The organism is Azospirillum palustre, from assembly GCF_002573965.1.
Classification (GTDB): Bacteria; Pseudomonadota; Alphaproteobacteria; order Azospirillales; family Azospirillaceae; genus Azospirillum; species Azospirillum palustre.
The window spans coordinates 984590-1037634 of record NZ_PDKW01000042.1 but is presented as its reverse complement, the minus strand read 5'-3'; the positions used below and the strand labels follow the sequence as shown (position 1 = coordinate 1037634).

The following is a 53045-nucleotide window of genomic DNA, read 5'->3' as shown; positions in this document are numbered from 1 at the left end:
GACGCGGTGTTCCCCGCGATCCCCTATTGCCTGGATTTGATCGGTGCCGGCCGGATCGAAACCGATCCCGAGATCTGCGTTTCCTTCCGCCCGAAGTCTTGACACTCAAAGTCATTATACTTAGTGTGGAAATAAAAAGAAGGATGCGACAAAATAGCGTTCGGCAGTTCCACTTGACGGCGGTCAAGCATCGATCTCGGGGGCAGGAGGAATATTCCCTCACAAGAAACATTCAACCGAGATGACGCCATGAAGACCAAGCTCTCTCTCGTCACCGTCAGCGCCGCCGCCCTGATGATCCTGTCCGGCATCGGCGCCGCTTCGGCCGCCGACACGCTCTATGCCGATCCGAAGGTCAAGCAGCCGACGGTCAGCGTCGTCCAGGACCCCGCTTCCGTGCCGGCTCCGGAAAAGGCCGGCAAGCGGGCGCCGAAGACCCACAAGGTGTCGCTGATGACGACAGAGGTCGAATCCAAGCTGGACGATGGCACCACCTACACCTACTGGACCTTCAACAACACGGTGCCGGGTCCGATGGTGCGGGTGCGGGTCGGCGATACGGTGGATGTTTCGATCTCCAACGCACCGGAATCGACGATGAACCATTCCGTCGATTTTCACGCCGCGACCGGTTTCCTCGGCGGCGGCCAGATCACCCAGGTGGAGCCCGGCCAGACCAAGGCCTTCAGCTTCAAGGCCCTGACCCCCGGCGTCTATGTCTATCACTGCGCCACGCCGATGGTTGCCCACCACATCTCCAAGGGCATGTACGGCCTGATCGTGGTGGAGCCGGAAGCCGGCTTGGCCCCGGTCGATCACGAATTCTACGTGATGCAGCAGGAAATCTATGCCACCAAGGCCAAGAACCTGGCGAATGCAGAGGACGACTATGACGGCCTCGTCAACGAGCGTCCGAGCTATCTGGTGTTCAACGGCACCGTCGGCGCCCTGACCAAGGACAAGCCGCTGAAGGCCAAGGTCGGCGAGACGGTTCGCCTGTTCTTCGGTGTCGGCGGTCCGAACCTGACCTCGTCCTTCCACGTCATCGGCGAGATCTTCGACAAGGTCTACAGTCTGGGCGGACTGGAAAGCGAGCCGGCCAAGGGCATCCAGACCGTCACCGTCGCCCCCGGCGGCGCCACCATGGTGGAATTCAAGGTCGACTACCCCGGCAAATATGCTCTGGTCGACCACGCGCTGAGCCGCGCCACCAAGGGCCTGATCGGCATTCTGGAAGTCGAGGGCAAGGCCGACGACAGCATCATCCACGACAAGACCGGTGACAGCCGCAAGCAACTGGGCGAGATGCAGCACTGACTTATTGTATCAATTAAAGGAAGGCCCCCTTCCCACGAGAGAAGGGGGCCTTTCGCATCCAAAAACAAAGAAGGGCCGCCGTTTCCGGCAGCCCTTCCATTGTCAATCCGTGTGTCGTCGACACCACGGCGCAGTCCTTAGCGGACCGAAATCCCTTCCGCGAAGAAAGAGACCTCGGCCTTGGCGCTCGACGACGAGTGAGACGGACAATGAGACACGAGATCACCTCCTTTCAGTTGTTGACGTACGACACCCTATATAAGCGGCTCGCCGAAGGCCGCAAGTCCTGCCCCTGACCGCTCCGCTGTGACATTTACCGGTGGGTTGCGCGGCTCATCATGAAGCCCAGCCCGCCCGCCAGGATCAGGCCGGCGGCCATCGCCAGACCTCTTGCGGCGCCGCTGGGTGCCGTCAGGCGCAGATTGTTGTGCGGCAGTCCGAAGCGCCCGCGGGTGCGGTGCAGACCGTCGACGGGATGGTAGAGATTGTCGGGGCGGCCGGGGATCTCCCGCTCCTCCGTCATCTGGCCCTCCACTGCTGTGTCGGCGAGGTAGCGGTCGGCAAAGCCCGGTGCCAGGAAATTGCCGAGGATCGCCTGCATCGCCGATCCGCCAAGCCAGTATTCACGGCGGGGAGTCTCGGCGGCGTGCAGGATCGCGCGGGCGATGTCCTCCGGTTGGAAGATGGTCCCCATCGGCCGGGCCCGGCGCGGCATGTGGCTGCGTGCCCAGTCGAATTGGGGGGTATTGACCGCTGGCAGATGCACGGTGGTCAGTCCGATCCGGCTGTTGTCATGGATCAGTTCGGAATGCAGGCTGTCGATGAAGCCGGTGATCGCATGTTTTGCCGCGCAATAGGCGGATTGCAGCGGGATCGACCGGTAGGCCAAGGCTGAACCAACCTGCAGGATCGTGCCGCTGTCCCGCAGCCGCATCCGCCGCAGGGCCGTCTGGATGCCGTAGGCGGAGCCGAGATAGGTCACTTCGGTCACCCGCTTCAGCTCTTCCGGCGTCACGGCGTGGACGGGGCCGAAGACGGTGACCATCGCCACGTTGATCCAGACGTCGATGGGGCCGAAGGCGTCCTCCACCCGGTCGGCCGCAGCCTCCAGTGCGTCGGGGTCGGCGACGTCCAGCGGCAGGACCAGCGCCCGGCCGCCCAGCCGTTCGACCTCGGCCTTCACCTCCTCCAGCGCATCGGACGATCTGGCGATCAGGCCGATGGAGGCTTTGCGATAGGCGGCGAAGGCCAGCGCCGTTGCGCGGCCAACCCCGGCGGAAGCGCCGGTGATGCAGATGACGGGGGACTTCTGAACGCCGTTGGTCGGTTGCATGGCGAAGGTCCTGTCTCAGGAATCTGGGCATCAGGCCGCCGGTGGGGTGCACCGGCTGCTCCATCCTGTCCAACCCCCGGCACCGCTCGCGGTTCCGTCGCGTCCACTCAGAGGCTAACCGGAAATAAAGTTACGTGATTTCGGTTTGTCGTACTTGGGTTTAGAGCGCCTAACAGAACCATCTTTGGACGAAACGCCAGCAGATGAGGCTAGCGGCTATTTGGTGGAATGCGGTGAAGGTGTCGGCGCGCCGTTCGTACCGGACGGCGATGCCACGGAAGCGCGCGAACCAAGCGAGCGTCCGCTCCACCACCCATCGGTGTCGGCTGAGGCGATCGCTGCTCTCGATGCCTCGCCGGGCGATGCGCGGGATGATCGCTCGCCGACGCAGCGCCCGCCGGCAGTGGGCGAAATCATAGCCCTTGTCAGCGTGCAGTTTGGCCGGGCGACGTCGTGGCCGGCCCACGCATTGGCGGATCGCCGGCACGGCATCGACCAGCGCTTCCAGGGACAATCTAGCTATTTCAGGTCGCCGGGGCCTCAGCCACGCGAATGGACGAATTCGGCATTTCGAAATGAGGGTCATTTCCATTCCCAACCTAGGTTATATAAACCGACGCTAGAATAATGGAAAGCGAAAGCGACGGGGGCATGCCCGCCGCCGCACCGCAGCGTGGGTCGGCGCGCTCTCCGAGGCGGGCGGCGCTGACGGCGCACGAATTGTTTGCGCTTGTCGTAGCCGCGGCTGCCCAACATGCCAAACGGCCGGTGGGCGACTTGCTCCACCTTCACTTGGCTGGCGGCACGGACCACGACCTTGGCCGGTTGGAGAAATGGGCACGCTGCCCGGTGCGTGGGAACTCCTGACGCTGCGGCGCGCCCCGGCGAACCCGTATGACGGCAACGCAGTGGAGGGCTGGTGGTCGGCGGGGCCGTGGATGCTGGGACACATCTTCCGTGAGGACGCTGAGCACTTGGCGCTGATGGGGGGGGCACTACACGAAAGTGATCAGATTGTCCGGGATGCGAGAACAAAAATAGAACTTATACCGCAGGTAGGGACTGTATCCTCCGCAACGGCCTGAGAGTCTGATCGGAAATAAAGTTACGTGATTTCACGTTTGCCGTGCTTGGGTTGAGTTACGATACAAAACCGCCAGCTGCTGATGGCCTGGACTGAAATCACGCGCCCGAAGTATTATCGGGACAGGCTGCGCTATGCAAGTGATACGACCCATGCGGAATAAGCGGTGATTTACTGTCATCTGCCCAATCCTTGCCGCCGTCGACGATGATCGGGAACGAAAGTCGGAAATTGGGGGCGCTGCGAAGCGGCGGCCGTCCGGTTGATCGGGCGGTCGGGCTTCAGGTCAATGCGGAGGGCAGGCCGTCAGGGCGGCGTGACGCGATGCAGCATGGAAGTAGGCGTAACAGAATGTCGCAGGGCTTGGCAACCCCATGCCGTGCAGCGCCTCGCATGGCTGTCCGGCACGCCTACGAAAAAGGCGGCGCCCCGGTGGAGCGCCGCCTCGATCATTGGATGACCCTGTCCGTCAGGCCTGACGGGGCCGCAGCGGCGGGCCGTCGCGGAAGGGCTTGTCGACGCCGCCCTTGTCGTTGGTCTGGTTTTCCACGTCGCCCTCGAAGGTGCTCTCGCCCTGGGCCAGATCCAGGTCGTCCGGCGTCATGCCGGCGGCGCGGGCGCCCTTCGACCCGCCGATCTGCGGGTTATTCTTCAGGTCGGCATCGGTCGGCTTGTCGGTCTTCTCATGCTTGCTTGCGCTCATGGCGGCATCTCCGTTCCGGTTCCGCATGTCCCCCTGTCAACCGACGCCGTGCCGGATGGTTGCGAAATCCCTTCTTCCTTTTGGGGAGATGGTTAGGATGTCGGGGGTCGGCGCGGCCGACGATCATTCGACAGGCTCTCATGTCACATGAAGACGAACGGCTGAGGATCCGTGTGCGCGGGCGGGTGCAGGGGGTGGGATTCCGCCCGCATGTCCATGCGCTCGCCGGGCGTTTCGGCCTGACCGGCTGGGTGCTGAACGACCCGCAGGGTGTGCTGATCGAGGTGCAGGGCAGCGGCGTTGCCGCATTCCGGGCAGCCCTGTCGGTTGACGCGCCGCCGCTGGCCCGGATCGATGCCGTCGAGTGCGACGCTGTTCCGCCTGTGTCCGGCGAGATCTCCTTCGCAATCCGCCACAGCCTGTCCGCAGGCGCCGTCGCGACCGGCATCGGACCCGACGCCGCGGTCTGCCCGGCATGCCTGGCCGAATTGTTCGACCCGGCTGACCGCCGCCATCGCTACGCCTTCCTGAACTGCACCCATTGCGGCCCGCGCTACACCATCACGCGGCAACTTCCCTATGACCGGCCGCAGACGGCAATGGCCGGATTCCCGCTTTGCCCGGATTGTCTGGCCGAGTACGAGGACCCGGCGAACCGCCGCTTCCACGCCCAGCCGACGGCCTGTCCGGCCTGCGGCCCCCGCCTGTCGCATCCGCCGGAAGACATCGTCGCCGCACTCCGCGCCGGCAGGATCGTTGCCATCAAGGGGCTGGGCGGTTTCCATCTTGCCTGTGACGCCACGCGGGCGGATGCGGTGGAGCGGTTGCGGCGGGTCAAGCAGCGCAACGGCAAGCCATTCGCTCTGATGGTCGCCAACACCGAATCCGCCATCCGGCATGTCCGGATTGATGCCGGCGAGCGTGCGTTGCTGGAGGGGGTGGCGCGTCCCATCGTCCTGCTGCGGCGTCGGGACGATGCGCCCGAACTGGCACCTGGGATCGCTCCCGGTCTGGCTTGGCTGGGTGTCATGCTGCCCTATACCCCGCTGCATTACCTGCTGTTCCACGAGGCGGCCGGGCGGCCGGACGGCACCGGCTGGCTGGACCTGCCGCAGGATTTGACGCTGGTGATGACCTCCGCCAATCCCGGCGGCGAACCATTGGCCATCGGCAACGCGGAGGCGCGGGAGAGGCTGGCCGGCATCGCCGACCTGATCGTCGACCATGACCGCGACATCGTCATCCGTGCCGACGACAGCGTCGTGCGCAAGCTGGCCGGCGCCCCCGCCTTCCTGCGCCGCGGCCGCGGCCATGTGCCGGAGCCGATCCAGCTGGCCCGGCCGGTGCCGCCGGTCCTGGCGGTGGGCGGCCATCTGAAAACGACGGTCTGCGTCACCCGCGGCGACGAGGCTTTCCTGTCCCAGCACATCGGCGACCTCGACAACGCCGCGACGCTGGGCTTTCTGGAGGAGACCGTCGCCCATCTGCTGCACATCCTGGGGGTCGAGCCGGTTGCGGTCGCCCATGACCGGCATCCCGATTTCCACTCCACCCGTTTCGCCGAAATGAGCGGCCTGCCGACGGTGCCGGTCCAGCATCACCATGCCCATGTCGCCGCCGTGATGGCCGAACACCGGGTCGAGGGACCGGCGGTCGGGCTGGCGTTGGACGGGTTCGGCCTGGGGGAGGATGGCGGGTCCTGGGGCGGCGAGATGCTGCTGGTCGATGGGATGCGGTCCGAGCGTCTGGGCAGCCTTGCGCTGCTCGCCCAGCCCGGTGGCGACGTGGCGGCCCGCCAGCCCTGGCGCATGGCCGCCGCGGCCCTCGCCCGGATGGGACGTGCCGATGAGATCGCCTCCCGCTTTGCCGCACACGGACCGGCCGAGGGTGTCCGGCGGATGATCGAGCGCGGCATCAATGCGCCGCTCACCAGTTCCTGCGGGCGCTGGTTCGATGCCGCCTGTGGCCTGCTGGGAGTCCGCGCGGTGGCCGGGTTCGAGGGAGAGGCGCCGATGGCGCTGGAATCCCTCGTGCGCCAGACCCGCGTGGCGGACGGCGCGTGGCGGATCGACGGGGGCGAACTGGACCTCACCCCTCTGTTGGAACGGCTGCTGACCGTCGCTGATGCGGTGGAGGGGGCGGAGCTGTTCCACGGCACGCTGGCGGCGGCTCTGGTGGACTGGACGCTGCCGGTGCTGCGTGCCCATGGCATGGGTCGGGTGGTGCTGTCCGGCGGCTGTCTGATGAACGCGGTGCTGGCGGAGGAACTGATGGCCGGTTTCCGTGCCGCCGGGGTGGAGGCGCTGCTGCCGAGGCTGGCCCCCGCCAACGACGGCGGGCTCAGCCTCGGTCAGGCATGGACGGCATCCTTCGCTCTGTAGCCGAACAGCGGCACCTTCAACCGGTGCTGCGGCCAGCGGGGACAGGCTCACCCCACGCGCGCGGCCTTCTTCACCGGACGCTCATGCCCCTCGTCCGCCGGGGCCTCGGCGTCCTTGAAGGTGCGCACGCCGCTGATCATGGTGGAGATGATCGATTGGCGGGACATGATGTCCTCGCGCACAGCGGCATAGATGTGGACGATCACGAACAACAGGATCGCCCACATGCCGAGATGGTGCCAAGTGTGGACGTCCATGCTCTGGCCGAACAGCGGGATGACCCAGCCGAACAGCGTGTCCTGCCAACTGCCCTGGCCCGCCCCCTCACTGTAGAGCGCGAAGCCGGTGACGATCATGAAGACGCTGCCGACCGCGATAGCCCAGAACATCGAGAATTGCGCCAGCGGGTTGTGGCCGACATACAGCTTCGGCTTGCGTTCCAGGAACAGATACCAGCGGGCTTCCAGGAACAGCTCCCCCCACCAGTGGCGGTCCCAGAAGGGAAAGCGGAACAGCTGTTTGGCATGGTGGTTGCCGACCAAGGCCCAATAGAGCCGGCCGATGAAGCCGATGGCGAAGATGTAGGCCGCCGCGAAATGGACGAAGCGGATGTAGCCCATCAGGAAATTGGCGCTGGCCTCGCCCGGCATGGTCGGCAGCGGATTGGCGATCAGGTAGCCGGTGACCGACAGAACCATGATCGCCAGCGCATTGACCCAGTGCCAGATCCGCACCGGCACCTCGTACACATAGATCGCCTTCAGGAAGCGGCCGGCCGCCGGAGCGGCCGTCCCTTCCTCCTCCGGTGTCGCGACCGGCTTCGCATCGTCGAGAGGAGCCATGACTTAAATCCTCCTCGGTTGCCGGTCAGCGCACGGTGACGCGGGCCAGTTCGGCGCCGTCGGGCGCCATGACGTGGGTGGAGCAGGCAAGGCACGGGTCGAAGCTGTGCAGGGTGCGCAGGATCTCCACCGGCTCGTCCGGGCGGGCCATCGGCGTGTTCAGCAGCGAGGCCTCGAAGGCGCCGATGTTGCCCTTGGGATCGCGCGGGCTGCCGTTCCAGGTCGTCGGCACGACGCACTGGTAATTGTCGATCTTGCCGTCCTTGATCTTGATCCAGTGGCCGAGCCCGCCGCGCGGTGCTGCGACGGTGCCGACGCCCTTGGCCTCCTTCGGCCAGGTCTTCGGGTCCCACTTCTCGACATTGGCGGTCGCGGTGTCGCCGGCCTTGATGTTGGCGATCAGGGCGTTCCAGTCGTCCATCATCATGGTGCAGCAGTACTGGCATTCGAGCGCGCGGGCCAGCGTGCGGCCGATGGTGGTCGGCAGCGCCTGCTGCGGCGTGAAGCTGGTGCCGGCCAGCGTGTTGAAGGCGCCCAGCGATTCGGTGATCTGGTCCTTCACGTAACCGACGCCCTGGGCATAGGCCAGGATGTAGCGGGGCAGGGGGCCGACCTCCACCGCATGGCCGCGCCAGCGCGGGGCCTTGATCCAGGAGTACTTGGCGGCCTCGTCCAGCTCCTTGATGTCGGTCCGCGTGCCCTTGGTGTTGGCGCCCAGCTCGAACTTGGCCTCGGTCACGCCGTCCCACGGGTGCAGGCCCTTGCTCTCGTCCTCGTAATGGTACCAGCTGTGGGCGACGAACTCCTGCACCTGTGCCGGGTCGCGCGGGTCGATGGGATGGACCTCGTTCCAGTTGCCGTTCAGGATGACGCCGCCCGGCAGCTGGCAGGTCGAATGATCGTACGGCACCTTCTCGTAATCGCCATAGTCCATGACGTTGGTGGCCGACAGGCCGCCGCCATAGAGCCAGTCCTTGTAGAAGCTGGCGATGGCCAGCACGTCCGGCAGATAGACGTTCTCGACAAAGGCCGTCGCTTCCTGGATGCGGGCGCGGATGAAGTTCAGCCGCTCCATGTTCAGCGGCGCGCCCGACGACCCGGTGCCGTCCATGTTGATGGCGCAGGGAACGCCGCCGACCATGTAGTTTGGATGCGGGTTCTTGCCGCCCAGGATGGTGTGGATCTTGACGATGTCCTTCTGGAGGTCGAGCGCCTCCAGATAATGGGTCACCGCCATCAGGTCGGCTTCCGGCGACAGCTTGTAGGCCGGGTTGTCCCAGTAGCCGTTCTTGAAGATGCCGAGCTGGCCGCTCTCCACGAACTTCTTCAGGCGGGTCTGCACGTCGCGGAAATAGCCGGGGCTGGACTTGGCATGGCGCGGCGACACCGCCTGCTGGAGCGCCGAGGTCGCCTGCGGATCGGCCTTCAGCGCGTTGACCGGGTTGACCCAGTCCAGCGCGTGCAGGTGATAGAAATGGACGATGTGGTCATGAACCTGCAGCGTCTTCGCCATGATCTCGCGGATCAGGTGGGCATTCTTCGGGATGCGGATCTGGAGCGCATCCTCCACCGCGCGGACCGAGGTGAGCGCGTGGCAGCCGGTGCAGACGCCGCAGATGCGCTCGACGAAGGCCCAGGCGTCGCGCGGGTCGCGGCCCTTCAGGATCACCTCGAGGCCGCGCCACATGGTGCCGGTGGAGACGGCGTTGCGGATGATGTTGTCGCTGTCGACATTCACCTCGCAGCGCATGTGCCCTTCGATGCGGGTGACCGGATCGACGACGATGCGCTTGCCGCCAGTGTCGAGCGAGAACCCGTTCGGGGTCTGGACGATGCCCATGGTCAGACGTCTCCCTTGTGCTGTGCGCGCTTCAGGGCGCTGACCGCCGCGTGGGCGGCGATGATGCTGCCGACGCCGATGGCGGCGGTGGTGCCGATCTGGTCGGCGTTGGCCTCGATCCCGAACTGGAGGATGTCGGACTGGCGGGCGTACCAGGACCCCTTGTCCCAGAAGCCGTCCTCCGAGCAGCCGATGCAGCCGTGGCCGGACTGGATGGGGAAGCTGGTGCCCTCGTTCCAGCGGACGGTGGAACAGGCGTTGTAAGTGGTCGGGCCCTTGCAGCCGACCTTGTAGAGGCAGTAGCCCTTGCGCGCGCCCTCGTCGTCGAAGGTCTCCACGAACTGGCCGGCGTCGAAATGCGGCCGGCGATAGCATTTGTCGTGGATGCGCTGGCTGTAGAACATCTTCGGCCGGCCCTGGCGGTCCAGCTCCGGGATGCGGTCGAAGGTCAGCATATAGGTGATGACGCCGGTCATCACCTCGGCGATCGGCGGGCAGCCGGGAACCTTGATGATCGGCTTGTCAGTGATGACCTCATGCACCGGGGTGGCGCGGGTCGGGTTCGGGCGCGCCGCCTGGACGCAGCCGAAGGAGGCGCAGGAACCCCAGGAGATGATCGCCTTGGCGTCCTTGGCGACCTTGCGCAGCTGGTCGGTGAAGGGCTTGCCGCCGATGATGCAGGACATGCCGTCCTGGTTCAGCGGCGGGTTGCCCTCCACCGCGAGGATGTAGTTGCCTTTGTACTTCTCCATCACCTCGTCGAGGATCGCCTCGGCATGGTGGCCGGCCGACGCCATCAGCGTGTCGTCATAGTCCAGCGAGATCATCGACAGCACCACGTCCTTCACCAGCGGGTGCGCCGAGCGGATGAAGGATTCGGAACAGCAGGTGCATTCCAGCCCGTGCAGCCACAGCACCGGCGTGCGCGGCTTGGTTTCCATGGCGTGGACGATCTGCGGCACCAGTTCCGGCCCCAGCCCCAGGGCCGCGGCGGTCAGCGAGCAGTATTTCAGGAACGAACGGCGTGTGATCCCCTGCCGCCGCATCACCTCGTAGAAGGTTTCCAGCGTTGCCATCGGTTTGTTTTCTCCCGTCGGGCAGCACCGGCGTGCGAGGGTCCGGTGCGCTTCTCCCGCGGGCATAGGCAACAATCGTGCCGTAGTACGAACATTTGGCAAACCAACGGTCACAAGGCCGTAAGGACCGTCGCCGCTGGCAACTCCCCGGCCGAAACGACGGCTGGGGTGGAAAGTCCGTTGCCGGTGGCGGTCAGGCCGTCCGGCCATCCTCTTCCGGCCGGCCGATCAGGCGGTGGAGCGCCCAGCCGATTGCGACGCCGGCCGCATGCAGCCCGGCGGTGCTGGCGAGGAAGCCGGCGGCATAGCCGAGCGCCGCGGCATCGGCCGGCATCTCCGCACCATGGGCGAAGCCGTGGAACACGCCGAAGCCGGCGGCGAAGACCACGCCGATCAGGCTGTTGCGCGACATCGGCATGACGCACAGCAGCGCCAGCACGACGGTTGAGGCATAGATGGCCGGCTCGACCAGCGGCAATTCGCCACCCGCCAGCGCGAACAGCCCGCCAGCCAGCATGGCGGCCAGGAAGGCCCCCGGCACCGCCAGAACGGCACGGCCGCCGATGGTGGCGCCGTAGACGCCGACCGTGACCATGGCGATCAGATGGTCGAGCCCGCCCAGCGGATGCGCGGCACCGTCGAGGAAGCCGGCCCCGGCGAGATGGCCGGGATGGGCCAGCGCCGGGGTGGCGGCAAGTGCTATGGCCGCGGAGACGGCGGCGAGGCGGGTGAATTTCGACATATCGAACGGCTCCTCGGGGTTCTTGTGGTTTTGGGTGATCGGGGAATGTGCCCTTTCCGGTCCCGGGAGAGGGCAACTGAAATGCTCAGTGCCGCTGCGCCGGCCCACGCTCGATGCCGTAGCGTTCCAGCTTGGCGCGCAGGCCCATGCGCGACAGGCCCAGCTCGTCGGCGGCCTTGCTCTTGTTCCAGCGGCAGCGGACCAGCGTTTCCATCAGGATGCCGGCCTCCACCCGCTCGATCCGCGACTTCAGCGGTCCGCCCTGGCCGATCAGGTCGAGCGGCGGCAGCGGCCCGTCCTCCGGCGAGGCCGGGCGGGTGTTCAGCGCCGCCCCGCGCAGCACAGGATCGGACAGCAGGTCGGCGCCCAGCGTGTCGCCCTCGCACAGCACCAGCATGCGCATGATCTCGTTCTGCAACTCGCGCACGTTGCCCGGCCAGCCATAGGATTCCAGGCAGGCCAGCGTGTCGGGGGCGAAGCCGGTCACCGGCTTGCCGTGGGCGGTCGACAGCCGCTCCAGGATGTGGCGGGCCAGGACCGGAATGTCGTCCGGCCGGGCGCGCAGGGGCGGCATGGTCAGCGTCATCGTGCTGAGCCGGTAATAGAGATCCTCGCGGAAGCGGCCGGCCTTCACCTCGGCGGTCAGGTCGCGGTGGGTGGCGGCGACGACACGGACATCGACCCGCCGCGTCTCGTTGGATCCGACCGGCCGGATCTCGCCCTCCTGCAGGAAGCGCAGCAGTCGGACCTGGAAGGCCGGGCTGATGTCGCCGATCTCGTCGAGGAAGATGGTGCCGCCGTCCGCCTGCTCCAGCAGGCCGACGCGGTTGCTGTGGGCGCCGGTGAAGGCGCCCTTCTTGTGGCCGAATAGTTCGCTTTCCAGCAACTCGTCCGGGATGGCGCCGCAATTCTCGCAGTAGAAGGGCTGGTCGGAACGCGGGCTGCCGTAATGGATAGCGCGGGCCAGCAACTCCTTGCCGGTACCCGTCTCCCCCAGCACCAGAACCGGGACGTTGAAGCCCGAAACCCGTTCGGCCTGCCGGCAGACCTCGTCGACCGGGCTGCCCTTGGCACGGATCAGCCCGTCGAAGCGGTAGGACTGCCGGACCCGCTCGCGCCTGGTCGCCACCCGCGTCTCGGCCAGCGGCGGCAGCAGCTTCAGCTCGCTGGTCAGGCGGTCGTGCTCGTGCTGAAGCTGGTAGAGCCTCGCGGCATTTCGGGCGGTCAGCAGGAGATGGTCGGGGTGCCAGGGCTTGGTGATGAACTGGTGGATGCCGGCGGTATTGATGGCGCCGATGATGTCCTCGGGGTCGATGTAGCCGGTGATGACGATGCGCACCACGTCGGGCCAGCGCTCGCGGACCTGGGTCAGGAACTCCACGCCGCTGACCTCCGGCATCCGCTGGTCGGAGAAGACGACCTGGATCCATTCGGATTCCAGCAGGCGCAGGCCCTCCGCCGCCGACAGGGCGGTGAAGACCTCGAACTCCTCGTCCAGCAGGCGGGCGATGACCTCGACGGAGCGCGGCTCGTCATCCACCACCAGGATGCCGGGGCGGGCGGGATCGGTCATCGCGCGGTGTCCTTCCTCATCGGGCCTGCCTCTTTCGACCTCGCCTCACTCAACCTCGAGATCCTTGATCGTCATTTCGGTGCCGCCGTTGGGATGCAGCCGGCTGCCGCCGCAGTGTGGGCAGGACGACAGCCGGTCGTCCAGATCCACCGTGTCGTTGCAGTCGAAACACCAGCCGCGGCCCGGCACCTCCAGCACCACCAGTTCCGCCCCGTCGGCCAGCGATCCCCGCGTCACCACGTCGAAGCCGAAGCGCAGCGCCTCCACCTCCACCCCGGCGAAGCGGCCGATCTCCAGCCGGACCTTGGTCACGCGGTTGAATCCATTCGTCCGACCGGCCTCCTCCATCGCCTGAAGCAGGCTTTCGCAGAGCGCCATCTCATGCATCGGCAGATTCATCCGCCGTTTGGCCGGCGGCTTGACCCGCCCCCATCCCCAACAGCGCCCGGCGCGATGGGTGCACCGGCTCGGCCGGGGCCGGTGCGGTGTCCGGGGGCGGCGCCAGTTCAGCCTCGCGCCGGCGGCGGATCTCGGCGGTCTGGGCGCCGTCTTCGCGGATGGAGGGATCGAAGAGGGAGACCAGAGCCGCCGAGGCCGTTTCCGTCGCCTGGAGCATCGAGGCGAACTCGAACATCGGCGAGAAGAGCGAACAGGCCTTGTAGGCACCGACGCCCTTGCGGTTGGCATGGACGAACTCATACCAGCCGGACGGAAACTCGATCAGTTCCTTCGCCCCCGGCACCAGCCCCGACCAGTCGTCGCCCTCGCCCGGCAGCAGGACGAGGTTGAGGAACCAGGGGGTCACCAGGGCACCGAGCCAACGCTCGCCATGGCGGCGGAAGCCGACGGCCTTCACCGCCAGCGCATCGTTGACGATGGGCATGCCGCGCATCTGCGCGGTGTGGATCTCGCGGAAGACCGCTTCCAGCCGCGCGATGGCCTCGGTTGGCAGGGCCGGGCCGGTCACCGGCGCAACGGCAGCCGGCAGGGCGACGGTTTCCATGGCCGCCGGCTCGCCGTCCAGCGCCATGAACTGGTCGCGGGCGCCGTCGCAGACCGGGCAGCGCCAATGGTCGGGCAGGGCGGCAAAGGGGGTGCCGGGGGGCACCTGCCACTGCTCGCACCCCGCCGCCGGGTCATAGACATGCCAGCAGATCTTGCATTCCATCCGCGTCGCCGCGCCGATGCGGCTGGCGTCGCCGAGATAGGAGCCCTCGAAGCGGGACGCGGCGGCGCTCATCGCACCCGCTCCAGGTCGGTCGCCAGCGCATCGAGGATCTCGGCCAGCCGTTCGGCGCTGTCGGCGATGTCCTCGGCCGCGGCGCAGACCACCGCCGGCACGTCGACGATCTCCACCGTGTCGAGGATCAGCGTGTCGACCGAATTGTAATAGCGCACCCACCAGACATTCGGCGTCGCCGTGGCAGTGACGCGGCAATTGCCGTACCCGCGCGACAGGATGGTGGTGGCGCCGGCACCCAGATGCTGTTCGACGAAGGCCAGATCTTCCGGCGTGTGCGGAAGCAGGCTGAAATTCACCGCATGGGGGCCGTCGCCGCGGCGCCAGGCGGCGCTGCGGTCCAGAAGCTCGGTCAGGATCGGTTGGCCATTCATAAGGCCGGCGGGCGCCGAACCCGTTGCAACCGGCGCCATGGCGGTAAAGGCGCGGTTCAGCGCCACCCGCGGGAAGCTGCCGACCAGCAGGCTTTCGCGCGTCGGCCCGTCGCCGAAAGCGCGCACGCGCCAGACGCCGGCAAGAGATGCCTCCTGAATCTCCAGCCGGTCGCCGGCCCGCTCCACCTTGACCGCGACCTCCCCCTCGCCCAGCGCCTCGTCGACCAGGGCCAGGACGGGAGCGTCGAGATCGTCGACCGGAATGCGGATTTCCTCGCCGGGCGACCAGTTGGCGAGCGCCCCCTGGATGCGGACGAGCACCTCGCGGGCCGCCGCCGCGCAGGCGGGATCGGCGACCTCCGGCAGGTGCGGTTCATAGACGCGCATGCCGGACGGCATCGGCAGATATTCCAGCCCTTCCTCGCTGGCGTCGGGCTGGCTGCCGGGGCCGAAGCCGACCGGCGGATGGGTCATGCCGAACAGGGAACTCATGCCGCACCGCCTTCCAGGGAGCCTTCCAGAATCTCGCCGATCCGTTGCAGATAATCGCCCCAGTCGCGCACGCGCGGGATGCTGCCCAGCAGCCGGTCGCCGCGCAGGAAGACCAGCGACGGCAGGCTCATCATGCCGGCCAGGGCCAGGATCGCGCGCTCCGCTGCTTCGCCCGCCACGGCCGGAGACAGGCGCGGGTGCAGCGCGCGGACCAGCTCCGGCAGGATGACGGCCACGTCGGCGGTCTCAGCATTGCCCTTGCCGTGGCCGGGCAGGAAGACAACCCAGCTTTTCGCTGGATCGTCCAGCCACGGCCGGTCGTCGGCATGGTCGAGCCGCAGATAGCCGTGCACATCGGTCAGCAGATCGACCAGCGGCGGCAAGGGCAGGCGCGGCTTGGCGGGAGGGGGGGCGAGGTCGGTCATGGCGTCAGGCCTCCGTCAGGCCGGCCGCGCGGGCCGCCTCCAGGTGGGGGGGAAGGGTCGGCTCGCGGCCGGTCAGGTCGGCGAAGGCGCCGTCGAGGGTTTCCCCATCCAACGCAGCGGCCATTGCCGCCAGCGCGTCGAGGATCTGGGCGGCCTCGTCCGGGTCCAGCATACGGCGCGCCGCGCCGAGGAAGCCGAGCACCCAGCCGCCGGCGGCGGCCTCCGGAACCAGCGACAGGTCGAGTGCCGACCCATCCTCGACCCGGCCGACCACGCCGTCGACGTCGGTGAGGCGCAGGGGAATGCCGATGCACATGCTCTGGGCGCTCCCGGTTCAGGCCTGGCCGGCGGACAGCGCCGCCAGGATGCGGGGATCGCCGATGCGGCACGCCTCATCGGCGCTTGGGCGTCCGCCTTCATAGGCATTGCGGGCGATGGCCGGGGCGGCGAGGTCGGCGGCGGCATCGCGGCGCGTGCCCTCCACGCCGAACTCGTCGCGCAGAAGCGTGAGGATGATGTCGACGGTCGGGGCGACCTGGGCGGCGACGGTGTCGGTCAGGCCGCCGCCGTAATCCTCCAGGCATTCCGGCTGAACGCCGACCAGGATCAGATTTTGCGGGCAGCGGCCCAGCAGCATGGCGCTCGCCAGCACCTCCTGAAAGCCGGTCTGATGCAGGCTCATCTTCTTGGCGCCGAGGAACGCGGGCACGTCATCGCCATGGAAGACTCGGCCGGTGCCGGGTGGCAGCCCATAGTCGATGGCGTCGACCACGATCAGCGCGTCGGCGCATTCCAGATGCGGCAGCAGATACAGCCCCTGGGTGCCGCCATCCATCACGGTGACGGTGTCGGGGAAGCGCCAATCGGCGGCCAGACGCTCCACCGTGCGGACACCGAATCCCTCGTCGGCCCACAGGATGTTGCCGATGCCCAACACCAGGATTCGCGGCGTTCCGCGACCGCCCTCGTTTCCAGCCAACTCCATTTGTGCCCCGGCATCCGTCCAATGATGCGGCGTCCGCCGCCGAACCATCGTTCGTACAAGTTCCATGCCAGGATCGACGGCTGGGTCAGGCCATTGATTGGATTGCGTATTTCGACGCCCATCGCTCGACATAGCAGCGATTGTGGACATCAACATTACAGCATGCGTGGAAACTGGCAACCAACTTGCCAGTATGGCTGGAAGCTTGCCGGTCAGCGGTGACGGGCGGTTTTGGCGGATTTCTGGATCAGTTCCCGTTCGGTCATGCGTTTCATATGGCCGGGCACGTCGGTGTCCTGGCCGATCAGTGGTCCCGCCACATAGGACGCCCCGGCGTCCTCGGCGATCCGCAGCATGGCCGCCGACCTGATGCCGTCGACGAAAAAGATCATGCCATGGCGCTGCACATGGGTCCCAAAGCTGTGAAGGCGATTGGTTGCCCGTGCATCCGGTTCGCCGGCATGAACCGTTATGCCCATGCCGCGGACGCCCGCCTGGGCGAAGGCCGCGAGATTTGGCGCTCCGTCGTCGAGCAGGACAAGGACGGCGCGTGAGTATGGCTTCAGGGTCGTCGTGATTTCGGAGATTCGGCTATAGGGGACACCGGTGGGAACCCCCTCTATGACGAACACGATGAAGGGTATGAGATGCGACGGGATCGAATGGCAGCGGGCGAGATATTGCCGCCGATGCCTGCCAATCGAGAGGGTCGATAGGCTCACGGTAAGATTCTGGATATAGCGGAAGCTGTTTTTGTACAGCTCCTCATGGATTTCTATCGACTGGCTCAGGAGTTCCATGTCGATTCTGAATCTGTAATCCTCGCTTCGCGCATCGTCGGTCGACAGGGTATTCAGGATACGTTTCGTTTCCTCATCGGCGTGGCACACATAGGTGGACAGCACCTTGTGGGATGTGTCGAAGACCGGGCGGTAGCAGATGGTCGGGTGGAAACTGCCGCCCTCGTGCGCATCGGCTGCTGGAGCCGTCCAGGCATCGCCGGCATCGGCCGTTTCGCTTTGCGAAGAAGCGGCACCCTGCTGGGCGGCTCTCGCAATCAGTTGATCGAGCTGCATCGCTTCGACGGCGATGTTGCCGTCGAGTTCGGTCACGATGCTGCGCACGGTTATCTGGCTCGTATCACTGTTTCCCAGCATCATCCGATGCAGTTCCGACACGATCCTGCCGCAGATCAGTTCGGCGGCCTGCCGGTCGAGCGTCGCAAAAACCACCAGATAATTCGCGTCGTCGGCCCGCAGCCAGACATCGGAGGGGGGCAGATGGCGGTCGAACAGCCGTTCGGTCTGTTCGTAGATGCGCTCCTTGACGATGTCCCAGCGCTTGCCCAACCGGTCGCGCAGGGTGCCCAGTCCGATCAGTTGGACGGCACCGGCCGAATGACGTTGTCCTCCAGCCAGAATGTGCCGCAGGCGCGCCTTCGTCTGTTCCGGGATTGCGGGCGCCTCTTCAACCGATGAGGCCGGATCGGCGAATGTCTGGTCAGTCATGGCAGCATCCCCTTTTGTCGAATCACGGGAGCGGGGCCTTTGATCGATAGTAATTTTTAAATCTAACTCTTAAAATCTTTGGATTTATAGTAAAAATGGCGTAAAGAGGCGATTTTATTTCTTATCAAAGTCCGCTTTATTCGTTATCCGATTTAGCGTTTCAACATATGCTGAAGGAAATCCTCTAAAAATTTGAGGCGGTCGGCATAGGTGAAAACCTGTACTCTCCAGCGACGCCGTCTTTGGGACACAGGATTCTTTCTTTTCCATGATTTCGCGGGCTTCGGCGAACAGGAGGCGTAGCGGACGACGGGGCATTGGCCCGCCGTCAACAAGGGGGGGCGGCAAACGCCATCCATTGTTCGAAAACCCCGAACGATGAATCCGGGAACGGGGCATTTATCCCAACGCGGACGAGGCGTAGATCCTTTGGAAAGGAATGAACCACCCAGTCCGATGGAGATTGAAAATGGCCCCGATCGTCTCTCTGCTGATGTTCGTCAGTGTAATGTCCTACGCCGCCTTCATCATTTCATAATTAAATTTACGATGTTGATTTCCATAAATTCATGATATCTAAATTTCAACAAATAAAAATAATCAGTGAACTGTACATACCATTTAAGATGCGGCCGGACCCGCTTTATGCCGAAAAATCAAGGCCTTAGCGGCACGTTGCGGCGGCGATCCCACAGCGTGAAACAGCGCAATACGTAACAACGAAATCAAATGCTTAGCGACCGATTTCGAAAAGGCGGCTGCGCAAGTATCTACTTTGCTTTTACTTCGATCCACTCGGCGCCTCGTACGTCCCGGTACAGGGCCGTCATGTCGGCCGATTTGTGGCCCAGCAGCATCTGTGCGTTGACGCCCTGCTCGTGATAGAGCCGGGCCGCCAGCGAGCGGATTTCGTGGAAGCTGGGCGGCGTGTTACCGGCGGGCCAGCTGCGGCCGCTCTTGTCGCGAGCTTCGGCAAACCAGGCGCTCACGGTGTGGCGCCGGATCGGGTCTCCCAGTTTGGCTCGGCCGGCATGGGCATTGTGATGGATGAAATGGCGCGAGAGGACGTTGTCCCGGCACCGGGCGATCACGTCGCCCACCGACCAGCCGACAACTTGCAGCCGCAGTTCCAGCGGGATGCAGATGCGGACGCCATGACGATCGGTCTTCTGCGGCACGATCCACAGCTTGCCGTCGCGGACGTCGCGCGGCCCCATTGCGATCAGGTCTTCGCGACGCTGGCCGGTAACGAGCGCGAGTTCCATCGCCCGGGCCAGCCAGGGGGCATAATCCTTCAACGCGACGGCGTGGATGGCGCGGAAGTCGTCCAGGGTCAGGCGCGCGCGCTGCACCTCCGCCGGCGCGACTTTGGTGTCGCCGACAGGGTTGATCGTCGTCCATCCCTTCGACTTGGCGACGGTGAACAGGTCCAGCAGGAAGGCGCGGACAGACTGCGCCATCCGCAGCTTGCCGCGCTCCTCCCAGTCGGCGAGGTAATCGGCGATGTCGCGGGTGGTGATGGTGTCCATGCGGCGCTCGCCCAGCGCCGTCCGGAAATGCCGGAGCCGTTGCGACACATGCTCGTGGGTCGCCTTCTTGATCCGGCCGGCTTCCTTTCGGCTGTCGATGATGCCGGCATAGAGGTCGCAGAACGCGTTGACGCTGTTGTTGGGACCGGTGTTGAGCCGGTCGACCAGCCGGCGCTTGTTCCGCAGTCCCTCCACCAGGAGGTTCGCCTCGATGGCCTGTTCCATGGCGCTGCGCCGGTCGCGACCGAGACCGTGTTCCTTGCCGGTCTGCGGATCGCGCCAGGAGAAATAGCCGGAGCGCTCGTACAGGTTCGCAGGCAGGCTCCGGGTCTGCCGGCTACGCCGTCTTCCCAAGGCCGCGCTCCTTCATGATTCTGTCGGCCAGCGAACTGCGTCGCGGCGAACCCTGGTTGATCTGTGGGGCGATGGGTTTGGTGGGGTCGATATACCGGGCGGTCGCCAGGACATAGTAGGACCGCCCGTGGAGTTGGGGAGCCGGGAAGATACGGCTCTCCCGGGCCCAGCGGCGAAGGGTCGCGATGTGGGGCGGGTGGGCGCCGAACACCGCCTCGGCCCACTCCTCCAAGGTCAGCATCTTTTCCATGGATCACCTCACCAGCCGGGGCTGCACCAGCCCATTGCGATACATTACGGCGCGGCTCATGAGCGCGGCTCCCACCGGATCATCACACCGCTGAATTCGGTCAACGCCGCATGCTCGGCCGCCCAGAAGGCGCACAGGTCCGGCCAATCCGCGAAGCCGTCGAAGCGGGCGAACAGGCCCAGCCCTGCCGCGTCGGTTAGCGCCAGCTCCCCGCCGATCTCGACGGCCGGCGACGGGCCGAACAGCAGGCGGATCGGCGTTGCGCTGGTGCAGGTCGCTCTGCCCAGCAGCTGGCAGGACCGCGTCCGCATGCCGGTGTAGAGCTGCAGTTCCTCCCCCGGCCGAGCGTGGCGCTTCCGGTCAGCGCGGATGGTCTGGCGCTTCATGCCGTCGACCAGCGGGCCCGGCTGAAGACCGGCGATGATCGGTGGGGCGAAGCGCTTCTTGAAGCTGTAGGCGACCATGGTTCACTCCGCGGCCTGGACAGGGAGGGGTTTGGCGAAGCGCGCCATCTCGGGAACGTTCGCGGCGATGTGGGCGGCAGCCCAGGGCGGGGAGACGCTGTTTCCGCACATCCTGATCTGCGCAGCCTTCGAGAAGCGCCGGCCGTCGTGCCCGCGGTCGATGACGTAGCTGTCGGGGAAGCCCTGCGCGCGGAACAGCTCCCGCGGCGTCAGCATCCGCATTCCGATGTCTACGATCTGGAAGGGTTCGCCGTGGACGGTGATCAGGCCAAAGCGGGCCTTGGTCGGGATGGTGTGCAGCGGGTCGCGGCAATCCTGGTCCTGCCCGCCCTCGCCGTAATACTTGGTCAGGAAAGCCCGGACTTCGGCCACATGGCCGTCGCCAGCGGTGACCGTCGGCATGGGCTGATCGGGGTGCAGGCCGTCCCGACAGGTGCCGTACAGCTTCGTCAGGTGGGCGGCGGCCAACATCTGGTGCGAGCCGGTGTTGAGGATGGTGGAGGTGGGGCTGTCGATCGAATGGCCGACGACGCCCGTGTTCTGCTGGACCATCCAGGGCATCACCAGAGCGCTCTTGCCGCCGCCGCCCGCCGTGACGGTGCCGCACGGTTCCTCCGCGCCATGGCCGATACTGGCGCCGAACTGGCGGGAGAGGAACGGCGCGACCACAGCCAGCGGCGCCGCGCCGCCGGGGTGATAGTCGGAATGGCTGCAAGTCACGGTGTGCAGCGGCTCGTCGATGCCGTGCCCAACGCTGTTGTTCCGGTACTTCATGATGTGGGGAGCGACCAGCGCGAACTCCCCGCCGTTGGCCGTGGTCACGGTACGCAACGGGTCGTGGATGGCGTGCGCCCGGCTGTCCCCACCATGGGTGACCGGGATGATGAACGGGTCAGCGTGGTCGATGACGTAGCGCTTCAGCCCCGCGAAGATGCGGCGGAGGGTATTTGCCTCCAGCGGGCGCTTGATCCGGAGCGCGCGGGCTTCCTCCTTCGTCAGGAAGATGGAGGGGCAGGGGATGGACCAGTCGATCACATGGGACGCCGCGGTGCGGAACGGCAGAAGCCGGCCGGCCAGCACCTCCGAATCGGTCGGCGCTCCATGCGTCGGCGCCGGCCAGACGATGGGGCGGCTGTCACAGCGGGCAATGACCGACAGGCGCTTGCGGATCGTCGGGGCGCCGTAGATCGAGGCCCGGCTTTCCTTCCACTCCACCTGATAGCCGAGACGGCGCAACTCCGCGACCCAGGCGGCGAAGGTCTGGCCCCGCCGGTCGGGGCAGGGGTGCCCTTCGTCGGTCAGCGGACCCCAGGTCTGAAATTCCTCCACATTCTCCAGCATGACGACGCGCGGGCGGAGGTGGCGCGGGAGCTTGGCGTAGGCCACCACGATCCAGGCCAGATCGCGGATGTTCTTCTTTCGTGGGACGCCCCCCTTGGCCTTGCTGAAGTGGGTGCAATCCGGGCTGAACCATGCCAGCCCAATGGGGCGCCCGGCCGACACCAGCGCCGGCTCCGCTTGCCAGATGTTCTGGCACCAGTGCCGCGTCTCCGGGTGGTTGGCCATGTGCATCGACACGGCGTCCTCGTCATGGTTCAGCGCCTCGTCCGGGCTGCGGCCGAGCGCCATCTTGATTCCCTCGCAGGTGCCGCCACCCCCGGCGAAGCCGACGACGATGATCTCGTCATCGCTGGGTTCGCGGATGGCGCGGCGACGGGAGCCGGCCGCCGGGAGGTCGAACAGCAGGCCATCCATCAACGGCACTCCGCCCGGTAAGCATCGGCATCCATCCGGAGCAGCGCCATGTCGAGCGCCGGAAGGCGGGGGCTTTCGTCCAGCACCGGCTCGTCGAAGGTGGTCCGTGCGATCAGGCCGGCCGCCTTCATGCGGAGGGTGACGCGCCGCTCCTGCCGGCGCTGGTAGCTGCGGCTGCGGCGGGCCATCACGCAGCCTCCTTCCGGCTCTTCTCGGCCATCACCTCGCCCAGCGGCCGGGCGATACCGCCGTCGATCCAATAGGCCCGCCCCATGCCGCGCGCCTCCAGATCGGGGACCACGTCGGGGGCGCTGAAGGTCATGCCGATCAGCGCGTCCATGCCGGTGCCGCGCAGCATCTTGATCAGCCCACCGCGGCCCCGCTGGTCCAGCACGTCGGCGCCGTCGAGGATCACCAGCGCGCAGCCCTGCACCTGGGCGAGGGCAACCTGCAAGGTGGCGTAGACCCGGAACTGGTCGGAGGACAGCTGCGGGCCCAGGCCGGCGAGCTGTTCGTAAGGCCGTCCGCCATAGGTGATGCCCATGTCCGGTTCGATCCGGACGTCTCCCCAGCCGGCGGCCTCGCACAGGCTGCGCAGCGGCCCGCCGTTGAAGGTGTCCAGCACCTTCACCAGCTTCGCCTGTCGCAGACCGCCCGGCGCCATGATCGCTTGCATCGCAAGGTTCACCGCCAGCAGGTTGGCAACCCGCTCGGCATCCTCCTTCGCCTTCAGCGCGCGGTGGCGCGCCTCCGCGGTGGCGACGCAGGTGCGCAGCGCCTCGACATCGTCGCCCGCTTGGCCGCCGGACGCCTTCTTCCGCAGGTCCGCCAGCTGCCGCTCCGCCTGCTGCGCCGTCTGGTGGGCGCGCTGCGCATCGGTCGCGTTCCGCTCGGCGGTGTCCCGCTCGCCCTTCAGCCGGGACACCTTGCCGTCGGCCGCTGCGATGGCGTCGCGACGCTTCTTCAGCTCTTCGTCGCCGATCTGCTCGGCCTGCACCAGCCGCTGATCGGCGCCCATGTTGTTGGCCAACTGGAGGGCGGCGTTACAGCAGGGGCAGGTCAGGCCCTTCGCCTGGGCGGCTGGCGGCAGGGCGTCGCGCTCCCGCTGGGCGCTGCCATAGGCTGAGGTCGCCCTGGTCGCCGCCAGCTGCGCCTCGATAGAGCGCTCCTTCAGCTCGTCGATCTCGGCGCAGGCGGCGGTCAACCGGTCCAGTTCCGCCTGCCCGACGGCCGCCGCGGCGACGGCGCGCTCCAGCTCCTGGCGCGCCTCGCCCGCCTCGGCCAGCAGGTCGTCCAGCGACGCGTCGCCGAGAACGTCGGTCCAGCCCTCCGGCCGCCACGTCCGCACCTTCTCGGTGCCGAACCGCTGGCCGGTCGCCTGCTCCCACTGCCCTTTCAGGCGGGCGCCCTTGTCGGAGACCTCGGCCGCCTTGGCGTCCCAGCCCTTGCCCTCAATGTCGCCCCAGACCTGCGCGGCGATGGCCTCGCTGATGGAGGCGTCCGCACAGGCGGCAACGAAGTCGGCACGGTCGGGCGAGGTCTTCAGCAGTTCGGCCAGCAGCTTCGCGCGGTCCTTGGCGGACAGGTCGAGCAGGCTGGTCAGGCCGGCGGCGATGGGCGTCACCTTCGGCGGCTGGCCGGAGGTATTGGCCTCGCACTTCGGCCAGGCGGCGCCGACGGTCCAGTCGGTGCCCTGCACCGCGGCGGTGGCGGTGCTGGCGCCGGCCCGCACCAGCGCCTTCGCGTCCTTCTTGGCCAAGCCGAACTGCAGCTGGCCGGTCAGGGCGGCGGCGGTCGCCTTCAGCACGCTCGATTTGCCCTGGGCGTTCTTGCCGGTGACCAGCACCAGCCCGCCGGCGAGGAGGTCGGCACGCTCGACCACCTGGAAATCACGGATCCTGATCTGCATAGGGAAATCCTCCGGTGGGGTGGCGGTCAGGTGGCGGAGAACAGCTCGTCGTCGTCAGCCGGAGGCGGCGCCTGCTTGCGGCTGGCCTTCGCAGCGGGCGCGGGTTCCTTCCTGGCCGGCTCGCGAACCTCGCCAGTTTCCGGATCGTGTCCGGTCTCGACCGGGACCTCTTCGCGCTCGCCGTTCAGCGGCTCCATCGGCTCTTCGGGCTGGTGGTCGATCGCGGCCGTCGAGACGTCGGCGACGCGCATGTCGACACCATCGGAGAAGGAGGCGTAGTTCACACCGCCGGTGTCGCTCATGGCGTCGAGCTGGACGGCGTTGGCGAACTCGATCGACATCGGCAGGGCCTTCGACAGCCGGCGGATCATGGTCTTGGCCGCCATCTCGTGTTCGTGCGCCACCCACGGCGACGACTCAAACGAGCGCATCTTCCATCCGCTTTTGTTCGGGTTGCGCTCCGCTTCTTGCTTGGCCGCGAGTGCGGCTTGGAAGCCCTGCGAGTTGTCGCGAATCCGCAGAACGCGGGCGTAGGGCAGGGCCTCGAAGGCCTGCCCATCCTTCAGGCTGGCATGGGCATAGGCCCAGATGGGCGGACGGCCCTGGTTGTCGCCGATGGGGACGTGCCGCAGGTGCATGTTGCTGCCGTATTCGAAGCTGAATTCGTCGGCCGGCATGTCGCCGTAGGCGCCATAGACAACGTCGGCATGGATCGAAACGAGATTGCCCGAGCGCCGCGCCAGATCGATGAAGCCGCGATAGCCGATGATGAGGTTGACGTCTACCCGTTCGGTCACCCACTGGCCGGCCTGCATTCTCCTCTTCTCGAACGGGATCAGGTAGGCATGTCCCAGCGGTGTGTTCGGCTCCAATCCGAAGGACGCGCAAGCCATCATCGAGCCGAGCAGCGTCATGGGCTCGCATTCGGCCAGCTTCGGGGTTTTGTATACCGCCTGCGCCATGACCCGGAGCATGCGTTCCGGGTTCAGGTGGCGCGGCACGAGCTGTTGGAAGCGCTGGACCGTCTTCGGAGACTGGAGCAGGTCTTGGATGCGGGGCGGTTCCTGACCGGTCGGCTGGGCGAGCGGCGGGCGGCGTTGCGCGGTGGCGGGGGTTCCGGCCATGGTATGGTTCACTCCTCGATGGCGGCGTGTTCGCGGCAGAAAGCGGTCCCGTGGGCCGGGCACCATTTCGCCGAGCAGAGTTTGGAAGAGGGGTTGGCGACGAACGCCCAGGGGTCGCCCGGCAGCAGGTGCCGTTCCGGATCGCCGTGGCGGAAGGTCGTCAGGTCGCCCTCGATGTGGCGCAGCACGTTGACCGCGGCCGTCTCCGCGGTGGCGACGTCGTACCGGTGGACCGCGGCGTCGGGCTGGGGCTTTTTCAGCGGCACGCGCTGAATCCAGTCGACGCACGCTTCCGCCACGTCGATCCCGTTGGAGCGGGCGAGCAGGCTGTAGGAGCCGATCTGCGGCGCGTGGCAGCCCATTGTCTTGCCGCCCTTCAGGTCGCGGATGCGGCCGGGCTCGCGGGCGATGACGTCGGACTGGCCGGACAGGATGATGTCGGGCGTGACCTGCGCCTCCAGCCGCTCCTCGACGATCAGGGGCTGAACGTCGGGGGCGATCTGGTGCCGGTAGACCATCACCATGCGCCTGGCCTGCTGTTCGGCCTCGTTCAGCGCCGGGGTCTCGCGGTCATAGGTGATGCCCGGCTCGGCGGCGCGGCGCAACTCCTCGATGGCCGCGTCGGTGGCGACGTCGACCGGCGGCAGGCTGCCGGTGGCGGCCTTCTCCTTCAGGATCAGCGCCGCGGCGGCGTGGACCCCGGTGCCGACGGCGGCGCCGACGTTGGAGGGCAGGTCGCGCAGGTCAAAGCCGGCCGCGGCGATCTCCGCCACGAACAGCTTGGCGGCGGCGCGGCGCGGGCAATCGGGATAGCCGGACAGGGAGGATGAGTGGACGATGGTGGGGGCGCGGGAGGGGGCGTTCATCAGACCGCCTCCGCCAGATCAGTGCCGGCCGGCACCGGGACCGCGCTGCGTTCCTGGATGGCGAACCACACCGCCTTCACCCCCATCACGTCGATCATGGCGTTGTGGGCGCCGGACAGCGGCTTGCCGGTGAAGAACTCGTAGGCCTCGCGCAGGTTGGCGCTCTTGTGGTGGTTCCGGCCGGCCGCCTTCATCTTCTCGGTCGGCGGCAGCTTCAGGATCGGGGTGGATAGGACCTGGGTGCAGGCGGCAGGACCGCCCTTCCACTCGTCCGGATGGCAGATGCCGGCGAACCGCTTGAAGCCGATCCGCAGGATGCGGGCGTCGAAGCTCTCATTGTGGGCGATGCGCAGCGAGGCGCGGCGCCACAGGGCCTCGAAGGCGGACAGCGCCACCATCTCAGACACCCCCCCCTGCTCGGCCCGGTCCATGGTGATCCCGGTCAGTTCCTGCAGGTCGGGCGGGATGGTCCAGCCGTCGGGACGCACCAGCAGGTCGAGGCTGGCCAGCTTGTTGCCGGTTTCGTCGGTCAGCAGGGCGGCGATCTGCGTGATGTGCGGCTGGTGCGCGGCGTCCGAGGGCGCCTTGAAATCCGGCAGGCCGGTGGTTTCGGTGTCGTAGAAGAGAAGCGTCTTCATGGCGCGGGCGTCTCCTGGGTCCAGCACGCTTCGTGCGCGCCGACGATGGCGTCGAGTTCGGCCTGCTCGGCCGGGGTGAGGCGGGACAGCACGCCGACCATCAGCTCGGCGAGGCGGTTGTGCTGGGCGGGGGAATCGGACGAAATGCCGGTGATCAGCAGCACGCGGCCGTGGAGGTGGATCAGCGTGCCGTATGCGGTCTCGTCCGAGGGCGTGAGGGTGTAGGGGCTGGCCATCTCAGGCGGCCTCCTCGATCAGCACCGGATCCGGAAGGGCGATGCAGTGGCGCAGCAGGACGGCCCGGATGGTGGGCGTCAGAGCGTGGCCGCCGGCGGTGGCGTTGCCGTCCAGCAGCGGGTCGAGGTCGGTGACGGCGCGCAGGGCGGATTCGACATCGGGGGCCACGCCGATCAGGGCGCCGGTCGGCAGATGGTCGATGACGATGCGGCGCTTTTCCCGGTCCCGGCGGATGCCGCAGCTCTGCCAGACCCAGCCGCGGACCCGGCGGAAGCCTTCGGTGGTGACGACCCGGTAGGGCAGGACGGTCAATTCGTCCCGGCCGGTGACGGTGGCGTTAAGTGTGGCCATTGCGCTCGACCTTGTTAAAACGGGATTTCGTCTGGTGCGTCCTGCGGTATGAGGCGGCGCGGCTTCACGGTGGGCATGATGGGTCCGACCACTTCGGTGGTCTGGACCACCACGAAGGCGTGCTCGGGATGCTGCCTTGCCAACCGGACCGCTTCGTCGGAGGCGATCCGATAGGAGGCGTGACGCCTCAGCCGCTCGTCGTCGTCGCGCAGCACCAAGTAGAAGGGCTTTATCTCGGCCATGGGCGTCACTCCGCAGCGGCCGGCACGGACGGCCGGCGGGATTGAAATTCGGCCAGTTCCGACACGGCGGCCTGCCACTGCTGGAAGGCCTGCGTCAGCGTCCGGAGCTGGTAGGGCTGGAGGCTCCCGTCGCGGAGCCGCAGACGGGCGGCGATGAGCGCCTGCTTGCAGAGGCCGGCCGTCATGTCGCGCCGGTTCCGGAGGTCCAGCAGCCGCAGCGCGTCGGCGCCGTGCTCCAGGGCGCAGACCTCGCGCCGGAACTGCCGGTCGGGCAGGTTGCGGGCGTGCAGGTCGTTCAGCTGGGCGGAGGTGACGGGGCGAGCGTTCATACCGCGAACTCTTCGGGCTGACGGTGCATCTCCTCGCGCAGCCGCACCTTCTCCGCGACCGACAGATGGTCGGCGCGCTGGTTGCATGCATGATGCGCGAGGACGAGGTTGGATCGGTGGTCGGGGCCGCCGTGGGTGATGGGCACCAGATGCTCGATGGTGATGTCGTCACCGAGTGACCGACCGCAGAAGAAGCAAGCGTCGCCGTCCCGCTCGACTATCTTTTTGATTTGGCGAATGCGCTTGCTGCGTTTCCGCTTCGCTCGCTTTTCGGCGTCCAGCGTGATCGGCGACGGCGGTTCCATGGCTCACTCCGCCGCCAGCAGCCGGGGCTGCGCCTGCCGCGCCCGGTTCAGCGCCGGGCCAAACCAGTTCATCGCCTCGACGGGCCCCAGCAGAATCCAGCGACGGGCATCGGCTATCAGCGCCTCGGCCTGCTCGTCGGTGAGGCCGGCGGCAGCGTCCAGGGCGATGCCGTCGTCGATCACCGCGGCGATGCCCGAGTTGATGGTCAGCGCCAGTCCGGAGGCGCCCAGGGGGATGTGGGCGAGGGTGATGGGGAGGGGCATTACCGCACCACGTCGCTGAGAGGGACGCGGCCGGCACCCATCAGGTGGACGACCGGAGTGCGGCCGTAGAGGCTGGCCCGGCTCGCGGTGATGGTCTCCGTGGCCGTTCCGGTCAGCGGGCGGTGCAGGACGGGGGTGCCGGGCGGGTTGTCGACGTTGAAGAGTTCGACCTGCAGCTGGAGACGGGTGAGGGAGGTACGACGCATCGGGAATGCTCCGCTCATGCGGTGGAATGGGGCGAGGGAGCCGGCCATCAATCTCAGGCGCCGACGCCGGCCAGCTGGTTCGCCCTGTCGCCACCTCTGCGGCTCGGGGCGGCTGTGTGCCGCGGCATCCCTCTACTGCCTCGACCCCGCCCCAGCCTGCAGAGCCGGGAGCGGGGTTGAGACTGAAAGGGCCGGCTGCTACCCCGGCTCGCGGCAGGACGCACCGCCCTGTTGATCCTGGCTCGCCCGATTAAGTACCGGGTGCCTGCGATAGCGCCGCGCTGGTGTCGCCCGGTTGATCAGGCCGGCTTCGCCTTCGGCGTCTCCCTCTACGGCCTCAAGCCCCACCCATCGCTGGGTAAGGGGCTCTGAGGTTGCGGGCGTCCGGCCAAGGCCGCCCGCTGGTTCCCACTCCTACTGCCGAGACTTCCTTTCTTCGGTTGGTTGAGGGGTTAGAGGCCCGTTTGACCGGGGGACGGTCACGCTGGGGGTTTGCATTACCGGGCCTCTCACTGCCGAAAGCCCGACCCGCCGGGCAGGGCGGGTAACGGGCCGAGAGAAAGACCGCCGGGGCTGGGGGAAGCCCCGGCGGCAAGGGAGGTGGAGGAAACGCCATGCGCCGCCGGGCGCAGGGCAGGTGGACGCGGCGAACCGCGAAACTCAGGCGGCCGACAATTCGGCCTGGATTGCGCTTACCTCAGCCTGGATGGCCGGCGCTTCCATTTCGGTGGCAAGGCAGCGGTACTGGTTCTCCGGGGCTTCCCAGCTATCGCCGCGCGCCCGGCGGATCGTGACGCCGTAGTTGTGCGCCTTGATCTCGGCAGGCAGGCCATCGCGGTTGCGGTAAATCCAGGCGATTTCAGCTTTGCTGGCCATCTCACACCCCCATCCGCTTCACCGCCTCGCCCAGCGCCAGCCTGTCGCTGCGCTGGTCGATCTGGTGCGTCGGCTGGTCGCGGCGCATCACCTCTCGGCTTTGGGAGCGGGCGATCTCGTCGTCGGGGCGGGGGTCCATGGCGGGGCGGGGGTCCATGGCGGGGCGGGGATGAGTTATCGCAGCGATGTCAGCCGGGAGCGCTTCGTCGATCACCTGATCGCGGTAAACGGCTGACAGACGGCGCTGGAGATCGCTGCGGCCCGCATCCCAAAGGCGCGCATTGAGCGCCACGAAATCGAGGTGGGGCATCTTTGACAGTGTGGATGCGGGGCGGGGGTGCATCGGGCGGCTCCGGGTGGGGTATGGATGAAACAGTAATGCGGGAAATTTCCCGCGTCAAGAGCTGTGCGGGAACTTTCCCGCATTTTCCTGCGTCGACTGCCTTGCCATAATGCGGTTGCGCTGGGCAGGCAGCGTTCGCGCTTCGGTTTTTGGAGGATAGAAAAGTGCGGAAATGGATTGTAGCAGCGGGGCTTATCCTAGTCAGTTCGGCCGCAATGGCGGATACCTACACCAGGGGATATGTCCGGCGTGACGGCACCTATGTGCAGCCTCACCTCAGCACGCCGCGCAACGACAACCCGTTCGACAATTACTCGACCCGCGGGAACGTCAATCCCTACACGGGGCAGGCCGGGACGGTGAACCCGTATGCGGTTCCGACGAACCCGTACAACGGGTACGGCAGCCAGCAGAGGACGCCCTGCTACGGGCTGAACTGCCGGTGATATGAGGAAGCGGCATGGGCATGCATATCGATAGAAATGCGGAATCTGGCATGTCGGTTGGAAAGTTACTTTATGCGGCCGCTATCGGCCTTTCACTTCCGCTATATTTTGTGAGTTCAGCATCCGCGAGAACTATTGATTACAGTCGATCTGGATCGTGGTCTATTTACGCTTATTTTGCGGACAACGGTGCATTTGGTCACTGTGGAATGGAAATATTGAGTAAAGATGGCCCTGAAGTTCTTACGATTTTGGCAGGGAAAAGTGGATACAGATTATTCTTGGATAGCAACACATGGTCTCTGAATAAGGGCGATGAATATGGGGCAAAAATTAATATCGATGGAAAAGTTTGGAATGGTAAGGCTTTTGTCTATAGCACGAATGGTGTTGTAATTCATATTTCATACGAAGCTGGGTTTGGTGAGTTCTTTTCAGGTGGATCAAAGATGGATTTTAAGATCGGAAATAAGTCCATGACCTTAGGTCTGTTGGGGAGCAGAAAAGCATTAGCAATTCTTTTGTCGTGCCTGAACACGTACGAGCCGAACGCCAATCCATTTGGAGAGCCATCAAGGAAAGTAACGACCCCCTTCGATTGAGCCGTCTATTCTGAACGCCGCCGCGCCATCTTGGGGAGTTTGTGACATGCGAGGCAGTGGTTTTGCCATGATCCTGCTGGGACTGTTCGGCCTGCTTGCGGCATTGGCGATGGACACCAGCGTTTCAACTGGGATCGGGAGCCGGGTTGAGAACATCGGATTATTGAGCCGGCAAAGTAATGGCCTGATTGGCTCTGGGCTGCTGTTCATGACCGGGTGCATCCTGATCGGGTTGGCAGCGGTCCGAGATGCGGTCGACCGGCTTGGGACAACTATCGCTGCGAACGCGCCGCGCACCTTGCCGCCGGTTTCACAACGGCCGGCGCCGATCTCTGACAGCAGCGATACGCAGCCGCGTGCGACGATAGCCGATGCGACGAAGACGTGCTCGAAGTGCTACGCGTTGGCTTCAGCCGCCGCTACGAAGTGCATGCGGTGCGGCACCGAATTCCAAGTGCGACCGATACCGAAGAATGGAGACGTCCTCGTCGGCTCGCGCGTCCGCCATCCGAGCTTCGGGGAAGGTGAGATCGAGGCGGTGGATGGCGATACCGCGATGGTTCGTTTCGACAAGCGGGAGAAGCCGGAGCCGATGAACATGTCTTATCTGACGTTCGTCGAGAAGGCCGCTCTGTGATGCGCGGCACGATCCCAGGGACCTTGTGATGACGGACCTCACTGCCTGCGTCGCCGCCCTGGAACTGCTGGTCGAGCAACTGATCCTTGCAGATGAAGTTGTAAGCAACGTCTAAAAAAACCAACACGTCTTATAGACTGATATCCGGAGAATATAAGTGGCTCAGAAGTTCTTTGAAGAAAGAAGCGACCAGTCAGAAGTTAAGGCGCGTATAGTAAGTAAATACTTCAAAGTATGGGCAAAGATTATCGCGCCCAGCGCAAGAACGCACCATGGGAAGATGGCTTATATTGATCTCTATGCTGGCCCAGGGAGATACAAGGATGGAGCGGCCTCGACACCCCTGATGGTTCTGGAAACAGCCATCGCAGATCCACAGCTCCGCAATCTTCTGGTCACAGTTTTCAACGAAGGGGACAAGGCGACAGCTGACACCCTCTTTGAGGAAATTGAAAAACTGAAGGACATCGGCCTCCTAAAATTTAAGCCTACGGTTCATAACCAAAATGTGGATGAGAGCATTGCTGATATGCTGGCAAAGACAAAACTCGTCCCCAGCTTTAGCTTCGTTGACCCATTCGGTTACAAAGGACTTTCGCAGAAAATCATTAACGGGGTTATCAAGGATTGGGGCTGTGACTGCGTTCTATTTTTTAATTACAATCGAATCAATGCAGGAATTTCAAACATTCTTGTTGAATCCCATATGGAGGCGCTTTTTGGGCCAACCCGTGCTGCGCAGTTGCGTGCATCAGTACAGGGGCAGGTCCCTGCCAAGCGCGAGGCTCTTGTTATTGAAGCGATTGCGCAATCGATCAAGGAAATGGGAGGAACATATGTCCTTCCGTTCCGATTCCGCAGCGAGACTGGAGCTCGCTTGTCGCATTGCTTGATATTCGTCTCAAAGCATGTTCTCGGATATGAGATCATGAAAGAGATAATGGCTACGGAATCATCTACCGAAGATCAAGGTATTGCTTCATTTGCGTATTCACCAGCCGACGCTGCGACCCCATTGCTCTTTTCTCTGGCTCGTCCCTTGGATGGGCTCGCCGACGATCTATGTCAATGCTTTGCCGGAAGAACTTTGAAGATGGTAGAAATCTATAGACAGCATCATGTAGACACCCCATATATATCGCGTAACTATAAGGAAGCGTTGCGCCAGCTGGAGGGGGCCGGCCGGATAATTGCCCGTCCAGCCGCGGTCGACCGGCCGATGCGCAAAGGGCAAAGAACTTTTGGTGACGATGTTTCGGTGACGTTCCTATAGAGGCCGCACATGGCAGACAGCTCGATCGAATGGACTGACGCAACCTGGAACCCGATCGCTGGATGTACGGTGATCTCCCCAGGCTGTACCAATTGCTATGCCATGCGGATGGCCGCACGGCTTGAGAAAATGGGGCAGGAAAAATACGTCGGTACGACGCGCCGTTCCGGTCGCCGTGATGTCTGGACTGGGAAGATCGCTGTCGATGAGAAGGCAATTTTGGCGCCTCTGGACTGGCGGTCTCCACGCCGCGTCTTCGTCAACAGCATGTCCGATCTATTCCACGAGGCAGTGCCGGAAGAGGCGATCCGGCGCATCTGGCACACGATGGCTGGCACGCGGCGCCATACCTACCAGATCCTGACCAAGAGGCCGGAACGAATGGCCGAGCTTTCGAAATCTCTTCCGGTGCTGCCGAACGTCTGGCTCGGCACCAGCGTGGAAAGCGCTGATTACGAGTTCCGACTGGATCACCTGCGTGAGACAGTAGCGGCCGTGCGTTTCGTTTCATTCGAACCGCTGATTGGCGCAATCCCAAATCCGAACCTTGAGGGCATTCACTGGGCTATCGTTGGTGGCGAGTCCGGTCCGGCTGCTCGGCCGATGGAGCAGGTTTGGGTCGACGATCTGCTGGAGGCATGTCAGGAACAGAACGTCGCCTTCTTCTTCAAGCAATGGGGTGGAACTAACAAGAAGGCAGCGGGACGCGAGTTGCGGGGCCGTACCTGGGACGAATATCCTGAGGTCAGAGCCTCGCTGTAAGCGAGAAGCTCTAGCCCGCCCGCCACCCGGCCGGCGGGCTTTTTTGTGCCTGCAATCAGCCACCCTCCCGCGCCAGCCCGGCGCGGCTGATGATCGTAATCCGGCCTGGCGTCTTCGCGAGATAGCCAAGCCGCCGGAACTCCGTCAGGTGCTTGCTGATCTGGCCGCGGTGCAGGCCCAGCATGTCGGCCAGCTCCACTTGGCTGTGTGCCACATGCCCGGAAGCATCGCCGAGTGCCAGCAGCAGCCGGGCGATCCGGGCGCCAACGTCCATCAGTGCCGCCGTTTCCCACTCCGCCGATTTCCGCGCGATGGCGGCCAGGGCGAACAGGGCCGACTTCATCCCCTCAGGATAATCGTCCCAGGCCGCGAACACGGCAGCGCGCGTCAGCTCCAGCAGCACGGAATCCGTGACGGCCGTCACTGTGGCGGTGCGCGGCTTGTCATCGACCACGCCGATCTCACCCACTGCTGCCGGCGGCTCCAGCAGTGCGAGGCGCAGCACGCGGCTGGGCGCGCTCTTGGTCACCGACAGCTGACCGGCGACGATGACGAAGATCGAGCCACCAGGATCACCCTGACGGAAAACCACCTGCCCCCGGCGAAAGTGTCGCACCTCCGCGGTGTCAACGAGTCGCCACATGGGCATTCCGGCAAGATCTGAAAAGAACGGGCAGTTTTGAAAGGCCTGGACGTGATCGGATGTTAGCATTCATCAATTTTGTCGCGGTGCACGTCGCATTTCGTTTCAAAATTTTTCAGCCGAAGTGAATCAAATGAGTCGCTCCTTTTGGTAGCGCCCGCTTCTCCTTTCACCCTAAGATCTGCGCCGGATGGGGTGGTGGGCAATTGGAGTATCCCCGTATGCATTCCGGTAGAAACTCTTTACCGGCAAATGGCTTGGTGGCGCATGTGCGGGAAGAAAGTTGCTTCCAGGGCAATCTTGCCGGCCTGTCTCTGTGAACGGACCTGGGGCAGCATCAGCGGCCAACGGGAGCACAACAGCAAGCGCTGGGCGAACTCTTTTAAGAAGTTCGCGGTATGAACTGTTGAGTGAATGTTCCTAACATGTTCTCATTTTAGATGCCTGGATGACGGCAACGGGGAGAGACGTGGAACTGTCAGAGGACGAAAAGAGGCTGCTCAGCGTCTTGAGGAAGCTGCCGCCGCGGGCGGTGGCCTCTATCATGGCCGGCGCTATTCGGCGTCACCAACTGCGATGCCTGCCTTCTCCGCCTCACGGAGAACCTGCTGCCATATCCACTTTTTATCCTCCTCGGGAAGAGCGCGATAAATCGTGATCAGTAGGCGCTCGTCATCAGTAATCGGCGACTCGCCCTCTACGACCTCAGTCACCTTGGCCACTGGTGGGGCGCCGGGGTCTTCCATAATGCCGAGCAGATATTCGCTGCTGCACTCCAGTGCCACCGCGAGCCCGGCAATGTTCTTAGAATTGGGTACGCTCTTTTTACGCTTCAGGTCACGGATATAACCGCGGTTCCGCCCAGCCCGTTTGCTGGCGGCCTCTTCAGTCTGTCCGGTAGCAATTAGCCGCCGCTCGATGCGGTCGAAGAACGTATCCGACATATGCGGGATACTGCCCGCGTGTTCACAATCCGTGAACGCGGGAACGAACGCGGGAAAGCGCGCTTGACCACGCGGGAAATTTCCCGCATTCTGTCCGCCATGGATTACAGAACTCAGCTCTCCACGCTCGCCGCTCAGTATGCTTCCGCGATGGGGGTGTCTGAGGCCCGTGTTGCGACCCGCGCGATGAACGATGGATCGTTCTTCAAGCGCATCAGCTCCGGTGGCTCGTGCTCGGTGGACGTCTATCTGCGCCTCAAGCAGTGGTTCGCCGATCATTGGCCCTCCGATCTGGAGTGGCCCGTCGGCGTTGATCGTCCTGACGTTCTCCCTACCGCACCAGCCGCAGAACCCTGCCGGGCGCGGGCTGGGCGCCGTAAATCGGATACGTCCCACCCCGAAGGGCGGGCCGCCTGATGCGCAACGCATCCCGCCTCTGCCCTCCGGCTGCCATCGATGCTGCCCTCGGCGAGATCGCCGAGGAGTTCAACGCGATTGTCGAGAGACGAGCCTCTCCAGCAGGTCGCGTGCCCGCGCGGTTCCGCGTGCGGCAGGACCATCGGCGGCGTGAAGCGTCTCCAGGCGAAGGAGGGCAGAATCCATGATTTCACGGGCCTGCTCCTTGGTCAGGATGCCGCACCGCGCCAAGCCGGACCAGATTTCCACGGCGAGAAACAAGCTGGCGGTCGCTCGCCCTTCGAGTTCGATCAGTTCGGCTTGCTCGTCGTCCATAGCTTTGCTCCGCGGTGTGTCTTGCAACTCCCACGGTAGCAAGGGCGCGGGTGGCTGTCATGGCCGCCCGCATCCATTCCAGCGAGCGGAGGATCACCTGATGCGCGACCTCGCCCTGACCCTCTCTCTGACCCACGCGCTTCTGCTGCTCGCCATGGCGTCGGCGGCAATCGGTGCCTGGGAGGCCTTCATTCTGGCCGTCCCGTCGATCATCGGCGCGGCCTTCCTGACCTACGTCGCCGTCTGCGACGCCGTCGAAACCTGACCCCTGAACGCACGAAAGCCGGCCGCAGATCCCCACCCGCGCCGGCTTCCGTAATCGCAATGAGGAACCGAGATGCTCAATTCCCACAGCCATTCTTACCCCAGAGAGGCCAGCGTCGTCCAGTTCACGAAGGGCGAACGCCCCTTCTCCAATTGGCAGAACGGCGACGGTCGCGCCACCCCTTCCGCGCAGGGCAGCGGCCTCGCGGATTACGAGCGCGCGTATCTGGTCGGCCTGCTGGCGTCCTTCGCGATCAACTCGCTCGGCGACCTGATCATCATCCGTGACGGCGTCGTCACCATCCGCGCCGATATACCGCTCCACGCGCTGTCCCTGGAGGATGCCTGCACCTTGCAGGGGCTGGCCGCCGGTGGCCGCTTGCCGGAACCGCCGGCCGAGAGGCCGGAAGAAGGGCCGCTCGTCGTTCACCGCATCGACCACACGTTCCTCGGCGCCGTTCGCCTGACCGGCCGCCAGAAGCAGGTTCTCGTCATGCTTGCGCAGGGCAAGTCCAACCCGCAGATCGGCAGGGCCCTGAGAATCGGTGAGGGGACGGTTAAGGCCCACACCGCCGAAATCTTCAAGATGCTGGGCGTGAGGAACCGCACGCACGCGGCCATCGTCGCCGGCAACTGGGCCTGGAGGCCTAAGCCATGCGCCATCCCTCATCCCTTTCCGCCGGACATCAGGGCACACAGCGGGCGGCTGCTGAATTCGCTCGCCTCGATGCCGGCGGCGACCGCCCGGCAATGCGCGGCGATGTCGGGTCGCCCTGTGTCATCCCATTCCGCGGCCTCCCTTCGCATCCAGGCGGCACGCTCAAGACCGCCGACCGGACACCGCTGGTCTGGCTCGCGCCTCTGCTGGGTTGGGCCCGTCGCGGCGAGCGCCGGCACGCCTGGGTCTGCATCGCCGGGGCGGCGGTGCTGTTCGGCATCGTGGTGGGGGCATAGCGTCATGGACCACATCTTGCCCGCATCGCGTGTGGCTGCCACCGAAAGCGCCCTTCATAGGCTGAAGCATCTGCATGGTGCTGGAGCCCGGTTCGGCGAATGGCTGCTGCGGACCTATGCCTTCGAGGGCGAGCAACCCCTCGATCTGAAGTCGGCCGAAACCCGCATCATGGCCGATTGGGGGGTATCCGACATCACCGCCTGGCGGTGGCGTCGCGGCAACCTTCCGCCGATGCGCACCCTCGAAGAGATGCACGCCCGCTGGGGCATGCCCTTCGTCGCCTTCCTCTTCGACGCCGCCGCGACCGCCGAGCAGCGCGACACCCTCTGGCGCCTGCGCGAGTTGGAGGGGCGGACCGCCGGCGAGCCGGCCATCCGCGAGCGCGAGCGGGAAGGTCTGCGCGACGCGCTGCGCCGGCTGGGTGTCGACCGGCCGTCTTCCTCGGCCGGCGCGCTCCTCGCCGATCTGGTGCACGCCGAACTGCGAAAGACATTCGGCGGCCGGGTTCGGCTGCTGGCGGGGAGGGCATGAGCATGAATTGCGCTTCGTCCGCGACCCTGGTGTTCGATCCGATGTTGGTCGCCCTCGCCGATGTGGCCGACCGGCCGGGCATGCCCCCGGCTTCGGTGGGAAAGCTGCATCCTGCCGCTGCCGCGCCGCGTCCGGTCAGGAGGAAGGCGCGGATCGTTGCGCCGGCACCGAAGGTCGCCCCCGCACCGGTGGAGATCATTGTCGCTCCGTCGGCCAAGCCGCGCGCCGCCATCATCGTCGGCCAGCAGCAGAAGCGCCTGGCCGCCGAGAAGGGCGGTGATGGTCGGCCGATCCGGCCCTACGCCATCCGCCCCGGCTTCATCGCCGCCCCGGCGAAGGCCTGCCAGTGGATCGAGGGCGCGCCGTCGCCGGACGACAGCTGCAAGTGCCTCGCGCCGTCGGCGCCGGGCGTCTCGTACTGCCCTGCCCATGCCCAGCGCGCCTACCGTGTCCTGCCGCGGGGTGTGGCTGCCGCTTTCCCTCTGATTTCCCCCAGCCCGTAAGGAGCCAAGACGTGGCCCGCAAAGCGAAAGACAACCCGACCAATCTGACCGAGACAGATATTGCCGATTCTCTGCGGCTCGCTTCCTCCCAGCTCGTCGAAGCGCAGGATGCTCTGGAAGCTGCCCGCGAGCCGGTGCGCGGCGCCAAGGCGGTTGTGAAGGCGGCCGGCATCGACTTCGACATCTTCAAGCTCTGCCACGGCATCCGTCACCTCGACGATGACGATGCCCGGCAGAAGCGGATCCGGAAGCTGCAGGTCGCCATTGCCGCGCTGTTGAGCGACAAGGTGCAGCTTGACCTGTTCGGCTTTATGACCGCCCAGGTGAAGCCGGCGGTGAGGGAGGCTCTGCAACAGGCCAGCGACACCTTGCAGCGCGAGGCGCCGGAGGAGGCGAAGGAGCACCAGGATCAGGAAATCCCCTTCGACGTCGAGCCGCCGTCGGTGCCGGAGCCGGAGGCGGTCGAGGAGGACATCCCCGCCCTGATGTCGGCCGAGGAGATGCCGGAGAACGCCGGCTTCATCGCCAACAACGGGCTCTCCGCCGGTCGACTGGGCCATGGCCCGGAGATGAACCCACACCCGGAGAACAGCGTCGAGGCGCGGCTGTGGGAGCAGGGCAGGGCGCGCGGTGCCGAGATGGGACCGGAAGCCGACCAGCAGGATGTGCAGGACAGCGACGAGCAGCCCGCCGGCGCCGACGTCACCGATCTCGCGACCGCCAAGCGCGGAAAGGTCACGGATGCCGACAAACTGGCTGCCTATTTCGCCGGCTTCGACGCCGCCAGCCAGGACAAGTTCGGCGAGGACTGCCCGCATGGTCGTGGCACTCTCAAGACGCAGTGGGTGCTGGGGCTGAAGGATGCGCAAGGCGGCAAGCCCGCTCGCTTCGTGCGCCCGGCAGCTGCGCAGGTCGAGCAGCAGGATGACGCCGTGTCGGAGGACGCGCCAGCCGACGGCGACGATCAGCACCACGACGACGAGCCGGCCGGCCGCGTTGAGGTCTGGGAGATCGATGGAAAATACACCCTCTACGATCTGGAGACGAACAGCCCGCTGATGGACGTCTCCGGCCCGAAGACTGGAGAGACCTGGGCGAACCAGATCAATACCTTCTTCGCCGACCGACTGGAGACGGTCACCCGCGACGAGCTGATCGACGCCGCGAAGACCCTGGCCCGTGGCCGGCTGCTGACGGCTCCGACGACGGCGCTGTCCTATGATGTCCGCTCGGCGGTGTGATCGCCATGGCCGGCCCGCAACCCACATGGCAGCGCGGCGACCTCCTGGCCCGGTTCGTCATTCCTGGCGAACCGGCAGCCAAGGGGAACAGCCGTGAGATCGTCAAGATCGGCGGCGCGGCGCGTCTGCGGAAGGGCGACAAGGCCCTGGCGTTCGAAGCGCTCGCCGGCCAGCACGTCACAAAACGGGCGGAACCCTACGAGGGCGACGTGGCGGTTTATGTCCGCGTCTTCTACGCCAGCCGCCGTCCCGATCTGGACGCCAGCCTTGTCTATGATGCCCTCCAGACCCGCCGAGTGAAGGTCGGTTCCGGCTTCATCCTGGAGCCCCGCCTGATCGCCAACGACCGGCAGGTGCGGCTGAAGATCGAGGAGGGGTTCGTCGACAAGGACCGACCCCGTGTCGAGGTCGCTGTCTACAAGGCCACCCAGAAGCTGGTCGGGGGACCGGCATGAAACACGCTCCCCTCCAACTCCGCCCCTACCAGCGCAAGAACGCTGACGAAATCCTGGCATGCCTGGAGCGCGGCGTCCGCGGCGTGCTCTACGTCCTGCCCACCGCCGGCGGCAAGACCGTCGTGGTGGTCGGCGGCGTCATCCGCACCGTGGTGGATCACGGCTGGCCCACCGTCTTCCTGGTCCACCGCCGCGAACTGCTCCAGCAGTCCCTGCGCCAGCTGGCCGCCGTCGGCATCGACGCCGCCATCGTCGATCCGGACCATGATCCCGACCCGACCGCCCTGGTCCATGTCTGCTCGATCGACACCCTAAAGGCGCGCAAGGGCCGGCTGGCGGCTTGGCTGCGCACCATCCGCCTGGTCGTGGTCGACGAGGCGCACCACACCGTCGCGCCCGGCTGGCAGGCGCTGCTGGAGGCGATGCCGAATGCCCAACGACTCGGCGTTACCGCCACCCCGTTCCGTGGCGATGGCAAGCCGCTCGGCGACCTGTTCGAAACTGTGGTGCGGGGCCCGTCTGTGGCCGAGTTGACCGCCGCCGGTTTCCTCTGCCCGGCTGAGGTCTGGGCGCCGTATAGCCCGGACCTGTCGGGCGTGAAGATCAGTCGCGGCGATTTCGTCGCCGCTGACCTTGACCGCGCCATGAACAACGACAAGGTCACGCGGCTGGCGATGAACGCCTATGCGGCGCGGATGCCAACTGAGCCCGCCATCATCTTCTGCACCTCGGTCGCCCATGCCCAGCGGGTCGCGGAGATGTTCACCGCCGGTCAATGGAAGGCCCGCTCCGTCGACGGCAACATGGATGTTGCCGAGCGCGACCGCGCAATTGCCGATCTCGCTGCGGGCGAAATCCAGGTGCTGACCAGCTGCATGATTATCTCGGAGGGGACCGATATCCCGGTCGTCGCCGGCGCCATCTTCCTGCGCCCGACCAAGTCGGCCCAGCTCTACATGCAGCAAGCCGGCCGGGTGCTGCGCATCAACCCCAGCAAGAAGCGCGCCTGCATCATCGACCTCGCCGACAACGTTAAGCTCCACGGCATGCCAGAGGCTGACCGGACGTGGTCGCTGAAGTCCGGCCTTATCCAGTCGAGCGCTTCGACCGTGCGCTGCCCGAAATGCCATCGGCGCGTTTTCCCCACCCAAAGATGCCCGACTCCGAGATGCGGCTACGTGTTCGTGGACCGTCAGCCTGTGGTCGTACGGCGGATCGAGCTTCTGTCTGACCGCGATATGCACTCGTTCTCAGTCCCAGAACTGGAAGCCATGGCGGAGACCGACAAGGATCTCCAGCGCATCGGACGGGTGAAAGGCTGCCAACCCGCTTGGTTTTTTCATGCCAGGAAGCGCGTTGCCGCTCGCCAAGCCAAGCAATACGGATTGCGGAGGTACGCATGAGCCAGAACCGCAGCCACGCCGTCATGGCGCAGCGCGCCGAACCGCACGACAGCCTGGATTTCTTCCCGACGCCCCCCTGGGCCACGCGCGCCTTGTGTTGGCATGTCCTGCGGGAGCTGTTCGGCCCCACCGAGGACATGACCGTTTGGGAGCCTGCCTGCGGGATTGGCTCCATGGTCATGCCGCTCAAGGAGCGCTTCCGCCGGGTTTACTCCTCCGACGTCCACGACTATTCGCATCTCTGGCCCGGCCAGGAGCGCGTGGACGATTTCCTCATGTATGGGTCAGAGAGCCCCTGCATAGAGAAGCAGGGCGTCGACCTGATCGTCACCAATCCGCCGTTCCGGCTGGGTGTGCAGTTTGCTCGTCGTGCCTTGGAGGCCCCGTTCGTTCACCGCGGCGTCGCCCTCCTGGTGCGCACCGCCTTCCTTGAGAGCGTCGAGCGTCACCGTCTCTTCACCGAACATCCACCCGCCGTCGTCGCGCAGTTCGTCGAGCGCGTGCCGATGGTCAAGGGACGCCTGAGCCGCACTGCAAGCACTGCCACCAGCTATGCCTGGATCGTGTGGGCACGAGGGAACACCGACACCCGCCTGCGCTGGATCCCGCCCTGCCGGAAGGCCCTGGAGCGCGCCAGCGACTGGCCGGCCGATGAGGTGGCTGCATGACCACCAACACCGCCCTCGGCCTGCAGGAAGCCGCCCGCGTGGCCCGTTCCCGGGCCTGCCTAATCCGCTCCGGCACCAAGGGTGGCAGCGCCGTCGCCATCGGCCTGGACGACTTGGCCGACGAGCTGGAGCGCATGGCCGAGCGAGCCAGGACCCGCGCCTCTCACTTTGACCTCATCACAAGCCCGGCAGCCGCGCCGGCCCAGGCGGCGGAGTAGCACCCATGTCCACCGAGCACCTCCCCGATCCGCTGGTGCCTGCCGAGGTCGACATCTCGAAGCTCGACGGCTTTATGCTCGACACCCGCCGCGTCCTATCGTCCGAACTGCTGGCGCTGTCCAGCGGCGACGAGTTCAAGGCGGCCGTCATCCTCTGGTGCCGGGCTTGGCAGCAGCGCCCGGCGGCCAGCCTGCCGAACAACCCGGCCATCCTGGCGAGCTTCGCGGGGGTCACAGTCCAGCGCTGGAACAAGATCAAGGACATGGCCCTTCGGGGCTTCATCCTTTGCAACGACGGCCGGCTCTATCACCGGGTCTTGGCCGAGGATGCGATGCGGGCCTGGGACTCGCTCCTGAAACGTCACGACCGCACGAAGAAGGCCACGGAGGCCCGCAAAAAGGGACGTGACGATGATCGTAACGATGGTCGTCAAACCCCCGCTCAGGATGCACGTAACGATGAACGTCACGTTCAACGTAACGACGACCGTAACGACCAACGTAACGAGGTCCCAACAGTTGCGCGCGACAGGACAGGACAGGACAGGACGGGACAGGAGTTAAGATCTAAAACCGAAGAATCCTCGGCTGGCGGCAGGCCCCCCGCGGGCGCGCACGAAGCCGGCCGGCCGGCCGATGGTCTGGACGATGGGATTTCAGCCATCCGCCAGGGCCTCGCCGATGGCTTCGAGCGCTGGTTCGACCTGCCGGACCGCCCCATCAGCCCAGCCGACGGCGAGCTGATCGCCGACTGGATCGCCGCCGGGGCCGAGCGGGGCCTGTCGCCCACCGATACCGCCGCCGCGGTGGTCGATGAGGTCCGCCGCCAGTTCCGCCAGCTGGCCGGCAAGGACGCCGGGGCGCCCCGCAGCCTGCGCGCCGTGCTGGACCGGGATGTCCGCACCGCCATCGCCCATGCCCGGCCGGCGCGGAGCGGCATGTCGCTGCTGCCGGTGCCGGAACCCTACGCCGGGCACTTCGATGCGGTCGAGTGGCACGCCTGGCTGTTCGTCTGCCGGATCACGACGGCCGACGGCATCGCCACCGTCGAGGCGCCGACCACCATGCACCGGGACCGCATCGCCCAGCATCTGGCCCCCCGCCTGATGGCGGCGCTGGGGGTTCGGGGTGTCGAGGTCACCATCGCCACAGGACGGGGGAGGAGCGCAGCATGACCGCCGGAACGCTGACTGTGACCGAGGACACCGCCGCCATGGCCCGGACGATCCGCCAGTTGCAGGCCCGGAATATCGTGCTGGAGGCGGAGGTCGAGCGGCTGAAATCCCAGCTGGCCGCCAAAGAGCCGAAGCGTCCAATCCGCACCGGCCTCACCCCGAAACAGGGGCTGCTGCTGGATTTCATCGCCCGGTACCAGCGTGAGCACCGCGGCGTGTCGCCCAGCTTCGATGAGATGGCCAAGGCCGTCGGCCTCGCCAGCAAGTCGGGTGTGCATCGGTTGATCGAATGTCTGGTGGAACGCGGCGCCCTGGAGCGCCTGCCGAGCCAGGCCCGGGCATTGCGCGTCATCGCCAGCACCGGGAGCGCCGAATGAGCGCCATCGCCGCACAGCCCCGCCGCCGCGTCCCCGAAGGTCTGCGCGCCTCGCTGCCCATGCTGGTTCTGGTGCGCCGGATGACCGATGCGCAGATCGCCGGCGAATGGGGGCTGGAGGCTTGGCAGGTCGCAGGCCTGCGCCGTGCTATCGGACTGGTCAACCACCGCGGCTGGCCTTGCGCCGATGCCGAGCTGCGCCGCCTAGTGCTGACCGAGCGGCTGACCGATGCGGAGATCGGAGCGCGGTTTGAGGTCCGGCCGCGGACGGTCGAGGTGCGGCGTCTGCGGATCGGGCTTCGCCGCCCGAACGATCCCCGGCCAGAGGCCCGGCGCGATGTGATTGTGCTGGACGACGTTCGGCGCAGGATGACGATGGAGAGGACGCCCATCGAGCGTGCGGTGCAGGCGCTGGGGCGTCGCCTCGCCATCGGCCAGCACGGGTGCTATGCGCTCGATGGGCGGATGGTGTCAGTGGTGGAAGTTATAAGAGAGGGAATATTCATTTTAATGAAAATTTAAAAATCTCTCTCTCGGCGGAGCTGTTTACATCTAAAAGCGCCCATTCCATAAAACAAAAATGTGGTCCTTCAAGTTCTCCAATGTTTATTTCTCCTGTAGACAGATTGAATAGAAAGTGTCCGTATTGATTTGAGTGGCCAAGCCCAATGTAACTTTGTTCTCCGCAAACTATAAAATTTCCTTTAGCAGAATATGATTTCTCATAAGAAATCGATTCAATTTTTGGAATTGCGGCGAATTCTCTACCTAAGAAGAGGCATGGGTCATTGAAATCACCACCTTTTAAATCAAACATGGAAAAAGCGTTTCCATCATTGGATAAATATATCGCACGCTCTTCAATTTTCCCAGATATTTGGAAGCTGGAGCGGATAAAGTACTGAAGCATATTCGTAGATTTAACGATAAAAATCCCACCAAGCGGAACGTCGATAGGCATTTTTGCTATTCCTGGCACGTATGCTTTCATAATCTGCTCCCACGTGGCGATATTTCTACACCTTCGACGTATTGCGTCCTCGGCGTCAAGGTCTTCCGCTTTGGCGGAGAATCAAATAGGGGTACTGCGAACTCTTGAGGAACATCCGTCGATCCTCCGATCTTGGGAGGTATGGCGACACGTACGGAACGGACCGAAGAAAAAAGGGCGGCCTTCCTCAAGGCGCTCGAAGAGAACGGCGGCAACATCACCGCCGCATGCAAGTCCACACGCTATGCCCGGCAGACTGCCTACGAGGCGCGCGAGCGTGATCCCGCCTTCGCCAAGGCCTGGGACGAAGCGGTGGAGCGGGGCATCGACGCCCTGGAAGACGAGGCGCTCCGCCGCGCCCACAACGGCACGCTGAAGCCGGTCTTCTACCAGGGCGCCAAGTGCGGCACCGTCCGCGAGTATTCCGACACGCTGCTGATCTTCATGCTGAAGGCCAAGCGACCGCTGAAGTTCCGCGACAACGTCGCCATCGAGCATTCCGGCAAGATCGACCACGCCTCGCTGACCGACGACGAGCTGAACGCCAGGATCGCAGAGCGCCTGGCGACGCTGGGCGGCACCAGCGGGGGAGGGCAGGGCGAATGATGGCCCTCACCCCCGACCAGATCGCCGCCATGCCGCGGGAGGAGCGCGAGGCGCTGCTCGCCATGCTGGAGGAGCGCGACCATCGCCTCTCCCGCATCGGCTTCGCCGCCCTGTTCCCCGACGAAGGCCCGCGCGCCCGGCACCTCTACCCCAAGCACATGGAGTTCTTCCGCGCCGGCGCCACGCACCGCGAGCGCTGCTTCATGGCCGCCAACCGCGTGGGCAAGACGGTGTCCGGCGGCTTCGAGATCACCTGTCACCTGACCGGCGATTATCCGTACTGGTGGGAGGGCAAGCGCTTCCATCACCCCGTGCGCGCCTGGGCGGCCGGCAAGACGAACGAGACCACCCGCGACATCGTGCAGGCGAAGCTGCTGGGCGACATCGCCCGCGGTGCGGAGAAGAACGTCACCGGAACCGGGATCATCCCCGGAGTTCGGCTCGGCCGGCCGACGTGGAAGCAGGGCGTGCAGGATCTCGTGGACACCATCCCGATCAAGCACAAGTCCGCCGGCTGGTCGGTGCTGGGGTTCAAGTCCTTCCAGCAGGGCCGTGGGTCCTTCGAAGGCACCGAACAGCACGTCATCTGGCTCGACGAGGAGCCGCCGGAGGACGTCTACGGCGAGTGCCTGATCCGCACCGCCACCACGCGCGGCATCGTCATGCTGACCTTCACCCCGCTCGAAGGCTTGAGCGAGGTCGTCATGCAGTTCCTGCCGCAGGAGATGCGGCTTTCCGCCAACTGACCCACCATCAGGAGCGCGCCACCATGGCGAACGAAGACGCGGCCGATCAGCCGCAGCAGGGCACCACCGAACAGACCGCCCCGGCCGACCTCATCCAGTTGGGCACGACCGGCGACGTGATCTCGGCCCCGGTGCTGGAGACGCTGACCGGTTCGGCCGGATCCGATGTGATCGAGACCAAGCCCGCAGGCCTGCTGACCGACGACGGGCTTTCCCGCGCCATCGCCGCCACGCCGGCGGAGCGCGTGACGGAGGAGTACATCCGCTCCCGCATCGTCGGGACCGATTACATGACCGTACCCGGCACCACGGTCACCATCTGCCACATCACCTTGGACAACGGCTATTCGGTCCGCGGCGAGTCCGCCTGCGTCAACCCGGCCAACTTCCGCCAGGACATCGGCGAGCGCATCGCCCACGACGACGCCTTCCGCAAGCTGTGGCCGCTGTTCGGCTTCCTGCTGGCGGAGGCCAACCACCGCCGCGGCCAGGGTGTGCCGGCGGTGCCGGTCGACCTGATCGCCCGGACGGCCTATGAGGCGGGAGCGGCGGTGGGCGGCACCGATCGGTTGTGGGGCGACCTGTCATCCGACGAGAAGGCGGACAGCATCGCGCTTGTCAGCGAGCTGCTCGCCAACCCGAACCAGGAAGACGGCGAGACCGTGTCGGCGCAGATGCAGACCTTCCGCGCCGTGGTGCGCGGGCTGACGGCCTGACCGGAGGCGTGTCCATGGAGCCCTTGCCCGCCATCACGGTGACCGAGCGCCGGCTCGCATTCCTGGGCGCGCCGATCCCGTTCCGCGCCGTCCTTCTGGCCAGCACCGCCCCGTTGTGGGTGGTTCGCGTGCGTGTGGAGGGCTGAGGCGATGGCCATCAATGCCACCTCCTCCCCGTGCCTGCGCTGCGGCATCGGGCCCGGCCGGGCGCACATCGACGGTTGCCCGCTCGACACGCTGCTGGAGGCGGTGACGCCGCGGGCCGGCGGACCGCTTCCATCCCGTCCCACCGGCGCGCCGCAGGGCGACGATCCAGCGCCGGCCGCATCGACCATGCCGAGGTGATCCCATGGCCGCCACCGACAAAATTGGCATCTACCAGCTCGACGAGGCGGACACGCTGACGGGCGACGAGAGCATCCCGATAGACACAGGATCTGACACCAAGCGGGCGACCGTCGCGAAGATCAGGGAGGGGTTGCTGCCGGAAGACGGAGACGCGTCGCGGACGGTGGTGACGCCCGCCGGCAGCTCGGTGCCCCGCTCGCTGGCCGATGCCCTCGCTGGCCTCTACGACAACGCCGGCCTGTCCGTGTCGCGGCCGATGCGGGTATCGGCGCGGCTGACGGCCGACTATGCACCGGTCTTCGACCTATCGTCGGCAACGCTGGCGTCCTTGCATTGCTACGAGCTTGGCGCCGTCAATGTGCCGTCGGGCAAGCAGTACGACGTGATTAGAATCACCGGCACCAACACCGGCAATGGCAAGGTGTTCGGCTACCACTTCGATCTGAACGGATCGAATGCCGATACGGAGCCTGTGCGCGGCGTGATCGGCCGGGTGACGGTTTCGGGCTCCGGGCCAGGCAAGGCCATTCGCGTTGGGGCGAGCGGATCGGGCACGTCAACCGCCGCTCTCGCCGGCATCAGCGCTGACGTGACTCCGGTGGCAACGACGACGCGCGCCACCGTGGTGGAGGCGGGAAACTTTGCTCCGTCGGGCATCAATGACAATGCCGAAGCCATCCGCATATTCAGTTATTTTGGGGCGCGCTGGGCGAACGGCATTGTCTTTGACCAGGATTGCGAATACGCGGACGCTGTTATCCAAGCTGGCATGGGGGCCGGCAGCGGTGCGGGCGCCAAGTTCCTCAAGCTCAAGAACAGCGCCGGGACCACCGTGCTGTTCGACGTGGACAAGCTTGGCTCGGTGTACTCATCAGTCGATCTGCACGCCGGAACTGACCGGACAAACAGCACCAAAGTCACCCAATCCACGGTCGAGCGGACAGCGAGCGGCGGCACCCTGACGGTCAAATCAGGAACGTCAGCTACCCTATATCTCTATGGTGGCGACCAGACGATGATCGGAGCTGGCGGCTCCAATCTGGTCAGCGTGTCCGGCACCGGCATGGCCCTACTGCCGGCCCAGTACAACATCTCCTTCCCCAGTGGGGCGACTACGTACACCGTCCAGGCCGTCGCCGGTGGCAACTACTTCCGCGTCCTGGCTGGCGGCACCGGCGACGTGGTCCGCTTCTACGCCAGCGGGCAGGTGACTGAGCCGCAGGGCGATCTGCGCCTCCTCGCCGGCAAGCAGATCGCCGTGTCTGGGGGCGGCCCGACCATCGTCGACACGAATGGGCTGCTTGGCCTGCGCAGCTACACGGTTGCCACACTGCCAAGCGCCAGCCCCGCCGGCCGCCTTCTGCTTGTCGCAGATGGCTCATCCAACCGCCGCCTTGCCGTTTCCGATGGCGCCGCTTGGCGCTTTCCGGACGGTGCCATCGTTTCTTGAGGAGATCCTCCATGCAGGTTGAAAAGAAGCCCTACGAGCTGCTGTTTCGGTGGAACCAAGACGGGGCGCTTCAGGGGGCGCACATCGCCTATCGGTATGTCATCCGAGAGGATGATGGCTCGGTCATCGGCGACCGCGAAGAAGCGCCCAAGGAAATTTCCAGTGAGACCGCGGCCGGCTTTCCGCTGGCGGACGTACTGGACCAAGGGCAGATCGACGCCCTGGTCGCCAAGGCTGCCGCCGATCAGGAGCGGGAGGTAGCCGCCACGGCCCGCGATGCTGCGCTGCAAGCCCAGCAGGTGGCCGAGCAGGGGTTGGTGGGCATGCTGTCCGATCTCGCCGCCTCGCGGGAGCGCATTGCCGCCTTGCAGGCGGAGCGCGACGCCGCCCTGGCCCGCGTGGCGCAGTTGGAAGCGCAGGTCGCTGCGCCTCGTCCGGCATTCGAATGACCTGAGATTTATCGATGCCCGAGATCACCTCGTCACGCTATCTGGTCCAGGCAGGCTGGGATGACGTGCCGCATCTCGATGCGGACACGAAGCGCGAACTGCTGGCCTCGACGCAGCCATACCTCCGCGACGCCCGGTCGAAGGGCATCCCCTCGCTTGGTGCCGGCGCCATCTATCCGGTCGAGGAATCGGCCATCACCGTTGAGCCCTTCCAGATCCCCGCCTATTGGCGCCGCGCCTACGGCCTCGATGTCGGCTGGAACCGGACGGCGGCCATCTGGGGTGCGCTCGATCCCAACACCGATACCGCCTATCTCTACGCCGAGCATTACCGCGGGCAGGCCGAGCCGTCGGTTCACGCCACCGCCATCCGTGCCCGGGGCGAATGGATACCGGGCGTCATCGATCCTGCCTCGCGCGGCCGGTCGCAGCGGGACGGCCAGCAGCTCGTCCAGAACTACACCGACCTCGGGTTGAAGCTGAGTCTCGCCGACAACGCCATCGATGCCGGCATCGACGACGTCTGGATGCGGCTCGCCACCGGCCGGCTGAAGGTGTTCCGCACCTGCCTCAACTGGCTGGCGGAGTACCGGCTCTACCGCCGCGACGAGAAGGGCAAGATCGTCAAGGCAAACGATCACCTGATGGACGGCTCCCGCTACCTGATCCGCTCTGGCCTCGCCATCGCCATCGTCGCCCCCACCCATGCCCGCGGCGCCATCGCCTCGCCCATCGTCGGAGACAGTCATGCAGGGTACTGAGGAGCCGCTCGCCATGGAGATGGCCGAGCAGCAGGCGCAGGCCGATGCGGTCGCGGCCGAGATGCGTCTCCAGGATCGCGTGCGGCAGATCGCCAACGACCTCGACCGGCTCGCCAAGGATGCGGTGTCCAAGCGGGTGACGGTGGAGGATCGCTGGTACGAGGATTTGCGCCAGTATCACGGCCGGTACGACGAGAAAACCGAGGGCAAGCTCAAGAGCGCTGATCGGTCGCGTCTGTTCGTCAACCAGACCAAGCCGAAGACCAACGCCTGGAAGGCGCGCCTTTCCGACCTTCTGTTCCCGACCGACGACCGGAATTGGGGCATCCAGCCGACGCCGGTACCGGAGCTGTCGACCGCTGCCAAGACGCCGCAGGACCATCCCGACGATGCGCAGCGCCAGGCCGGCGATCAGGCCCGCGCCAAGCTGGAGGATGCGAAGCTGCGGGCCGAGGCCATGCAGGCGGAGATCGAGGACCAGCTGACCGAGAGCCGCTACGGCATCCACTGCCGTGAGGCCATCGACGATGCCTGTGTGCTCGGCACCGGGATCCTGAAGGGGCCGGTGGTCGACAGCCGCACGCGGCGGAGCTGGGGCAAGGTGCCGTTGCAGCAGCCGGACGGCAGCACCGCCATGGTGGATGCTATGGTGGAGGTGCGCGATCCCCGTCCGAAATACACCCGTGTCGATCCATGGCGCTTCTACCCGGACCCTAACGGCAATCAGGTGGAGGAGTGCGAACATTTCTTCGAGCTGCACCTCCTCAGCAAGACCGAGATGCGCCGGCTCGCCAAGAAGCCGGGTTTCTCCGCCGACGCCATCCGCCGGCTGCTGAAGGAGGACTCCCGCGAGACGCCGCCCCCCTGGATGGCGCAGGTCCGCTCCATCACCGATGGCGACAAGGGGGCTGTGGAGGGGAAGTTCACCGTCTGGGAATACAACGGGCCGCTGACCGCCGAACAGCTGTGCTGCCTCTATGGCGCAAAGGGCGACCATGATGCGGCGGCCGAATATGGCGAGATCGACCCGCTCGACGAGGTGCAGGCCGTCGTCTGGTTCTGCCAGAACGAGGTGATCAAGTTCGGCATCCATGTGCTGGACAGCCAGGACCCGATCTATTCCGCCTTTGCCTTCGCGCGGGATAAGGGCAGCTTCTGGGGCCGGGGCGTGCCGTCGCTGATGCGCGACACCCAATCGGCCCTCAATGCCGCCTGGCGCATGATGATGGACAACGGCGGCCTGTCGACCGGGCCGCAGATCGTCATCGACAAGACGCGGGTGGAGCCGGCGGACAGCAGCTGGGATCTGAAGCCCCGCAAAATCTGGTTCGCCAAGACGGACGCCATCAGCGCCAACGGCATGCGCGCTGTCTTCGAGACCTATCCCATCGACAGCCGGCAGCCGGAGCTGCTGAACATCATCAAGCTTGCGCAGGAGTTCATCGACGACGAGGTGTCCCTGCCGCTGATCGCCCAGGGCGAGGCCGGCGCGCACCAGACGCAGACGGCCAACGGCATGGCCATGCTGCAGAACGCCAGCAACGTCATCTTCCGCGATGCCGTGAAGGACTGGGACGACGAGGTGACCGTTCCCAACATCCGCCGCCTCTACGACTGGAACATGCAGTTCAACCCGAAGGAGGCCATCAAGGGCGACTTCGAGGTCGACGCCCGCGGCACCTCCGTGCTGCTGGTGCGCGAGGCGCAGGCGCAGAACCTCATGACGATGTGCATGCAGTTCACCGGGCACCCGGTGCTCGGGCCGTTGGTGAAGGCCGCCCCGCTGCTGCGCAAGACCGTCCAGGCGCACATGATCTCCGCCGACGAGATCGTCATGACCGACGATGAGATCGCCCAGGCGCAGCAGGCCCAGCAACAGGCGCAGCAGCAGAACCAGGGGCAGGACGATCCGCGCGCGGCCATCGAGATGAAGAAGATCGAGGCGGCGATGCAGAAGGCCCAGCTGGACGCCGAGACAAAGATCCAGGTTGCCCAGATCAACCGGGAAACCGAACTCGCCAAGCTGGCCGCTGCGCAGAACCTGACCGTCGAGCAGATGCGGTCGAAGCTCGAGATGCAGGCTGCCGACCAGCAGCACAAGGAGCGCATCTTCGCCGCCGAGGTGGGCTTCAAGGACCGGCAGGCCGCGAAGGAGCAGACGGCCATGGTGCCGGCCCATCCCGCCGGGCAGCCCGCACCGCATCCGGCGACCATGCCGGCCGGTACCCGGTTCGCGCCATGACCGCCCCCTTCAGCGCCATAGACCGCCATTCCGCCACATGGGCGGCCATCACCGCATGGGCGGAGCGGGACCGCGCCGCCATTCGCGCCGAAATCGACAACCCAGCCACGCCACACGACCGCACCCAGGTGCTGCGCGGCCGGCTGATCGCCATCACCGACCTTCTCGCCCTCGCTGAGGAGCGCCCCGCCATTGCTGTTTCCCAGGAGACCTACGGGCTATGACGACCGCAACGACCCCGCCGGCCAATGGGCAGGCCGCCACCGAGACCAGCACCGCCACGGGTGCGGACGATACCAGCTTCGAGCAGGCCTTCGCGGAGTTCGCCAGCAGCGCGGACACCGCGGCGGATGCTGGCGAGGCTGCCCGACCCGAGCCGTCCGGCACGACCGACGCCGCTTCGACCGGCGTAGGGCAGCCGTCCGCCAGCAGCACCGCCACCGGCACCGCCACGACCGGCGGCACCGAAAGGGGTGATAGCACCCAAGCGACGCAACCCCAAGGGGGTGGACAGGGCGGAAGCGACGACATATGGTCTACCGCAAGTGAGCCGCAGCGGGCCGCCTATCAGGCCGCCCAGCAAAGGCTGCAGTCGCTGGAACACGACAGCCGCTCCAACCGGGGCCGCGTCGGAGCCCTCCAGCGCGAAGTCGACACCCTCAAGAAGCAGTTGGCCGCCTCCACCAAGGCCGCCGGTTCGACGGGCCAGGACCCTGATTCCACCGATGCCGACATCCGCCGGCTTCAGGAGGAATACCCCGAGGTCGCACGCCCAGTCCTGAAAGAGCTTTCGTCGTTGCGGACGCAGCTCTCCCAAGCACTGACGCGCCTCGACCAGCGGGATTCCACGGAAGCCCAAGCGCAACGCGACCAGGCCCTCGACCGCGAGGAACAGGCCCTGACGCAGTTGCACCCGGACTGGATGCAGGTGACCGGCAACCCCGCGTTCAC

66 protein-coding genes and 2 pseudogenes (2 of these 68 running past the window's edge) are annotated in these 53045 nt (G+C 65.7%); 31 read left to right on the top strand and 37 right to left on the bottom strand.

Annotation, left to right across the window (positions count from 1 at the left end; all coding sequences use genetic code 11):
• Both mog and nirK read left to right on the top strand, forming a co-directional pair.
• Positions 1-102: the final stretch of a molybdopterin adenylyltransferase gene (gene mog / locus CRT60_RS22170; RefSeq protein WP_098738666.1), read on the top strand. The gene continues 447 nt to the left of window position 1, outside the view; only the last 102 of its 549 coding nucleotides appear in the window; its start codon lies beyond the left edge, outside the window; its stop codon occupies positions 100-102.
• 147 nt (positions 103-249) lie between these two features.
• Positions 250-1317 carry a copper-containing nitrite reductase gene (gene nirK, locus CRT60_RS22165; RefSeq protein ID WP_098738665.1) on the top strand — a complete coding sequence of 356 codons (1068 nt, stop codon included), beginning with the start codon at positions 250-252 and terminating at the stop codon, positions 1315-1317.
• Positions 1318-1630: 313 nt separating this feature from the next.
• Here nirK and CRT60_RS22160 read toward each other — a convergent pair whose 3' ends face one another.
• The 3 genes and pseudogenes from CRT60_RS22160 to CRT60_RS22145 form a co-directional block, all read right to left on the bottom strand.
• Positions 1631-2650, bottom strand: a complete 1020-nt coding sequence (locus CRT60_RS22160; RefSeq protein ID WP_098738664.1) for an SDR family oxidoreductase — start codon at positions 2648-2650, stop codon at positions 1631-1633.
• 169 nt (positions 2651-2819) lie between these two features.
• Positions 2820-3158, bottom strand: a pseudogene (locus CRT60_RS22155) (transposase); the annotation flags it as partial.
• A 1045-nt stretch (positions 3159-4203) separates the two neighbouring features.
• Positions 4204-4437: a hypothetical protein gene (locus tag CRT60_RS22145; RefSeq protein ID WP_098738662.1), complete on the bottom strand. Its 234-nt coding sequence runs from the start codon at positions 4435-4437 to the stop codon at positions 4204-4206.
• A 140-nt stretch (positions 4438-4577) separates the two neighbouring features.
• Between CRT60_RS22145 and hypF the strand changes: the two genes are divergently transcribed.
• On the top strand, positions 4578-6818 hold the full coding sequence (hypF, locus tag CRT60_RS22140) for a carbamoyltransferase HypF (protein ID WP_098738661.1): 2241 nt from the start codon (positions 4578-4580) through the stop codon (positions 6816-6818).
• A gap of 47 nt (positions 6819-6865) precedes the next feature.
• Here the strand turns inward: hypF and cybH are convergent, their stop codons facing one another.
• From cybH to CRT60_RS36275, 30 genes are all read right to left on the bottom strand, one after another.
• Positions 6866-7660 (bottom strand): Ni/Fe-hydrogenase, b-type cytochrome subunit, encoded by a 795-nt coding sequence (cybH, locus tag CRT60_RS22135; RefSeq protein WP_098738660.1) that lies wholly within the window; start codon positions 7658-7660, stop codon positions 6866-6868.
• A gap of 25 nt (positions 7661-7685) precedes the next feature.
• Complete coding sequence (locus CRT60_RS22130; RefSeq protein ID WP_098738659.1) at positions 7686-9500, bottom strand: nickel-dependent hydrogenase large subunit; 1815 nt, start codon at positions 9498-9500, stop codon at positions 7686-7688.
• A 2-nt stretch (positions 9501-9502) separates the two neighbouring features.
• Positions 9503-10576: a hydrogenase small subunit gene (locus CRT60_RS22125; RefSeq protein WP_193548455.1), complete on the bottom strand. Its 1074-nt coding sequence runs from the start codon at positions 10574-10576 to the stop codon at positions 9503-9505.
• A gap of 193 nt (positions 10577-10769) precedes the next feature.
• Positions 10770-11318: a HupE/UreJ family protein gene (locus CRT60_RS22120; protein ID WP_098738658.1), complete on the bottom strand. Its 549-nt coding sequence runs from the start codon at positions 11316-11318 to the stop codon at positions 10770-10772.
• Between the two features lie 85 nt (positions 11319-11403).
• Positions 11404-12891: a sigma-54-dependent transcriptional regulator gene (locus tag CRT60_RS22115; protein WP_098738657.1), complete on the bottom strand. Its 1488-nt coding sequence runs from the start codon at positions 12889-12891 to the stop codon at positions 11404-11406.
• A gap of 45 nt (positions 12892-12936) precedes the next feature.
• On the bottom strand, positions 12937-13290 hold the full coding sequence (gene hypA / locus CRT60_RS22110; protein ID WP_425290415.1) for a hydrogenase maturation nickel metallochaperone HypA: 354 nt from the start codon (positions 13288-13290) through the stop codon (positions 12937-12939).
• Positions 13271-14131: a [NiFe]-hydrogenase assembly chaperone HybE gene (locus CRT60_RS22105; RefSeq protein ID WP_098738655.1), complete on the bottom strand. Its 861-nt coding sequence runs from the start codon at positions 14129-14131 to the stop codon at positions 13271-13273. Before CRT60_RS22105 ends, hypA begins: the two co-directional genes overlap by 20 nt.
• Positions 14128-14997: a hydrogenase expression/formation protein gene (locus CRT60_RS22100; protein WP_098738654.1), complete on the bottom strand. Its 870-nt coding sequence runs from the start codon at positions 14995-14997 to the stop codon at positions 14128-14130. The genes CRT60_RS22105 and CRT60_RS22100 overlap by 4 nt, the downstream gene beginning before the upstream one ends.
• Complete coding sequence (locus CRT60_RS22095) at positions 14994-15422, bottom strand: thioredoxin domain-containing protein (protein ID WP_098738653.1); 429 nt, start codon at positions 15420-15422, stop codon at positions 14994-14996. Before CRT60_RS22095 ends, CRT60_RS22100 begins: the two co-directional genes overlap by 4 nt.
• A 4-nt stretch (positions 15423-15426) precedes the next feature.
• Positions 15427-15738, bottom strand: coding sequence for a HypC/HybG/HupF family hydrogenase formation chaperone (locus CRT60_RS22090; protein WP_098738652.1), 312 nt, complete (start codon positions 15736-15738; stop codon positions 15427-15429).
• 18 nt (positions 15739-15756) lie between these two features.
• Positions 15757-16407 carry a HyaD/HybD family hydrogenase maturation endopeptidase gene (locus tag CRT60_RS22085; RefSeq protein WP_098738651.1) on the bottom strand — a complete coding sequence of 217 codons (651 nt, stop codon included), beginning with the start codon at positions 16405-16407 and terminating at the stop codon, positions 15757-15759.
• 212 nt (positions 16408-16619) lie between these two features.
• A complete protein-coding gene (locus CRT60_RS22080; protein ID WP_244592692.1) occupies positions 16620-17915 on the bottom strand; it encodes a hypothetical protein in 1296 nt (431 codons plus the stop codon).
• 770 nt (positions 17916-18685) lie between these two features.
• Positions 18686-19798, bottom strand: a complete 1113-nt coding sequence (locus tag CRT60_RS22075) for a phage integrase Arm DNA-binding domain-containing protein (RefSeq protein ID WP_098738650.1) — start codon at positions 19796-19798, stop codon at positions 18686-18688.
• Positions 19782-20048 carry an excisionase gene (locus CRT60_RS22070; RefSeq protein ID WP_098738649.1) on the bottom strand — a complete coding sequence of 89 codons (267 nt, stop codon included), beginning with the start codon at positions 20046-20048 and terminating at the stop codon, positions 19782-19784. Before CRT60_RS22070 ends, CRT60_RS22075 begins: the two co-directional genes overlap by 17 nt.
• Before the next feature lie 56 nt (positions 20049-20104).
• Complete coding sequence (locus tag CRT60_RS22065) at positions 20105-20512, bottom strand: ASCH domain-containing protein (protein WP_098738648.1); 408 nt, start codon at positions 20510-20512, stop codon at positions 20105-20107.
• A gap of 3 nt (positions 20513-20515) precedes the next feature.
• Positions 20516-22267: a DNA cytosine methyltransferase gene (locus CRT60_RS22060; RefSeq protein WP_098738647.1), complete on the bottom strand. Its 1752-nt coding sequence runs from the start codon at positions 22265-22267 to the stop codon at positions 20516-20518.
• Positions 22267-22455 carry a hypothetical protein gene (locus CRT60_RS22055; protein WP_098738646.1) on the bottom strand — a complete coding sequence of 63 codons (189 nt, stop codon included), beginning with the start codon at positions 22453-22455 and terminating at the stop codon, positions 22267-22269. The genes CRT60_RS22060 and CRT60_RS22055 overlap by 1 nt, the downstream gene beginning before the upstream one ends.
• Positions 22455-24176: an ATP-binding protein gene (locus CRT60_RS22050; protein ID WP_098738645.1), complete on the bottom strand. Its 1722-nt coding sequence runs from the start codon at positions 24174-24176 to the stop codon at positions 22455-22457. Before CRT60_RS22050 ends, CRT60_RS22055 begins: the two co-directional genes overlap by 1 nt.
• Positions 24177-24202: 26 nt before the next feature.
• Positions 24203-25300: a recombinase RecT gene (locus tag CRT60_RS22045; protein WP_161958106.1), complete on the bottom strand. Its 1098-nt coding sequence runs from the start codon at positions 25298-25300 to the stop codon at positions 24203-24205.
• An 8-nt stretch (positions 25301-25308) separates the two neighbouring features.
• Positions 25309-26166, bottom strand: coding sequence for a PD-(D/E)XK nuclease family protein (locus tag CRT60_RS22040; RefSeq protein ID WP_098738643.1), 858 nt, complete (start codon positions 26164-26166; stop codon positions 25309-25311).
• A complete protein-coding gene (locus CRT60_RS22035) occupies positions 26166-26804 on the bottom strand; it encodes a 3'-5' exonuclease (RefSeq protein WP_098738642.1) in 639 nt (212 codons plus the stop codon). The genes CRT60_RS22040 and CRT60_RS22035 overlap by 1 nt, the downstream gene beginning before the upstream one ends.
• The gene (locus tag CRT60_RS22030) at positions 26801-27040 is read right to left on the bottom strand and encodes a hypothetical protein (protein WP_098738641.1); all 240 of its coding nucleotides are present in this window, start codon (positions 27038-27040) and stop codon (positions 26801-26803) included. The genes CRT60_RS22035 and CRT60_RS22030 overlap by 4 nt, the downstream gene beginning before the upstream one ends.
• A 1-nt stretch (position 27041) precedes the next feature.
• Complete coding sequence (locus CRT60_RS22025) at positions 27042-27392, bottom strand: hypothetical protein (protein ID WP_098738640.1); 351 nt, start codon at positions 27390-27392, stop codon at positions 27042-27044.
• Between the two features lie 14 nt (positions 27393-27406).
• Positions 27407-27634: a hypothetical protein gene (locus tag CRT60_RS22020; RefSeq protein WP_098738639.1), complete on the bottom strand. Its 228-nt coding sequence runs from the start codon at positions 27632-27634 to the stop codon at positions 27407-27409.
• A gap of 5 nt (positions 27635-27639) precedes the next feature.
• A complete protein-coding gene (locus tag CRT60_RS22015) occupies positions 27640-27963 on the bottom strand; it encodes a hypothetical protein (protein WP_098738638.1) in 324 nt (107 codons plus the stop codon).
• Positions 27960-28268 (bottom strand): HNH endonuclease, encoded by a 309-nt coding sequence (locus CRT60_RS22010; RefSeq protein WP_098738637.1) that lies wholly within the window; start codon positions 28266-28268, stop codon positions 27960-27962. The genes CRT60_RS22015 and CRT60_RS22010 overlap by 4 nt, the downstream gene beginning before the upstream one ends.
• 3 nt (positions 28269-28271) lie before the next feature.
• Positions 28272-28532: a hypothetical protein gene (locus CRT60_RS22005; protein ID WP_098738636.1), complete on the bottom strand. Its 261-nt coding sequence runs from the start codon at positions 28530-28532 to the stop codon at positions 28272-28274.
• Positions 28532-28738: a hypothetical protein gene (locus CRT60_RS22000; protein WP_098738635.1), complete on the bottom strand. Its 207-nt coding sequence runs from the start codon at positions 28736-28738 to the stop codon at positions 28532-28534. Before CRT60_RS22000 ends, CRT60_RS22005 begins: the two co-directional genes overlap by 1 nt.
• 660 nt (positions 28739-29398) lie before the next feature.
• On the bottom strand, positions 29399-29614 hold the full coding sequence (locus CRT60_RS21995; protein ID WP_098738634.1) for a hypothetical protein: 216 nt from the start codon (positions 29612-29614) through the stop codon (positions 29399-29401).
• Between the two features lies 1 nt (position 29615).
• Positions 29616-29753 (bottom strand): hypothetical protein, encoded by a 138-nt coding sequence (locus tag CRT60_RS36275; RefSeq protein ID WP_161958105.1) that lies wholly within the window; start codon positions 29751-29753, stop codon positions 29616-29618.
• Between the two features lie 419 nt (positions 29754-30172).
• On the opposite strand from CRT60_RS36275, the gene CRT60_RS35805 reads away from it, so the two are divergent.
• The 5 genes from CRT60_RS35805 (at position 30173) to CRT60_RS21975 (ending at position 33677) form a co-directional block, all read left to right on the top strand.
• Complete coding sequence (locus CRT60_RS35805) at positions 30173-30403, top strand: hypothetical protein (protein ID WP_143273357.1); 231 nt, start codon at positions 30173-30175, stop codon at positions 30401-30403.
• Positions 30404-30417: 14 nt separating this feature from the next.
• Entirely contained in the window at positions 30418-31005 is a 588-nt protein-coding gene (locus tag CRT60_RS35800) for a hypothetical protein (RefSeq protein WP_143273355.1), read from the top strand.
• 67 nt (positions 31006-31072) lie between these two features.
• Complete coding sequence (locus tag CRT60_RS21985) at positions 31073-31642, top strand: hypothetical protein (protein WP_098738632.1); 570 nt, start codon at positions 31073-31075, stop codon at positions 31640-31642.
• Positions 31643-31799: 157 nt separating this feature from the next.
• Complete coding sequence (locus CRT60_RS21980; RefSeq protein WP_098738631.1) at positions 31800-32915, top strand: three-Cys-motif partner protein TcmP; 1116 nt, start codon at positions 31800-31802, stop codon at positions 32913-32915.
• 9 nt (positions 32916-32924) lie between these two features.
• Complete coding sequence (locus tag CRT60_RS21975; RefSeq protein WP_098738630.1) at positions 32925-33677, top strand: DUF5131 family protein; 753 nt, start codon at positions 32925-32927, stop codon at positions 33675-33677.
• A gap of 55 nt (positions 33678-33732) precedes the next feature.
• Here CRT60_RS21975 and CRT60_RS21970 read toward each other — a convergent pair whose 3' ends face one another.
• Positions 33733-34389, bottom strand: coding sequence for a Crp/Fnr family transcriptional regulator (locus CRT60_RS21970; protein ID WP_098738629.1), 657 nt, complete (start codon positions 34387-34389; stop codon positions 33733-33735).
• A 485-nt stretch (positions 34390-34874) separates the two neighbouring features.
• Positions 34875-35264, bottom strand: a complete 390-nt coding sequence (locus CRT60_RS21965) for a hypothetical protein (RefSeq protein WP_098738628.1) — start codon at positions 35262-35264, stop codon at positions 34875-34877.
• A 63-nt stretch (positions 35265-35327) separates the two neighbouring features.
• Between CRT60_RS21965 and CRT60_RS21960 the strand changes: the two genes are divergently transcribed.
• Positions 35328-35681 carry a hypothetical protein gene (locus tag CRT60_RS21960; protein WP_143273353.1) on the top strand — a complete coding sequence of 118 codons (354 nt, stop codon included), beginning with the start codon at positions 35328-35330 and terminating at the stop codon, positions 35679-35681.
• Positions 35682-35750: 69 nt separating this feature from the next.
• Here the strand turns inward: CRT60_RS21960 and CRT60_RS21955 are convergent, their stop codons facing one another.
• Positions 35751-35996: a hypothetical protein gene (locus CRT60_RS21955; protein ID WP_098738626.1), complete on the bottom strand. Its 246-nt coding sequence runs from the start codon at positions 35994-35996 to the stop codon at positions 35751-35753.
• A 100-nt stretch (positions 35997-36096) separates the two neighbouring features.
• On the opposite strand from CRT60_RS21955, the gene CRT60_RS36270 reads away from it, so the two are divergent.
• The 11 genes and pseudogenes from CRT60_RS36270 to CRT60_RS21905 all read left to right on the top strand — a co-directional run bounded on the left by CRT60_RS36270 (position 36097) and on the right by CRT60_RS21905 (position 44307).
• Positions 36097-36261: a hypothetical protein gene (locus CRT60_RS36270; protein WP_161958104.1), complete on the top strand. Its 165-nt coding sequence runs from the start codon at positions 36097-36099 to the stop codon at positions 36259-36261.
• A 72-nt stretch (positions 36262-36333) separates the two neighbouring features.
• Positions 36334-37746, top strand: coding sequence for a helix-turn-helix transcriptional regulator (locus CRT60_RS21950; RefSeq protein WP_098738625.1), 1413 nt, complete (start codon positions 36334-36336; stop codon positions 37744-37746).
• Complete coding sequence (locus CRT60_RS21945; RefSeq protein WP_143273351.1) at positions 37743-38249, top strand: hypothetical protein; 507 nt, start codon at positions 37743-37745, stop codon at positions 38247-38249. The genes CRT60_RS21950 and CRT60_RS21945 overlap by 4 nt, the downstream gene beginning before the upstream one ends.
• A gap of 11 nt (positions 38250-38260) precedes the next feature.
• Positions 38261-39490, top strand: a complete 1230-nt coding sequence (locus CRT60_RS21940; protein WP_098738623.1) for a hypothetical protein — start codon at positions 38261-38263, stop codon at positions 39488-39490.
• Positions 39491-39495: 5 nt separating this feature from the next.
• On the top strand, positions 39496-39945 hold the full coding sequence (locus CRT60_RS21935) for a RusA family crossover junction endodeoxyribonuclease (protein WP_143273350.1): 450 nt from the start codon (positions 39496-39498) through the stop codon (positions 39943-39945).
• Complete coding sequence (locus CRT60_RS21930) at positions 39942-41348, top strand: DEAD/DEAH box helicase (protein ID WP_098738621.1); 1407 nt, start codon at positions 39942-39944, stop codon at positions 41346-41348. Before CRT60_RS21935 ends, CRT60_RS21930 begins: the two co-directional genes overlap by 4 nt.
• Positions 41345-42016 (top strand): DNA methyltransferase family protein, encoded by a 672-nt coding sequence (locus tag CRT60_RS21925; RefSeq protein ID WP_098738620.1) that lies wholly within the window; start codon positions 41345-41347, stop codon positions 42014-42016. The genes CRT60_RS21930 and CRT60_RS21925 overlap by 4 nt, the downstream gene beginning before the upstream one ends.
• Positions 42013-42234 (top strand): hypothetical protein, encoded by a 222-nt coding sequence (locus tag CRT60_RS21920; protein WP_098738619.1) that lies wholly within the window; start codon positions 42013-42015, stop codon positions 42232-42234. Before CRT60_RS21925 ends, CRT60_RS21920 begins: the two co-directional genes overlap by 4 nt.
• Before the next feature lie 5 nt (positions 42235-42239).
• Complete coding sequence (locus CRT60_RS21915) at positions 42240-43409, top strand: DUF1376 domain-containing protein (protein ID WP_098738618.1); 1170 nt, start codon at positions 42240-42242, stop codon at positions 43407-43409.
• Positions 43410-43549: 140 nt separating this feature from the next.
• Positions 43550-43762: pseudogene (locus tag CRT60_RS37190) on the top strand (LexA family protein); the annotation flags it as partial.
• A gap of 20 nt (positions 43763-43782) precedes the next feature.
• A complete protein-coding gene (locus CRT60_RS21905) occupies positions 43783-44307 on the top strand; it encodes a hypothetical protein (RefSeq protein ID WP_098738617.1) in 525 nt (174 codons plus the stop codon).
• Here the strand turns inward: CRT60_RS21905 and CRT60_RS35795 are convergent.
• The gene (locus CRT60_RS35795; protein WP_161958103.1) at positions 44288-44746 is read right to left on the bottom strand and encodes a hypothetical protein; all 459 of its coding nucleotides are present in this window, start codon (positions 44744-44746) and stop codon (positions 44288-44290) included. The genes CRT60_RS21905 and CRT60_RS35795 overlap by 20 nt on opposite strands.
• A 171-nt stretch (positions 44747-44917) precedes the next feature.
• On the opposite strand from CRT60_RS35795, the gene CRT60_RS21900 reads away from it, so the two are divergent.
• The 11 genes in view from CRT60_RS21900 to CRT60_RS21855 are tightly spaced (at most 23 nt apart) and all read left to right on the top strand, a layout consistent with a single transcriptional unit that may run on beyond the window.
• Entirely contained in the window at positions 44918-45382 is a 465-nt protein-coding gene (locus CRT60_RS21900) for a terminase (RefSeq protein WP_098738616.1), read from the top strand.
• On the top strand, positions 45379-46128 hold the full coding sequence (locus tag CRT60_RS21895) for a terminase large subunit domain-containing protein (RefSeq protein ID WP_204562057.1): 750 nt from the start codon (positions 45379-45381) through the stop codon (positions 46126-46128). The genes CRT60_RS21900 and CRT60_RS21895 overlap by 4 nt, the downstream gene beginning before the upstream one ends.
• A 23-nt stretch (positions 46129-46151) precedes the next feature.
• Entirely contained in the window at positions 46152-46844 is a 693-nt protein-coding gene (locus CRT60_RS21890; RefSeq protein WP_244592691.1) for a Gp49 family protein, read from the top strand.
• Positions 46845-46858: 14 nt separating this feature from the next.
• Positions 46859-46990, top strand: a complete 132-nt coding sequence (locus tag CRT60_RS37570) for a hypothetical protein (RefSeq protein ID WP_280177234.1) — start codon at positions 46859-46861, stop codon at positions 46988-46990.
• A 4-nt stretch (positions 46991-46994) separates the two neighbouring features.
• Entirely contained in the window at positions 46995-47189 is a 195-nt protein-coding gene (locus CRT60_RS21885; protein ID WP_098738615.1) for a hypothetical protein, read from the top strand.
• Positions 47190-47193: 4 nt separating this feature from the next.
• Positions 47194-48642, top strand: coding sequence for a hypothetical protein (locus tag CRT60_RS21880; protein WP_098738614.1), 1449 nt, complete (start codon positions 47194-47196; stop codon positions 48640-48642).
• Positions 48643-48653: 11 nt separating this feature from the next.
• On the top strand, positions 48654-49091 hold the full coding sequence (locus CRT60_RS21875) for a hypothetical protein (protein WP_098738613.1): 438 nt from the start codon (positions 48654-48656) through the stop codon (positions 49089-49091).
• 14 nt (positions 49092-49105) lie between these two features.
• Positions 49106-49852 (top strand): phage terminase large subunit family protein, encoded by a 747-nt coding sequence (locus CRT60_RS21870; protein ID WP_098738612.1) that lies wholly within the window; start codon positions 49106-49108, stop codon positions 49850-49852.
• Positions 49839-52094, top strand: a complete 2256-nt coding sequence (locus CRT60_RS21865) for a hypothetical protein (protein ID WP_143273346.1) — start codon at positions 49839-49841, stop codon at positions 52092-52094. Before CRT60_RS21870 ends, CRT60_RS21865 begins: the two co-directional genes overlap by 14 nt.
• The gene (locus CRT60_RS21860) at positions 52091-52318 is read left to right on the top strand and encodes a hypothetical protein (protein WP_098738610.1); all 228 of its coding nucleotides are present in this window, start codon (positions 52091-52093) and stop codon (positions 52316-52318) included. Before CRT60_RS21865 ends, CRT60_RS21860 begins: the two co-directional genes overlap by 4 nt.
• Positions 52315-53045 carry the 5' portion of a hypothetical protein gene (locus CRT60_RS21855; RefSeq protein ID WP_098738609.1) on the top strand. 310 nt of this gene lie beyond the right edge of the window, so the window shows 731 of its 1041 coding nt (coding positions 1-731); it begins with the start codon at positions 52315-52317; its stop codon lies beyond the right edge, outside the window. Before CRT60_RS21860 ends, CRT60_RS21855 begins: the two co-directional genes overlap by 4 nt.

What these genes read in the sequence shown, in the direction of transcription:
- CRT60_RS22045 (WP_161958106.1), bottom strand. Translation starts at nt 25,300, where the DNA reads ATGGCCGGAACCCCCGCCACCGCGCAACGCCGCCCGCCGCTCGCCCAG.
- CRT60_RS22065 (WP_098738648.1), bottom strand. Translation starts at nt 20,512, where the DNA reads ATGGTCGCCTACAGCTTCAAGAAGCGCTTCGCCCCACCGATCATCGCC.
- CRT60_RS21935 (WP_143273350.1), top strand. Translation starts at nt 39,496, where the DNA reads ATGGCCGGCCCGCAACCCACATGGCAGCGCGGCGACCTCCTGGCCCGG.
- CRT60_RS22055 (WP_098738646.1), bottom strand. Translation starts at nt 22,455, where the DNA reads ATGGCCCGCCGCAGCCGCAGCTACCAGCGCCGGCAGGAGCGGCGCGTC.
- CRT60_RS22030 (WP_098738641.1), bottom strand. Translation starts at nt 27,040, where the DNA reads ATGGCCAGCCCCTACACCCTCACGCCCTCGGACGAGACCGCATACGGC.
- CRT60_RS21860 (WP_098738610.1), top strand. Translation starts at nt 52,091, where the DNA reads ATGACCGCCCCCTTCAGCGCCATAGACCGCCATTCCGCCACATGGGCG.
- CRT60_RS36275 (WP_161958105.1), bottom strand. Translation starts at nt 29,753, where the DNA reads ATGGACCCCCGCCCCGACGACGAGATCGCCCGCTCCCAAAGCCGAGAG.
- CRT60_RS22000 (WP_098738635.1), bottom strand. Translation starts at nt 28,738, where the DNA reads ATGCGTCGTACCTCCCTCACCCGTCTCCAGCTGCAGGTCGAACTCTTC.
- CRT60_RS21930 (WP_098738621.1), top strand. Translation starts at nt 39,942, where the DNA reads ATGAAACACGCTCCCCTCCAACTCCGCCCCTACCAGCGCAAGAACGCT.
- CRT60_RS37570 (WP_280177234.1), top strand. Translation starts at nt 46,859, where the DNA reads ATGGAGCCCTTGCCCGCCATCACGGTGACCGAGCGCCGGCTCGCATTC.
- CRT60_RS22025 (WP_098738640.1), bottom strand. Translation starts at nt 27,392, where the DNA reads ATGGCCACACTTAACGCCACCGTCACCGGCCGGGACGAATTGACCGTC.
- CRT60_RS21945 (WP_143273351.1), top strand. Translation starts at nt 37,743, where the DNA reads ATGAGCATGAATTGCGCTTCGTCCGCGACCCTGGTGTTCGATCCGATG.
- CRT60_RS22020 (WP_098738639.1), bottom strand. Translation starts at nt 27,634, where the DNA reads ATGGCCGAGATAAAGCCCTTCTACTTGGTGCTGCGCGACGACGACGAG.
- cybH (WP_098738660.1), bottom strand. Translation starts at nt 7,660, where the DNA reads ATGGCTCCTCTCGACGATGCGAAGCCGGTCGCGACACCGGAGGAGGAA.
- CRT60_RS22145 (WP_098738662.1), bottom strand. Translation starts at nt 4,437, where the DNA reads ATGAGCGCAAGCAAGCATGAGAAGACCGACAAGCCGACCGATGCCGAC.
- CRT60_RS21950 (WP_098738625.1), top strand. Translation starts at nt 36,334, where the DNA reads ATGCTCAATTCCCACAGCCATTCTTACCCCAGAGAGGCCAGCGTCGTC.
- CRT60_RS35805 (WP_143273357.1), top strand. Translation starts at nt 30,173, where the DNA reads ATGGCGGATACCTACACCAGGGGATATGTCCGGCGTGACGGCACCTAT.
- CRT60_RS21880 (WP_098738614.1), top strand. Translation starts at nt 47,194, where the DNA reads ATGGCCGCCACCGACAAAATTGGCATCTACCAGCTCGACGAGGCGGAC.
- CRT60_RS21920 (WP_098738619.1), top strand. Translation starts at nt 42,013, where the DNA reads ATGACCACCAACACCGCCCTCGGCCTGCAGGAAGCCGCCCGCGTGGCC.
- CRT60_RS21995 (WP_098738634.1), bottom strand. Translation starts at nt 29,614, where the DNA reads ATGGCCAGCAAAGCTGAAATCGCCTGGATTTACCGCAACCGCGATGGC.
- CRT60_RS22005 (WP_098738636.1), bottom strand. Translation starts at nt 28,532, where the DNA reads ATGCCCCTCCCCATCACCCTCGCCCACATCCCCCTGGGCGCCTCCGGA.
- nirK (WP_098738665.1), top strand. Translation starts at nt 250, where the DNA reads ATGAAGACCAAGCTCTCTCTCGTCACCGTCAGCGCCGCCGCCCTGATG.
- CRT60_RS21900 (WP_098738616.1), top strand. Translation starts at nt 44,918, where the DNA reads ATGGCGACACGTACGGAACGGACCGAAGAAAAAAGGGCGGCCTTCCTC.
- CRT60_RS21965 (WP_098738628.1), bottom strand. Translation starts at nt 35,264, where the DNA reads ATGTCGGATACGTTCTTCGACCGCATCGAGCGGCGGCTAATTGCTACC.
- CRT60_RS21985 (WP_098738632.1), top strand. Translation starts at nt 31,073, where the DNA reads ATGATCCTGCTGGGACTGTTCGGCCTGCTTGCGGCATTGGCGATGGAC.
- CRT60_RS22105 (WP_098738655.1), bottom strand. Translation starts at nt 14,131, where the DNA reads ATGAGCGCCGCCGCGTCCCGCTTCGAGGGCTCCTATCTCGGCGACGCC.
- hypA (WP_425290415.1), bottom strand. Translation starts at nt 13,290, where the DNA reads ATGAATCTGCCGATGCATGAGATGGCGCTCTGCGAAAGCCTGCTTCAG.
- CRT60_RS22040 (WP_098738643.1), bottom strand. Translation starts at nt 26,166, where the DNA reads ATGAACGCCCCCTCCCGCGCCCCCACCATCGTCCACTCATCCTCCCTG.
- CRT60_RS22130 (WP_098738659.1), bottom strand. Translation starts at nt 9,500, where the DNA reads ATGGGCATCGTCCAGACCCCGAACGGGTTCTCGCTCGACACTGGCGGC.
- CRT60_RS22060 (WP_098738647.1), bottom strand. Translation starts at nt 22,267, where the DNA reads ATGGATGGCCTGCTGTTCGACCTCCCGGCGGCCGGCTCCCGTCGCCGC.
- CRT60_RS22070 (WP_098738649.1), bottom strand. Translation starts at nt 20,048, where the DNA reads ATGGAAAAGATGCTGACCTTGGAGGAGTGGGCCGAGGCGGTGTTCGGC.
- CRT60_RS21975 (WP_098738630.1), top strand. Translation starts at nt 32,925, where the DNA reads ATGGCAGACAGCTCGATCGAATGGACTGACGCAACCTGGAACCCGATC.
- CRT60_RS21915 (WP_098738618.1), top strand. Translation starts at nt 42,240, where the DNA reads ATGTCCACCGAGCACCTCCCCGATCCGCTGGTGCCTGCCGAGGTCGAC.
- CRT60_RS21905 (WP_098738617.1), top strand. Translation starts at nt 43,783, where the DNA reads ATGAGCGCCATCGCCGCACAGCCCCGCCGCCGCGTCCCCGAAGGTCTG.
- CRT60_RS21890 (WP_244592691.1), top strand. Translation starts at nt 46,152, where the DNA reads ATGGCGAACGAAGACGCGGCCGATCAGCCGCAGCAGGGCACCACCGAA.
- CRT60_RS22100 (WP_098738654.1), bottom strand. Translation starts at nt 14,997, where the DNA reads ATGAGTTCCCTGTTCGGCATGACCCATCCGCCGGTCGGCTTCGGCCCC.
- CRT60_RS22095 (WP_098738653.1), bottom strand. Translation starts at nt 15,422, where the DNA reads ATGACCGACCTCGCCCCCCCTCCCGCCAAGCCGCGCCTGCCCTTGCCG.
- CRT60_RS22050 (WP_098738645.1), bottom strand. Translation starts at nt 24,176, where the DNA reads ATGCAGATCAGGATCCGTGATTTCCAGGTGGTCGAGCGTGCCGACCTC.
- CRT60_RS21970 (WP_098738629.1), bottom strand. Translation starts at nt 34,389, where the DNA reads ATGCTAACATCCGATCACGTCCAGGCCTTTCAAAACTGCCCGTTCTTT.
- CRT60_RS35800 (WP_143273355.1), top strand. Translation starts at nt 30,418, where the DNA reads ATGGGCATGCATATCGATAGAAATGCGGAATCTGGCATGTCGGTTGGA.
- CRT60_RS21885 (WP_098738615.1), top strand. Translation starts at nt 46,995, where the DNA reads ATGGCCATCAATGCCACCTCCTCCCCGTGCCTGCGCTGCGGCATCGGG.
- CRT60_RS21955 (WP_098738626.1), bottom strand. Translation starts at nt 35,996, where the DNA reads ATGGACGACGAGCAAGCCGAACTGATCGAACTCGAAGGGCGAGCGACC.
- CRT60_RS22015 (WP_098738638.1), bottom strand. Translation starts at nt 27,963, where the DNA reads ATGAACGCTCGCCCCGTCACCTCCGCCCAGCTGAACGACCTGCACGCC.
- CRT60_RS35795 (WP_161958103.1), bottom strand. Translation starts at nt 44,746, where the DNA reads ATGCCTATCGACGTTCCGCTTGGTGGGATTTTTATCGTTAAATCTACG.
- CRT60_RS22125 (WP_193548455.1), bottom strand. Translation starts at nt 10,576, where the DNA reads ATGGCAACGCTGGAAACCTTCTACGAGGTGATGCGGCGGCAGGGGATC.
- CRT60_RS22010 (WP_098738637.1), bottom strand. Translation starts at nt 28,268, where the DNA reads ATGGAACCGCCGTCGCCGATCACGCTGGACGCCGAAAAGCGAGCGAAG.
- CRT60_RS21865 (WP_143273346.1), top strand. Translation starts at nt 49,839, where the DNA reads ATGCAGGGTACTGAGGAGCCGCTCGCCATGGAGATGGCCGAGCAGCAG.
- CRT60_RS21870 (WP_098738612.1), top strand. Translation starts at nt 49,106, where the DNA reads ATGCCCGAGATCACCTCGTCACGCTATCTGGTCCAGGCAGGCTGGGAT.
- CRT60_RS36270 (WP_161958104.1), top strand. Translation starts at nt 36,097, where the DNA reads ATGCGCGACCTCGCCCTGACCCTCTCTCTGACCCACGCGCTTCTGCTG.
- CRT60_RS21875 (WP_098738613.1), top strand. Translation starts at nt 48,654, where the DNA reads ATGCAGGTTGAAAAGAAGCCCTACGAGCTGCTGTTTCGGTGGAACCAA.
- CRT60_RS22080 (WP_244592692.1), bottom strand. Translation starts at nt 17,915, where the DNA reads ATGACTGACCAGACATTCGCCGATCCGGCCTCATCGGTTGAAGAGGCG.
- CRT60_RS21895 (WP_204562057.1), top strand. Translation starts at nt 45,379, where the DNA reads ATGATGGCCCTCACCCCCGACCAGATCGCCGCCATGCCGCGGGAGGAG.
- CRT60_RS22115 (WP_098738657.1), bottom strand. Translation starts at nt 12,891, where the DNA reads ATGACCGATCCCGCCCGCCCCGGCATCCTGGTGGTGGATGACGAGCCG.
- CRT60_RS22160 (WP_098738664.1), bottom strand. Translation starts at nt 2,650, where the DNA reads ATGCAACCGACCAACGGCGTTCAGAAGTCCCCCGTCATCTGCATCACC.
- CRT60_RS21925 (WP_098738620.1), top strand. Translation starts at nt 41,345, where the DNA reads ATGAGCCAGAACCGCAGCCACGCCGTCATGGCGCAGCGCGCCGAACCG.
- CRT60_RS22090 (WP_098738652.1), bottom strand. Translation starts at nt 15,738, where the DNA reads ATGTGCATCGGCATTCCCCTGCGCCTCACCGACGTCGACGGCGTGGTC.
- CRT60_RS22085 (WP_098738651.1), bottom strand. Translation starts at nt 16,407, where the DNA reads ATGGAGTTGGCTGGAAACGAGGGCGGTCGCGGAACGCCGCGAATCCTG.
- CRT60_RS22120 (WP_098738658.1), bottom strand. Translation starts at nt 11,318, where the DNA reads ATGTCGAAATTCACCCGCCTCGCCGCCGTCTCCGCGGCCATAGCACTT.
- hypF (WP_098738661.1), top strand. Translation starts at nt 4,578, where the DNA reads ATGTCACATGAAGACGAACGGCTGAGGATCCGTGTGCGCGGGCGGGTG.
- CRT60_RS22035 (WP_098738642.1), bottom strand. Translation starts at nt 26,804, where the DNA reads ATGAAGACGCTTCTCTTCTACGACACCGAAACCACCGGCCTGCCGGAT.